The following is a 57,400-nucleotide window of genomic DNA, read 5'->3' on the forward strand; positions in this document are numbered from 1 at the left end:
CACTTCCCCCCATCTCAGGCCGGTGAGTCCGGTGAATCGGACAAGGAGTTCATATCGCCCGGAGCATGCAGCGAGCCGCTCAAGCTGGGGACGGGTGAGGTAAACGGATTCACGGCCGGTGGTCACTTGCGGTACATAGTCACGTCCTCCCACAGAATCCTTGGCGGGATTCCGACCCAGGACCTTGAGCCTGACAGCATGATCAAGCATTCTGGACAACTGCTTGGAGGCCCTGGCTCTGGTGTCGCTGCTAGCAAGGGTACCGTTGACACCGTTCATGGTCTGCGTCCACCGGGCGACACCGGCGTTCGTCACGTTGGCCAGCGGGTAGTCCTGCCAGTAGGGCCTTATCAATCGGGAATACAACCATTCGTAGCCCTGTATTGTCTTGGGCGTGGCAGGACGTCTGCCGGACGCACCCACCGATTTGATTCGATCAATCCACAGGTCGTACAAGTCCGCGACGGTCATGCCGGCCGCTGACTTGGGGTCGATGTACGTACCGCCCCTCACCGACCTTGTTTGACCCATGACGAATTCAGCGGCTTCGTCCTTACTTGCGAACCGCCGCGTCTTCCATTTCCCTTCCGGGTCCTGAAACCCGGCCTCCCACCGTCGCGGTTTCAGCCGCGTGACACTTGGTCGCTCCAACCCGAGTTCAGACGCCCGACCCGTTTGGCGGGCCGCGAACTCCCTGGCCCTCGATTCAGTGTCGTATTCGTGTCGGAGCCGCTTCCCGGAGGCCGACGAGTACGAAACAGCCCAGTCCAATTTCCGGACACCCATAGCTCACCGCTTCCGGCGGAGATTGCGCATTACGTCTTCTGCGGTCAGTGCAGGCTCTCGCTCCTGACGCATGAAACCCTCGTCATCAGAATAGCCCTCGCCCATTAAGGCGGCCCACACCAAGCGTTCTTCAATCCCGTACTTGTCTGCGATTCCGCGCTGCGTCATACCGGCTGCCCGCAGTCTGCGCATCCCTGGGAATTGGGGATCGGTGTAGAGAACTGCAAGCGGCGTGAGTGCGCCGGAGGCGCGACCCTGTTCACCGGGGGTCAGCAGGAACCGTCGCCTTGCTTCTTTGATTCGCTGCGCCATAACTGAGGGCGACATTTCCACCAGCGCCGCGAGCGTTGCCGTCGCTCGGCTGTTTCCCAGCCGGATTTGCTCAGCATACTTTGCCGCCAGGGCTGCGTACTCGACATTGGTCCTCGGGGCTGTCTTGTCCCGCCATGTTTCAAACCGCTGCTCGATGAACGCAGTGTTGGTGGCGAGTTTCGCGAGCTGTTCCTCAGCGACCCGGCGCCTTCCTCGTGCACGGTCCACAGCGGTTTCAACGTACGAACGAACCTCATCGCTGTCCACATTCGGGAGGGTTTGCACTTGACCGGCCGGCAACGCCAGGACCTCAGCGATCGACCACGATTCGGTTGTGAAGTCGACCCTGAGTCCGATGGCCCAGCCGTCTTTCGGGCGGCGGATGAGAAGAGCAAAGTCCTCATAGAAGCGCTCCTGCGGCGGAGTCTGGGAATCATGCCATGCGAGAGCGACATCTTCGGTGAGCTTTCTAAGCACGGGGCTGGCATCTTCGGGCTTCATGCCTTCACTGTAATCGTTCATAGTCAACTCCCTTCGGTTCATGGTTGACAGCTTTGCGTCCATGGCGCTAACTTTAGTCCTGGTCATTCACAGCGGTCAAGTTTGAAAATAAGCGAAAAACTATGAAAGGACGTTATGGCAGATCCGCGATCAGGGCCCCCGCCCGGGATCCAAGAGTTGGAAATTACACGCTCGATTTACGTCACCCGCGCCGAAGCGGCGGTCTACCTGAATGTGCCCCCGCGCTGGCTTGCGAACAACACCAAAAGTGGCCCCCGGTACATCAAGGTGGGGGGCCTCGTGCGCTACTCCGTCGAAGCCTTAGACGCTTTCATGTCCGCACATGAAGGCCGGCACTAGCGGGACCCTCACTTCGTCGATCGCGGCCAACAGAATCCCCCGCCAACTGCAGGCGGCCAGCACAGCCGTCCCACATCATCTGAGCACTTCATCCCTGGCCGGACCAGCCCCTGGTTTCGTCCCCACCAATGGAGGTAGTTATGTTCCCCTCGACCGATCCGCCGTCATCTGAGGACGCTCCCGCGCCGCAGGCAGACGAGCCGCGGTGCGCTGAACAGGGCGGACGCAACAGCAACGCGTTCGCCGCAACGAACCCGCACCTGGACCGCTGGCTCGAAGCCGTCGGCGGAGATACTGCAGTGAGCCCCAAAGCTTTATCGGTCGCAGTGGCGATGGCCCGGTTTGTTGGCATCGGGCGCATCGCGTATACGAATTGGCAGTCGTTGAACACCACGCTTGCTCGTGACAGGCGGGATCGCGAAGTGCTCGCCAGCATGGGGGAACTTCAGTCTGCCGGCTACTTGACGCGCCATCCGGCCACCAACCACGACAGGGTGCCCGGGTGGGCCCTGCGGCTTCCGGAGGAGGAGCTGTGAGCGAAGCACTGAGCCAGCGGCTCAGCGTTTTCGACGCCCCTAAGGGGCGGCGAAGTCCATTACCGACAAAGTCGGGGTCTGAAGACCAGGCTGCGGTGTTCTACCCAGTAGAACTGCACCTGTCGTGGGCACACGTTCGACGCCCCGCCAGGGGCGGAGACCGATGACCTTGCCTTGGGGCAAGGCCACCCCCGTCGTCCCGAGGATAAGCCGAGACCAGACCCATTGTCCCGAGCCAACTGTTGCGTGGTTACGGACAGCGATGACCTTGCCGTGGGGCAAGGCCATCGGCCGGGGTGGCACAGCCTCCCCTCCGCAACCGAATTAAAGATTCGGCCGGTCAAAGCGGAGCGCAGCGCAGCCCGAAAGGCGGAGCAAGCTCCGCGTAACTCAACGAGTTTTTCATTGCCCTGCGTCGATTACAACCCACCAGACGACGAGAACCCGAGGTCACCATGCAAGATTCCATGTCCCGGCGCGCCCAGGACCCTGTTGAAACGCCTTGGTAGGCGAGGACCTTTGATTCCAGGAAACGTCACTATGAGCGTCGGGGACTTTGCCGCGTCTGCGCAGCCCAGGCGGCCTGGGGCCACCAACTGGCGTTCTCCCGGATCAATCCGCCGTGTCACGAGTGCCAGCCGCTCGTCGACACCTTCCCCGTCAATAAGCCAGGGTTGTGGAGGTCCCACTCTCCCCGCCGCGGAGCCATGTTCTCGTCCTCGGTTCGCCCCGGAAAGGGTCGCTAGAGGCCCTGGGTGTGGAATTTCCGACAACGGTACTGGCGAGCGGCAGCCAGAATGTCGTTCCCGCCTGACACCGTCAATCAATGCGCCTGTGGGGGCGCGCGATTGAACGGTCGCGGGCCGGGGAGCCGATCGGCACCCTTCGCATGACGTCCGGCGGAGGGTTCATTCTCCGGCCCGGATGGGTCAACCGGACCATGTCGTGTAGTTACCTTCACCGGGCCTCCCCACAGTAGATGGGGATCACGGCATGGCCGGAGACCGGTCTTTACTGCCCTACATCGAGGAATTTCCTCGGCCGCCCTCAATGGCGGCATTTCCCGTGCTGATTCCTCCGCGCCGTAATGGCACGCCCTTTTCCTCCCCGACCCCGTCCACAGCCGGCCCATGAGCCGATGGCCGACCTCTCAACTGGAGATTCCTTGTTGGATACGCCCTTTCACACCACAGCCGTAGCCCAGACGGCAGAACAAAGTGTCCAGTCCATGTATATGGAGCGCCGAGCGGCGGCGAAACTCATGGTCGTGTCTTGGACGACTGCGGAGTACCGCCAGGCCGTCGACCAGTCATCGCTAAAGACCCCGGTAAAGAAGACGCTGCATGCAATGGTCGGTAAGTCCGCCGGCGGCCTAACCACGATTGACAGGGCTAGCCTGTGTCTGATCACAGGGCTACGCGATGAAGGTACTGTCACGGAACACTTTAGGAAGGCTCGCGCCGCGGGCCTCCTTAGGAGTGTGCGCAGGTTTAAGAAAAGCTCCATCCACACGTTGCTCATCCCCGGGACCGATGCTTCGTCAGGCGATGTGCAACCGGGAAGCCAGCTGGCTAATTGGCATTCCTGGACAGCCGAGGAAATTGCGTGGTGGGATGGCCTTGATCCGGAGATCTGGACACCACCTCCCTGGCAGCCATGGCAGGGCCAGGAGCCGCCATTCTAAAAACCCCATTTTAAATAAAGAGAGCTATAGCCGGAAGGCTTGCGAAATTTATGGCCGTCGGTGGCGTCAGGGCGCTGCGGCCCGGTGCGCCCTGACGCCAGAATCTTCCCTGGACCTGTAACACGAAAGACCTCACGGCTGTGGGGTCGCTTAGGCGACCACCGCTCTGTTGGCTCAGTACGACACCGTTGCCCTCCATGGGCAACCCGTAAGCGAGGTGGTGAACGGTCCTCGACAGGTCAAGTGTCGCGGACCGGTCCGATGCGGTTCCTGACCTGTCGGCCGTGTGGGCCGACGGATCGGTGGAGGAAAGATCCAGGTGCCGCCGGGCATGGTCGCCCGGCAGTCAAGGCGGAAGTTTAAATCATATTTAAATGCTTTTGAACCCGTACGCGATCCCCGCCGCTATCACGCGCGGGCGGAGACGGCAGGTCGGGTGGGGGTTACCCCCACCCGTTCGACCATCCGGCGGTAGGCATCGGCTAAGGTCCCCGCGAAAAGGATGCCGTCCGGGCGCACCACAGAGCCTCCAGTCATTTCCTGACCGGAGGGTGTCGCGTATCTCGACAAGGATATGGACGTCGATATCGACGTCGACGTCGTGGTTCTCGGTCTCAAGGTATCCGTAGTGCCCAGTCCGGGGCCGCCCATTATTCGCGCGAAGGACCACTGGGGCCGCGCTCCGGAACTGCTGTCAAGGCGCTCAACGAGCGCGCGACTGGCCGGAGTCAATTCCGGTTTTTGCTGACCTTGATTCGTTGCCCGAGTTAGGCCTGCAACGGCTCGTTGCAGGCTTCGCAGCGCCGTCGGGCACCGACGCCTGTTTCTGCTATGACGAGGACTCCGCCCGGGTTGCGATCCCAGACCGTGCCGACGGTCAAGCGCCAGGCCGGGTGGAAGACTTCACCCGTCCGGGTGACGTAAACCTGGCCGGCACCGACCTTCGGCGAATTATCAGGTGCGCGGCGGAATTCCGGCTCGACCGCGTCCAAAGGACCGAGATCCTTAGCCTTCTTGTGTGCTTTTGCTGCTGATCGCCAAGAGCGGCCCTTTCGTGCTGACTGAATACTCGAATGCTACCGGAATGGTCCGGTAGCATCCGCGAGAGCATGGTCCAGCGAGGGACTGGCCGCTCTTCCATAGCGACTACTGTGCCTGCGTCCAACATGAGGCCGGACGCCGCTGCATCAGGCCGGCTCCATGCACTTGCGGCAGTCAAGGTCCAAGGTGGCGCTATAGGCACAGAAGTCCCAGAATGCAGATCGCCCTAACAACCTGGGCAGCCGTGGCCACACCATAGTGCACTCCGAAACGGCTCTGACCGGCTGACACCGTATAGAGACGCGCTAGCCGTGCCTGATGGCTGGGAGGATGAGCTTGGCCGGCACGACGCCCATGGCAAGAGACACAGGTGAATCATTAGGCGTAGTAGCAACGTCGGAGAGACGCAGGTGAGCCGGGATCACCGACGCCCATCGTGAGAGACGCAGGTGCGCCGGCGGTCGGGTTGACCTCGTCCCGCAGCATCTGGCAAGCAGTCCACGGACGTCGTTACGCCTACTCCCTCCAAGTGATGTTGTCCCGTATTTGGGTGATGGCGGTTTTGGTCACGCCATATTCCCGGGCCAGACGGTTTATCGTTCCGCGCGGTCCGGGGAGTTGAGCGCGGATGTCCGCGGCTTTTTTCTGCGTGAGCTTTGCATTGGGGTGGGCGGCGCCTCGACGGACTGTTCCGAGCCTAACCCTGTCATGACCGTTCTCTGCCGGTGTCGCCCAGCGGAGGTTGCCGGGGGTGTTGTCCAGGGGATTCCCGTTGTAATGGGCAACGTGCATGCCGGCGGCCGGGCATGGACCGTTCCACGCCTCGCAGACGAGAGTATGCACCCCTCGAGGATTTCCCTTCCCGCAATCGACGACGGCATAGCCAGGGACCGTGATGTAAGGCTTGAGGATCGTCTTGTGCCTACCGCGGACCCGCCCCAGGGAGCTCACCATGTAGCCTTCGTAAGCGGTCCGCCGCCATTCTTCACCGTCAATCTCGTCATCCGGATGAACCACCGAGATCTCGGAGATCCGGGTTCGATTGACGCGCGCTTTGGCATCCTGCTCCCTTTTGGCACGGACGGCAGGTGATGGTTGGTCGGTTGGGTGCGTCCGCAGCTTTCCCGCCGCAAGAAGTCCAACGTAGGAGCGTGAGCATCCGAAGAGCTCGGCAATCCATGGATGGCCGATTCCGGCAGCGATCATCCGCCGCATATGGAACACCTGTTCATCGGTGAATTTGGCAAATGGGTTGTTCATTCCCCCGGACGTGTCGTAATGGCCGTCGGAAGCCCTGTCCTTCATGTTCTCGGCGTGCGTACCTATCCGCAGGTGGGAGATTTCCACGCATGGCCGAATGCAACACGAGTGCAACAGAAACTGGTCAGGGGAAAGGATCTCGCCGTACTCGAAGAACCATGCCATGCGGTGAGCCAGCATCGTCTTTCCGTGGAACATGAATTTTCCATAGCCACGTGTTGTCAGGCCAGCAGTCCAAAGCAAGCATCCGCCGCCTGCCGGGCGCGTCTTTTCATAGAACCGCTCACGGTCAGCCGGCACGGCCCAGGACTCGACAGCGTCTCGTGGAGTAATTTCCTCCGGTCGCGGGGTTTCCATCACCGCACCTGACCTCTGATTTGCGGGACAAGCCTCGCTCCTGCGATGCATGTATCACTAGTAGAGCAGACAAGGCTGACAATGTCAGTTGACATGGATAAATGCCCACCCGTCCGCACCAGTCCTCCGAGGAGCAGATACAGCGGTGGACGGAACGCCGGACGATGGTCGGGGCGCGAATACGAGAGCTGCGACTGGAACAGGCACTCTCCCAGGAAGCGTTGGCACTGGAGTCCGGGTTGAGCCGGAACATGATCATAGGGATCGAGTGGGGCCGGAAGAGCGTGGCTTACGAGCGACTTTGGGATATCGCGGACGTTCTCGATGTTCCAGTGAGCCAGCTTCTGCTCCCACCAGATTCCGCCGCAACGATTTCCCCGTACCGAGGCGGTCGGCGACCCATGGGCGGGTAGCCCGCAGGGGAAACCAGGAAGAGCGCCCACGTACAGGCCCCAATAGCCACCGCAAGGGCCCCGGAACTTTGGCATCCGTTGTGGCGTCCGTTATCTGGAATGATTAAGTGGCTTCAGCTTGCGCGTGGTCGTTCAGACCGGACATCGGCATCAGGACACGTGATTGCTCCGGTTAGCCCCTGCCGGGCGCCCCCGCCGCGCCGGACCGCTGCACCCCGCGACGTCGTGGCGATCCGCAGTTGTGGCGGCCCGGAGCCGCTACCGCGTCCTACGGTGATCTCGCCGGACGTCCCTGCCGACCTGTAGGCAGCCTGGCCGGGGGTTTCCCGTCCTGGCCTTCGGGCTCTGGACCCTTGAACGGCCAGCTCATTCACTTCGTTGTCAGCGGCGGCTGTTAGGGTCCGGGCATGGATGAACTGTTGCTGGGACCGGGCTCCGCTGCTGCACGCGATCTGTCGGGCCGGTCCGGTTTCGACACCGCCTTCCTCGGCGTGCCGGTGCCCGTTCCGACCCTGGCAGGGGTCGAGACGGTCCTTCTGCCCTACACACATTTCTCGGTGCTCATGCGGCCGGACGAACGTCTGGCCGCGGTGACGGCCCTGGGGATTGACGGGGCGAAGCTGATGGACCTGGACCGTTCCGGCATCCGGTGGCGGCTCGATCCCCCGCTGGGCGAAGACCAGCAGACCTGCGAGAGGGTCTACGCCCGCAACGACATTGACCGCGGTCACCTGGTCCGCCGGGCCTCAGCCGTCTGGGGCGAGACCCGGGACGAGGCAGCCCGCGCCAACGAGGACACCTTCCACTACACGAACGCCGCGCCCCAGGCGGCAACCTTCAACCAGGGCCTGAGCCTCTGGCTCGGACTGGAAACCTACCTGCAGGACAACGCAGCCGACAACGGCCGGCGGCTCGTCGTGTTCACGGGCCCGATCTTCAGCGACACCGACCCCGCCTACCGGAGCGTAAACATCCCGCTGCAGTTCTTCAAGGTCGCCGTTTTCCTCCACCACGGGGACCTCGCCGCAACCGGCTACATCGTGGACAGACACCCGAGCTCGCGAACCTGCCCGACGTTCCGCGGCCCGGCGCCATCGACGAGGCTCCCCCGCTCGGCCCGTTCCGCACCTTCCAGGTCCCCGTCCGAGACATTGCCGCCCTGACAGGCCTGAACCTGGACCAGCTCGTAGCCCCAGACCGGATGCCAATCTCCCGCGCGCTGACCACCGCACCAGTCACCTCCACCTGGAGACCGCTGAACTCGCCGCTGGACCTCGATCTGGACTTCGGCCTCAACGACAGGGACTGCCCCCCGACCTGGCCTAACTTCCGGCACCGAAGCCACCCCGGAAGGCAGGCCCCGACGGTGGCAAAAACAACAGTTTGGGCACGGCAAAGCCCTGCAACGGCCGGCCCACACCAGACCGGGCCACCGGCCGCATCAGCGGACCGCCATAAGCAGTGCCCAAGGGCCGGGTGCACGCCCGACTTGCGGGGAGGGCCGTGGCAGGATGGGCCCATGGACAGGCTGTTGCGGCGCGCCCCGGACGCCGAATGGGTGCTGATGTACCGGCTCGGACTGAGCCGGCAACGCATCGCTGCCCTCGTCCGCGCCGAGCCCGCCGCCGTCGGATACCACCTGGCCATCGCCCGCCGCCAAGACCCCGGGCTCGAGGCCGAGCACCAGGCCGCCTCCGCCGCCGCACCCGTGCCGTTCCCCTCCCCCACGGATCTCGCCCGAATGGAAGAGGTCGTCGCCTGGGCCTTGGCCGAAGGCCGGCTGCCTGAAGGCCGTTCCGGCAACCGGGGCGAAAGGTCGATGGCGCGGTGGCTGTCCGAACGCCGGCGCGAAGCAGCCGAAGGCACCCTGGACCCGGCCTACAGCTCCGGTCTCTCCCGGGTACCGGGGTGGCTCGAAAACCGCAGGGAAGTTGAGGATGAAGCCCGCTGGCACCATCGCCTCGCCCAGCTCGTGGACTTCCGCGAGGAAGGCCAGGACTGGCCACGCCACCACGATTATGAGTCAGAGCGCGAACACACTCTCGGAGTCTGGATCCACACCCAGCGCTTCAAACGGCGCCGCGGCGAGCTCGACTCTGTGAAGGTCAAGCTTTTGGACGCCGCCGCTCCCGGATGGCAGACGGGGAGGACCCGAGGCCGCCCTCGCCGGCAGTAAGTGTTTGTGCCAGTCGCTGCTCCTCAGCAGGCCTCGTGCGCGAATGCATATCGCAGGGGCACGAACGCCCGCCCTCGCCAAATCAACTGTGGGATAGCAGCGCCACGCCCCCTTGGAGGCGAACTTTCGTGAGCACGTGCGGCTACATGCATTACCGGGCCGAGACGGTGAATAATCTGGGGGTTAGTCGGAGAAACGTGTGGCTGACGTCCTGCTCACGGGATACTCACGGTGAATCGGCCAGTGCGTCCAGGGCGGCGCTTGCATCTGATGCAGCCGTGCGGGCCGGTCGCCGCCTAAATGCCGAGGTGCCCCCTGATCGCCTTGATATCCTTGTTGCTCTTGGAAATCCGACGAGCTATGTCAAGTACAGCCCGCATGATTTCATCCAATCGAGCGGATTCTCCTTCAAAGCTTGTGGGACCAGGTGGTGGTGGTGGTGGCGGTTGTGGAGGAACACCACCAGGTGAGCCGCCATCGTCTAATTCTGTTTCGAATTGAAACGTGCGGATGATATCGATCAGTTCCTGAGGGCGATTATCCAGATCCAACACAGGTCCATACTTGGCAATAACTCGCTTCACAAGTTCTTCTTCGCCTGCCATCATTTGTCCCCTGAGAAGGCGTCCCTCCCACGGGGGCGCGAGGGCCCTAGCCTACTCCCGCAGCATTGCACCGTCTACGTTCTGATTGGGCGCTGTCTTGACCACGTTGTCAGCACCAGTTTGCGTCCTCGGTGCACGGGGGTAGCGGCGTGCCTGAATCTGTCGTCGGTGGTTCCGTCCGGACGCAGATTATTCCACACCACCAATTTCCCCGCCGTAGGTGGAATCAGCAGGTCCAGTTCCGGAAAGTACGTTTCCCCACCCTGCTTCGGCCCTTGTAGGTACAGCAGGAATGTCAGCGCCCTCTCGCCGGCGGCCTCACCACCAAAAAGTCCACCGTCATGGTGCAGCTCGAACTTTCCACCGTTGCGGTACCGGATCGCCTGCCATAACTCCAAATAGGACGGCTCGGTATCGAACAGGCCACAGACCCGGTTTTCGATTTTGACTAGGTGGGCCATCAACTCCGGGCCGAACCAGCCTTGATCGGCGCTGACACTCTGGCGCTTGTTACTGGTAAAGCTGACCAGGGAGTCGCCTTCGCCCTTGTCAACGACCTTGCTCTCCCGCCAGAGGCTAAATTTGAGTTCCTCGACGATCTTTCGGCATCGCTTCGAGGAAAGAAAACACTCCTCCCAGCCGATTCCATTGAGAGCAACGTCCTGGACTAGACTCATCGGGGCTCCACCAGTTGATGCATGATAAATGCTTCATAATCGCCAACACTGCGCTGGCAGCCCACAAGGCGCCGGCGGTGCGGCGACTCGGTAAACAGTGCACGCAACTGGTCCAGGGAGTCTTGGTTGACCTGTCTCCACTCGGGGTGGGTCTCCCAGTGTGGCTGGCGTGTCGCCCGGCTGTAGGCGTGCCAGCCGATGATCCGGTGCGGATGGAACATGTCCCAACCATGCGTATAGGCGCGCATGCTGGTGGCTACCTCGTCCCCAAAAAAATAAATGTCCGGATCGAATGCGATCTCTCTATTGAACTCCGCGCGGGCAAAAATAAAGTGCAGCGAAAGATACTCAGCCGAAACTGGCTGGTCAAGCGCCTGCCAATTGTAAATGGGATAACTGATTAGTCGAGTGAGAATCCCCTGGTCCCGCTTCCAAGGATAGATCTTGGAAGCATCCCGACGCCTCGCCCGGGACCCTCCGCCCGGAATGTAGGACGGCAGATAGGCCGTTAAAAGCGGTTTGCTAACCCCCGCTCTTTGAAGACTGGCATGCATATGAAGCGCCAGCTCATCCCATCCTCGAGAGAATCGATGATGGGAATCCAGTAATAACGTGAATTCCTCGCCTCCGGCTTCAGCCTGGATTAGATGCCTTGCCCAATTCGGTCCACGGCTGAGCTGGTACGGCGACTCCAGTATCGTTAAGTTCGGCAGCTCGTACACATCGCGGGGGAGCTTGTCCTCGGGGGCCTTCTGCCAAAGAACGACGGTGCGCAGGCGTTCCGGATGCTCCGCCATGCGATAGAGATTCACCAGGGTACGACCCAACTCGTTGTCACGGTAGGCCGGAATCTGAACAAAAATCCGCGCGCTCCCCGGAGGGATCCCCCTGTCCATAACCGGGATGATAGCAGCACACTCCACCGCTGGTTAGTGTCTTCACCTGAGAATGTGAGCGACAAGAGACCTGTTATGGATATTGACTAGCGCTCTTCGGCCGATTAAGACGAATCTACGCGACGGAACGCGCAGCCTGTGCGAGTGCCATGGCTCCCTGCAAGGGCAAAGTAACGGGCCCGGCAGGCTCCGGCGGGGTCTGTTACCGGCATTCGGGCTGACGGGTTTGAGGTCGTTATTGTCCTGGGCCCATCTGGAGGGCCTGACGGGGGCCGACCTGGGGTGTGTGATGCCGGGTGTTCGCCCGACTCGGCGCCGGGAGGCTGCCCGACGATTTCACACTCGGGGCGTACCACGCGCAAAAGGTGCGGAGCTTCGGCTCCTCACCCACAGTCATTTCTGGGAGCTTGGATTAGCACTTCGTTTCGCCATGGCGGCAGCACACCTAGAAGGGATCGTCTCTTGCCCAAAGACAAATGCCGCGACGACGGACAATCGGGACTCTACGACCATTCCCAGACGTGTCCCTTCGGCGGTCACCCCTCGTGCTCATGGAGAGGACGGCTTGCAGTTTCTTTTGGGGTTCAATGGATGACCGGTGGGTGCTTCGCTTGTGCTGGCGCGGAGCGTGCGCTGCTGAAAGTCCGGTTCCCGTCGAACCAGGCCACCGCCTCGGCGATGAATGTGTCCCCCTGAGCCGCGCCTGCCCACGAGAAGGCGCCTCCGCTCTGCAAGCTGGTGGTCTTCCACTCGGCGGCGTGATCGCCGAATTGAACACGTACGCGTACCCTTCCGCCGCCTGGGTCCGGGGCCACGACGCCGGAGAAAACCACGTTGTTCGCACCGTCCCAGGTACCGCTCAACGTGGCCTGTGTGCGTTGGCGTGGACGGATCTCGTACTCGACACCACCCCAGCGGGCAGAGCTTTCTGGGTCCTGACGCCAGGCGTGGATGCGGAAGCGCTGGTCGTTCGCGCAGCCGGACTCGATGACGGCATCATCGAGTTCTAGTAAACAGTGGAACCTTACGGTTGACCGGGCGGGAATAGTTTGTATCGGCGGAGTAATGGTGAGGGTCATACCCGCAGGGAGACCGTCTGGCTCGAGGTAGGCCACTTCCGGACCCACGCCCTCGTTGCGCACACTGAAGTCGAATTCGGTTGGAGCGTAGGGGCTGTTCTTGGTTGCCTCGAACTTATCGACGTTCTTCTGCGCGTGGTTGTTGGCGATCCATACGTCGTCAGAGCCAAGCGCAGCGCCTGATGAATCCTCGGGGATGCGGTAGTCCTCTATCTGCACCAGCAAGCAGGTGTGGCCACTGAATCCCGCCGGCACATCCCAATTCTGCAGGACCAGCTGTGCTGCGTTGCCGCCGGGAACCTCCGGTTGTGTCGTCGACCCGATCAGGTGATACGCGGAGAGATTGTTGACCTCCATGGGCTTTTGGCCATCCCCGGCGCCGGGTGGCTCGAAGTAGAAGAAATTCAGCTTGACATCGGTCGCTTTAACTTGCCCCCGGTTACGAAGTCGCGCTACCATCCAATGCTTTTCGACACCTGTCGGCGGCACATAGACGGTTTGACCCTGGTCGGTGGGTTGACCGAGGCCATAGGTAGGGGTCAGGTCGCGCGGTGTCGGCTTGTTGTCGCCCGGCCAATCCACCCACAGATCCGGGTTCTTGTAGTAGACGGGCGGATTTTCGAAATAAAGGTCGACGAACTCCGCGTTCTTCCGGGTTACCTTAATCCGGTACACATTGGCGTCGCCCTCGACGAGCTTGGTGTCGAGGACTTCGACGGTCATGCCCTTGACGGGAAGCTCAGGCGCGCGCGCCAAGTCGAAGCTGTCACCAGCGTTGTGCAGCACGTTGGCGGGGTTGAGCCATTGCACCGGGCGCCGGTAGAAGTTGTTAGTGGCGAAGCGCTGGTCCAGTGTCCAGGAGATGCAGTTGGTTATCAGCACACCGCCGCCGGGCGCTGGCAAGTTGTGGCTGAACCGGGCGCCGCGTTGGTGGGCCTCGATGAGGCCGAAGGTGGCGCCGTCGCCGCCGAAGTCGATGTATCCCAGCTGCACGACGGGTGTATTGGCCCCTACCGCGAAGGCAGCACGCGCAGATGCGACCAGGCTGTCGCGCCACACCTCAAGCGGCACCAGTAGCAGCTCCCAGGTGCGGGTCCGGTCTGCGTCGGGAAGCCCGAGGGGAAATACTCTGGCATAGTCGGCCTCGGTGCTGGCGCCGTCGGGAATCCAGCGAGACTGTAGTTTGTGATAGCCGCAGTGATGCGGCTCGCCGGGATGGTTATCCATCATGGCCCAGTCGCCGAGGTAGCTCAGCTCGTCGCGGTACCCTTCTTGGAAGTAAAGGTCGGCGTAGCCGAGGGCGTGGCCGACTTCGTGGATGATCATCGGGGTGTCTGGAACTCCGCTCGGCATGAAGATCGCCGCCCATGCGCATTGGGCCTGTACCTTCTTGTCGGTCTTGTCGACGACAGTGGTGATGTCTTCGGCGCCACGGAGGTCGAACGGACGGAACAGTGCGGTGACATTCCACAGCTCGGAGGGCAGGACCGCGTTGGGGTCGAAAGGGTTGGGGGCCCCCGGTTCGACCGGTAGCACCAGGATAGCGGTGTAGTCCTTGAACGCGTCAGTGGGGCGTCCGTTGTCTCGCAGCCGTTGCACTGCCGCGCTGAACGCGTCCTCGTAGAGCTGACCGCGGTCGCGCAGCGATCGCTTGAGGTTCTTCGTCGTGGCGCTGTTGGGAACGGTTTTGCTTGTGGTGAAAAGCGATTCAAGGCCAGAGCTGGACTTGAGATTGACGGTGGCACCGGGACCGCCGAAGCGATCAGAGATCGCGAACGAAGTCGTCAGCGCGCCGCCGGTGAAGGCTGCACTCGGTGGGCTGAGCCGGCGCTCGTTATAGCCGGCGCCGGCGGCCTCCTGTGCCAGCAGTGTTGCAACGTCGAGATAGCGTTCCAGCGTAAACGTATTGGTGACCGGGATGGTGCCGCTCAGTGTGCTGGCCAGACCGATCGGGTCCGCGCCCGCCAGTGTGGCCGAAGATGAGGTGACGGAGAGTTTTCCTCCTACGGTTTTTGTGCCGGCGAACGTGACGACTAGCGCGCCGAATTGCAGTCCGACCGCCGCTATCCGCACCACTTTCGGTGCGGCAAACGCTCGGGAGGCGATGCCGGAAACGGTCTCGGCGGCGGCCATTACGCCGTCGAGGTAGCCGGCGAGGTCGTTGAGCTTGGCGGTGACCTGACCGTCGTCTGCGATGTCAATCGTCTTGGCCGTGAACACCAACGTAACGGTTTTTGACATGCCATCGGGAAGTTTGACTTCAAACTGAAGTTTCTCGGTGCCGACGAACTTGATTTGCGCCGGGTACAGATCGATGTCGCGTCGGAAGCCGATCGCGAAGAACGGCACGGTCAGCGTCTTGGCCGGCAGGCCTCCGGTAAGCGGCGCAGATTCCAGTACGAGGCTTTCACGCCCGTCGAACTGCACGGTTTCGGTGCCGGTCAGACTTGGGCGGATCAAGTCGACGCGGGCCGGATCGTAATCGGGGAAATAGTAGTCGGCGACCTTGTGCCTAGGCAGCTTCAGCGGTCTCCCCGTGGGCCCGGCGTTCCCGCCGAAGACGTCGACGCTGACGTCTGTGAGCTGGCCGAAAGAGTTCTCGTCGTAGTAGTCGCGCAGCCGGGGCCCCACGGTGCGCGTCATGTATGCGGTGAACCCGGCCAGATCCGGTGAGCTGTATGTCTGGTCGCCTTCGATCACCGGCAGGATAAGCGCCTTGATCTTGGTCGGTGCGCTGGGCTGGCCGTACGACATCACGTGGGTTTCGCTGCCGTAGAACGTCTTTGATTCGATCGGGACGAATACGGGACGCTTCAACTCGGGGCGCAACCGGGTGGCGGCGGCGTGCACGTCGGTGAAGCTCCACCGCTCGGTGCTGCCGCGCAGGCTCAGCATGACCGCTGAATCCGGCGCCGCGGCGACGTGGATGCCGTGGCGTCCGCCCGACCACTCGAAGAGAAGGTTCATGTCGTCGGAGAGCAGTGACATGGTGTGGGCGCCGGCATCGGCGGCAAGGTAGTAGGCGCCCACGCGGCGAAGCGTGTCGACAGTGTAGAGAAGACTGCGCCCGCAGGGGCCCTTCCCGATCCCATTCGGAGGGTGGTGGTCGACGCGGGCGCCGTCACCGGTGACCACGCCGCCCTGCGGCGTCTCCACGGCGACGTCGCCGGTGCCAGGCTGACGGCCCGGATGCCCGCCGGGGGTCCCAACCGACGGTTGGCCACTCGGCTCACCTTGCCCGACACCCCCCGGGTGCGCTGGCCGGCTGCAGACCGGAACGCATGAGTAGCAGCCACCGCCCTTTGGGCGATTGTCCCCCTCTTGGCAACTGCATGGCGTCCCGCGCTGGTGGACGGACACCGACTGCCACGGCGTTGCGTCGCGGTCTTCGCTCAAAGCGGCAGATAGAACCTTCGTCGCGCGTGCGCGACGGTCTGTGAGCAGGACTCCTCCCTGTTGGCGTGGTTCGAGTCGAACCTGGCTGTGCTCGAGCGAGGTTCGAGCGAGAGTCTTGCGTTCGCGCAGACCGATTCGCAAGAGAACTGGAAAATGAGCCTCCTCGACGATATACGCGTCGGCGCCAGTGGCGGCCAAATGTGTTATTGGGTTAGCTGCGTCGTAGACGACTACCTGACGCTCGCCGTCGGTCAACAGCAGCAGGGTACTTGCGTGGTCGTGTGCGACCGCGACGACTGGGCCTAGTGCGCTATCGGCGATCGCCGTGATCTCACCGGACAGCTCGTGATCGAATGCGCGACGCGCCAGTATGGCAGGGCCGCTGGCGGTGAGCTGGTAGATCGTTAGGCGTGTCCCGTCGGATATGGCAACTCGCCTGCCAGCTTCGAGGAGGGTTAGCTGGACACCGACGCCCAGTGCCGTGGGTAGACCAATCACCTCACCCGATGCGCTCGGAGCTTCGCGATCCTGCGCGTCGCTGTCTGGTTCGCCAGTGCCATGTGGATGCCCGCTAGCCGAATCACCATTAAGAATCACTACGGCCCCCCTCGCCTTTATGTGAATCACAGCTAGCGAGCTAGCGGTGCCCAACACGAGAATCGTTCGGCGGAAACGGGCCGGCTACGGGAGGCAGCTACTCGAATCTGTCGGATCGGCACCAGGCCCGCTTCCGATGGCATTACCGCCAATGTGACGAGTGGGAGATGTCAACCGGGACTATCGTTTCACGCGAATGCCGATTGTCAATGCCCATCCCACGGCACCCAGAGCGGCGAACTGGATATTCATGGCCCCTGTCGAAGTGCAGCCCCCAGGCGCAGCCATATCGCCATCCTGGCATCTACGACAACCCGGACCTGGCCGCCCTCACGCTGACGCGGCTCGCCGCGGAGGAATCCGAAGGACCCCGGCGCCCTGGAAGGGCGCATGCTCGACTATCGGAACGGCCTGGAACGACGCAACGGCACCCCCTTCCTTGAGCTGGTGGTAATCACCCTTGCCCGGGTCCACTTCAAATCCCTGGACGATCTGGCCCGGGCCACCGGCGACGACTCGGCAGCCTTGCTGGACGCCGCCGAGGTGGAGGCGCTGGAAGGCCTCGATGGCCGTAGCTAGACCGCCGTCCGGGTCCGGGCTGCCGGCGGGCCTTGTCCCCCGCTGAAGGTGGCCCTGGCTCGGGCCGTCACGAGGATGCCACGAGCTGATGCGTTGCCCGGGAGTCTGTCCTATGAGCCCAAATGGGACGGTTACCGCTGCGTCGCGTTCCATGACGATACCGGTGTGACCCTGTGGTCCAGGCAGGGCAAGGAGCTCACCGGGTACTTCCCCGAGCTCGCTGCAGCCCTCGCGTCAGAGGTCCCGCCCAGGTGCGTGGTCGACGGCGAAGCCGTGATCTGGGCCGGGGGCAGGCTGGACTTCTCCGCATTGCAGCAGCGCCTGGGTGCCGGCCCTAAGACCGTGCCCGGGCTGGTGCGTCAGACTCTGGCCAGTTACGTCGGCTTCGATGTTCTGTCCGTGGCCGGACATGATGCGAGGGCGCTGCCGCTGGGTCAGCGGCGGGCGCTCCTGGAAGAACTGGCCCGCGGGTGGGCGCCTCCGCTCTCGCTCTCCCCCGTCACCACGGATCCGGACGAGGCGGCCAGGTGGTTTGAAGACCTGCCCCAAACCGGGATCGACGGACTGGTCATCAAGGGCAACGACCAGCCCTACACACCAGACGCCCGTTCCTCGGTTCCTTGTCCCGGTTGAACCGGTTCAGGGTAGTGCCGCTACATAGTCACCGCGCTGGCTCGCAGCGTGCTGGACCTTCATGCAGAAGTCGCGAAGGTCGATGGGCAGATCGAAGCCCGGTTCCGAGAACACCAGCACGCCGAGATCCTGCTCAGCATGCCCGGCTTCGGCACGCTCCTTGCGTCCGAAGTCCTCGCCGCTACCGGCGGCGACGTCACCGCGTACGACAGCGCAGCCCGCCTGGCCCGCGTAGCCGGCCTGGCTCCAGTTCCCCGGGACTCCGGACGCATCAGCGGCGAAAACCACCGGCCCAAACGCTACGACCGCCGGCTCCTCAACGCCTTCTACCTCGCAGCCCAGTCCGCAGCACGCTACTGCCCCCAGGAAGTTCCGGTACGCGGACACGGCGAAGGCCTGCACCTTTTCGCGGTGCCGGCCTTCGTTCGTTCTGCAGCCTGTTCAGTATTCCGCGGGGCTGTCGTCTTCCGGGATCTGTCCCGGCGCAATGCGCTCCGCGGTCTTCACGAACGCCGCGTCGATATACGCCACCAAGTCACTCTCCCGCACCCGCCACACACCCCTTCCAGCAAATTGACCGGCAGGAAGCTCACCGCTGCGGACCAGCGAGTAAACCAGTGCACTCTTCACGTTCAGGATCTCCTGGACCTGCTCCAGCGTCAGCATCCTGGCTGTGAATCAGTAAGCCAGCCAGGCCGGGCGGCCGGGTGGTGCCCGTGGCCGATTGAGGGATCCGGCGTGGGCCCGGTTCCGGTCGTAACGCCCGAGTAACGCCAGGGGTCCACACTGAATAGAAACCTTCCAAGGAGGCTGCAATGTCGAATAGGTCGTACAGCGGTGAGGAATTCGCATGGTCCCTCGCCGAGGGACTTCCGGGTCTTGCGCCACAACTCGTTGGATTCGCAAAGCCGGCAGATGACAGGTCCGAACAGATCCTTTTCTCGCCCGAGGGTGAGCTCTGCGCGACCTGGGTCTCCCTGCCGGTCGAATTAATTGACGGGTGATTGGATGGGTACATTCTGCTGATTTTGCAGCGAGTTCTGGAAGGAGTGCAATGAGAATTCACGTAGTATATGACGGAGACGGCAATATTATCGCCACAGCAGAGATCGCAAGCGGCCCGGATGAACCCTCGCTTACACCTTTGCCTTCGCCGGGGCAGGCCTCAGCAGAGTTCGACGTTCCCGGGGATTACGAAGAAATGACCCCTTTAGAGCGGCACAATTCGCTCAAAGTGGATGTGCAAGGCTCATCTCCGGCACTCGTCCGTAGAGCGACGTCGGAGGGCTGATTAATATGTCTGATGAAGTCGATGTCCTCACGTATGGTGCAATCACCCTCGAACCTGGGGAAACCGCACGTTTTGGGCATAACTCACCATTCTTCACGCGGTATAGAACGATGCAGCTGGCAACGTCACCGGATAACTTTCCGTCGAGTATAGAGATTACGAGGCGCTGGTCTTATACAGACCAGAATCAAATTATCTGGATGGCTGCTGAGTACCACAATAACGGTAGTAATACTGTCGTCTTCAGGCCGAAGGCGTTCCGAGCCCCGCCGTTTGACTTGATTGTGACTGGTTGATTTTCTCCGGGGCAAGATCCAAGTCAGAACGCCCCGCGCAACCAGTTGACGTGCGGAACGTGTTGCGAGCGGTATGCGGGGCAGGAGCGACGGCCCTTGCGCATGGCTCGCTCTATGGGAAAGGTTGGACTTCGATGAGTGTAGAGGTTAACGTGGGTGTCGGCCCGTCGATAACCCTCGAGGCAAATCAGGAAACTACCTGGAATATCAGCTGGGGTGCAAATCTCAATGCCAGCCGATGGATGAGAATCTCGGCGTCGCCGAATAACTTCCCGTCCAGTGTTGAAATTATGAGAGAATGGGCGTCCACTGACGTCACCAATTTTGTTCTACTCTTGACGACTTACCGCAATAACGGTAGCAACACGGTCGTATTCACACCGAAAATCGTCATCGCTCCGGCTGCCTTCTAGGAAGCTTTAACGATGGGGTTCCGGCTGGTGACGGCTTGGCTCAGCGACGGTGGGATTGCCCGGAAGTATCGTGTGAAGCCCGGCAGGGAGCACCGATTGTCCTTGACAATCCCTATTGAGATTCCTTCGGGCTTTTCCCGCACACATCCGGACGACGGGACCCAGCTGACCGGCGGCACACAATCGCCAGGAAACCTTGGGACTCTTCACTCACCACCGCGTCCGGCGAGCATGCACAGCCTGGATACTTGCCGGTCACCAACGGCAACGTTTCCCATGGTCCAAGACGTAGCGCTGCCGCCTCCCCCGCCGCCGTGGCCAGGTCTCTTCCAGCAGGGACGACCCACATCGGCCCGCGCGGGGCTCGGCCGTCGGTCCACGGGCAGTAGCATTGTTGCTCCCCTTACCGCCGCCGAGATGCCCGCTTAGATTGGGTCTTTGCGGTGTTCCGGCGGCTTGGGGTGCCCGGCCCCATCAGGTGTGATCAGATCACGGCCCGTCCGCGATACAGAGGGGGCAGGCCGAGGAGCCTCATCGAGGTAACGAAGTCGGTCCGGTCGAGTTGAACAGCTGGACCAGGAGGAGACGTACGTGAGTGGCATTCAAATCCGGGAATTGGGGGTTTGTCCTGTCTTACGGTGGGCCGATTTAGTTCGGTAAGGAGTCCGTTCGCAGAGGCCGCGCGCTCGCCAAATACGTCGGCGATGGGGAACTGTGCCGGCGCAAAGCGCTCGACGATTGTCTTGATGATTGATGTGTGGTCGAACAGTGTTTTGATCACTGTCCCGGCGTCGATCCATGGCGACACTATGAATGTGGGGACTCGTAGGCCCAGGTGGTCGGCCCCGTCTGGATGCACGCGAGGCAGTGGAGTTTCGTGCGCGGAGCCAGGCATCCCGGCTGGCACGGAATGGTCGAAAAATCCACCGTGCTCGTCGTAGGTGATCACGAGGAGTGTGCGATCCCATGTCGGAGCTTTTGAGAGGACGTCGTACAATCCGCGAACGAGTTCTTGCCCCCGACACACATCGGCTGGCGGCAAGTCATCGTTCGCGGCCCAAGCTGGAGGGATGTCAATAAAGTTGGGGTCGATAAATGTAACCGAGGGCAGGTGCCCCTGCTCGACTCGCGCGATGAAAGTGTCTGATGTCAATCCGGAGTCGTCCCGGTATGGAATTACCCGCTGAGTGTCGAGCCGGTATCGATCGAACATTCGAATGAAACCGATATTTCCTTCGACGTATGCCCAGTCCACATCGGATTCCGTGAGTACATCGAACACGGTCCGAGCGCGGTAGTAGGCAATCCGTGGGTCAGTAATGTCGAGGTTATCGAGTTCAGGTGTTCGGCCCGTGCTAGCGCAGAATCGGTTACATTGCGTTTCGCCTGGGTGAGAACTGTGCCAGCTGTCACATATTGCGAAGTTGTTGGCAAGGAACTCGTACATAGGCAGTTCTTGGCCCGTGTAGTAACTCATTACCAGCCGCAGATCGTTGCCGGGATCGTTCTTTGCATAGTTTTGAACAAATCCAGACATGGCGCCCTGGGCAATTTGCTCGAGCGTCGCGTCCATGCCGTGGTCCGGGCTCGGAATGCCGTATGTCTTCGTGTAATGGAAAACGGGGTATGGAGGTATGTCTGCCGTAAGTCTGTTGAACTCGTTGCCGCTCAGCCCATTTACTTCCTGGTTGGCAAGACCGCGATAACCAAGCATGTGGTCAAAGGACCTGTTCTCCATCATCAGGAAGACGATGTGATCGATCTTATGGTCACTCGCGTCCTGCGTCTGATCATGCGAAGAGGCTACTGTTGGTGAATTTCCTCGCTCGTGCGGGACGGCGGGTGGCCCTTCTGTGGAGGAGGTATGTGGGAGGATTCCACTCTCTTCCGCATCGTCCGAGGCCTCTGCCGCTGGCGCCCTGGCGGTTAGATCGTTCAAGAAGTCTGTCGCAGTGGACACTCGGGCGATTTCAATATCTTCCGGAGCTTCGTTCGTGTCGCTCAAGTCGTCTAGGAAGTCCCGGACGCCGGGCTTGCGGTGGTGTTTGACAATTAATGCGTCGTTGTCCGCTCGGAGCTGGTACATCACATGGTCGCGCTCGGCAAGATGCATGATGGTGTCATAGATGAACTTCGACGTGTGTTGGAGGGCGCCGTTGAGCGATGCGCGTCTCTTCGATAACTTGAATGGTGTGGGGGTACTCGATTGTGAAGTAAAGATCGGTGTTTTCCACTCCGAAGTACCGGACACGAAGCGTCCAGCTGCCAACCGGGTCAGTGCGTGGATCTATGGTGCGGGTGTAAGACTGGCCTCCGCCCCCGCCCCCGCCGCTACCCGGCGGGCGGCCATCTCCTGGGTCGATGGGAGCCAGTTCTCCACCGAGCCCCCAGTCATGCTCAAACGGATCGTCGATGACGAGCCTCCTGGATGTTCTGCTACTACTAGGACGGGCCGACTGGCCGCTCGTTTCGTCGCCGGTTCGCTCTACTGTCCATGGGACGAGCGTCCGTTGCATCCTAGCCAGGAGCCTTTCCGGAGGAAGGCCTGGAGGAATCAGTTCGATTCGTAGGTCGGCCGGGGAGACCGTGCCCCACCATTGGACGCGGATGCTGGGAGGAGGCCCGTGCAGCGTCCCAGAATTGATCGCGTCGTCGGAAAAATGACATGGGAATGAGATCTCGCGGAGATCGCCCGTGGGGGTATCGTCAATGCTGCGAAAGTTCGCGTGGAGGTTTTGTCTTCCGATTGTGATGACGGTGTCGACCATTGGGGGATCCTTCCCACTCTGGACTGCTCTGAGAATCGGTGTTACCACGAATCGTCTGCTGCTCACAAGGGGCCGTGGAGAAGTTCGGGGGCCGCGTAAGGACAGCCGCGGCAGCGGGCGCCATGCGGGAAGACGCGGAGGAAGGGCCTGTGTGCTTGGTCGTGGAGGCGGCCGCCGGCTGCAACTTGCTTTCCCAACCAGGGCATGCTGGCCGGCGTGGTTCGGGGAACCTCCACGAACTCGTACTCCAGACCGTCCAACACGAACGTTCGTTGCACCATACTCACGCATCAAGGCTAACGATTGTGGAAGCCCCAGTTCCGGGTCCTTCCCCATGTATCCACCTGATTGGCTCAACCACTCTGGACTGACAGACTCCTTCGATAGCCGCCGATTCCCAAGCTGCCCGACTTGACGGATATAGAAGCATCCAAGACACGCCGCCCCGACGTCGGCAGGGCGCTCCGGTTGGCTCTTTTCAGCCATAGACCACAAGCGGCTCCGGTGGGTAGGTACGACGAAGGCCGGCACCATTTCGAGGGTGCCGGCCTTCGTCGTATCTGTGTTCTTTTTAGTCTTCCGCGGTGACGTCATCGTCCTTGATCTGACCGGCTGCGATGCGCTCGGCGGTCTTCGCGAACGCTGCATCGATGTACGCCATCAGGTCACTCTCGCGGACCCGCCACGCACCGCGTCCACCGAACTGGCCTGCAGGGAGCTCACCACTGCGAACCAGCGAGTAGACGAGGGAGCCTTTGACGTTCAGGACCTCCTGAACCTGCTCCAAGGTCAGCATCCTAGGAAACACGGGTCCCGGCGTCGGCCCTAGGTTCTCGTTCACGTCCTCTGTCCGTTTCGGTATTCTCAATCCACCTCATTCCGGTGTTGCAGCTCGTCCCTGGTGCGCCGTCCGCGGCGGAGGGACTCGGCGGGAACCGGCTCTCATTTCTTGCCTTGGTTGTGCTTGCGTTCCAAGTGTTTCACTTCGCGCATTAACAGCCGCATGTAGCTAGCTGGAGGATTGAGCTTCTTTTTGCGCCTCAACCCATGCGGCGAGGGTCTGCTGGAGGGTGGGTGGCTTTTTCTTGGTGGCCCCTTTCTTGGTAGCCCCTTTCTTCGAGGTGGGTTTCTCCTCTCCATATACCAGCGCCTGGTTTTGAAGCCTGTACACATTTCGAACGCGCTCCCTCGCAAAGGTTCGTTTGTTCCCTGGCGGAGCTACGCTGGCCCGTTCAACGTAGAGGAGGTGCATCTCCCTAAGGTCCTTGGTTCCTCTGGATCTCATGGAAGGGCTGACGGAGTACTGCTGAGGGAACCTCTCGGTGCTCCACCAAACGTCCTTTCCATCGGTGTCCCCGGCGTTGGCGTCGCCTGACTGCTCTGCCAAAAGGATCAGCAACATGGTCACCGCGGGTGCCGACATTCGCTGGATAAAGCCTTCGGTCCACAGGGTCGCCGGAACTTTGAAATAGATGTCCCTTGGCAGTCTTTCCGATGAGTAGGCGGTGGAGGGAAGTGTGTAGGGGCTGTCATCTCCGGATTCATCCCGGAGGGTGATGACTGACGGTTCGCCCCGACGCGGCAACACCGAGATCAGCTTGCAGTCCTCAAGTATTTTGATCGCTTTTGAAACGCGCCGAGCGCCTTTGAAGTTTGGGTCTTCGAGCGCCAGGAGTCTCGCCCAGGTTCTTGCGGAGATATCCGTGTCAAAGGCCCCGCCTGAGCATCGCCAGACCAGAGCCAGATACAGCTTCACGATCACACCACCGCCGCGCCCGCCCCTTCTAACGAGCTCAGCCAGTGGAGGCGAGTCTGCGGCACCCTTCGCTGCTCGCACAAAGCTCTTGCGAATCGGGATCGCGTTGCGTCTCCCGGAGTCTTCGTCAAGCGCCTTCGCGAGCGATTTCGAGACCTCCAGCAGCTCCTCAGGAACGTCTTGAGCGCCTGCTGGCGGAGCGTTTCCTACGTTGGGCTCCCCGGTACTCATAGAGTCCTCCATACTTCTCAGGTTTACGACTGGGTCAATCGTCAACTAAGACGGTGTGTTGTGTCAACAAAGCCATGAGCAGGTGATCAACTACAGCACGGGTCGATTTGGACTTCCCAGCAATCATCAGTGTTTCGACGTCCATGGGCTGATAGGGTCGAGTTATCGAGTTCCACAGAGGTAGTTTGCAGCAGGAACTGGGTTGTGCGGCACTTGTAGAGCCTCGCATTCCAGGTGACCTGGGTTTAGTTGGGCCGCGGGGCCTATCCACCCCCGCCGGCCGGCAGGACCAGCGGCGCCGACGTGCGCTCGTAGTGCCGAGAGAGCTCACTCTCCCCGGTAATTGAGTTTTTCTGCGGGAGTACCAGCCGTTCGTTTGGAGCGGAAAGGGGCTCACTGCCGCAGCTCTAGGCACCAGGAGGACCCCCATGGGAATGGGGGTCCTCCTGCGTTAAGTCCGGAGCCATGATTCGTCATCACAGGCACACCTACTGGGGAAGTTGGCCGCGTCTCAGGAGAGCCCGGCCGGCAACCATCGTCGAATGTATCTCTTGAGCGGTGGTCGGAACCGATCCCTCGCCTCTACGCCGGACGATACTGATGAATGCCCCGTCCACTTTTCCGTCGATTATGGCCCCAGAAACCAGGAAGGGCTTCAGCTCCTCGGGCTGGGGAGGGATGTCCACCAGAATGATCTCTGAACCTGGACCGCCCTCAACTGCGCTAATCCGAAGGTCCCGAACCAGCGGAAACAACCGGTTTTCCAGCACTTGGTGGTACTTGCGAACAATGCCGGGCCTAACGGGCATTGGATTCAGTTGGCGGATATGCTCCCCTGCCGCTGTCTTCTTTGTCGTCATACCAACCACGACGATTCCACCGTCCTCGCTGTTGCAAAAGCGGGAAACGGCTTGAGCGAGTGAGATCTGGCCGGTGGCCGTCGCAAGGTCGTAATGCTGACTCTTTGCCTCAAGCCAATGTCCTTCGGGCTGACCGATCAGCACATCAGCACGTCCGGCACGCACCAGACTTCCAGCTGTCTCTCGGGTTGGATCTCCGCCGGCAAGCGCCTGCATAAGATCGAACAGATCCTGGCCGGCTCTAAACAACGCCGCCAATTTGCGTCCCGTGAGCTTGAACCCCAGCCGGACGTTCCAAATTCTGGCTACGCCTTCATAGTCCTCCTCATCGATGGAAAGAAGGGCCGCTCGATGCCGCGCCAGCAAGGGTTGCATAGCCGCGACCATGCGCCCTTCATCTGCTTCTTCCTCTGCATCCGGGAATTCCTCTACGAACGTGAACGAGACGGTGAGGGCCCCTTCCTCCAGCTCAAACACAACTGGTTCGACGGGAATACCTTCCATACCGATGTATCGCTCATCAATATCTGAGACGTGAACTTGCTCCGGCCCTCCTACTTCCTCCGCCCGCCGCAGAGCCCATTGCAGGTCCGTGGCGGTGCATAGATCGAGGTCTGAACGATGGATGATGAGCAGGTCTGTATGCCTGTCGTAGCTTCTGTCTTTGCCAGCAAAGATCCAGTCGCGATAATCGCTGAAAGAAACGGTTCTGGTGGTCACTGCCGTTCACCAACCGTTTCGGACGTCATAGTCCGGGGACCAAGGGTCCGCACAACGGTCGAGAGACTAACATCCAACGCGGCCGCAATTTCCTGCAGCGTTTTCTCCTGGGTACGAAGGTGATGCGCCGCTTCTTCCTTCGCCGGCGTCATGGCTCGGGGGCGCCCCCCTTTTCTGCCTCTGGCCCGTGCTGCAGCCAATCCGGCCCGAGTGCGTTCGGACAGTCGTGACCGCTCGTACTCAGCAAGCGCAGCGAACATATTAAAGATGAGCTGCCCGTGTGCGGTTGTTGTGTCCAGCCAAGGTTCAGCTAGGGATCGAAAGCCGACCCCCATCTCCCCCAGTATGGCCACGATCGACGAGAGGTCCGCGGTGCTCCGCCCCAGCCTCGTAAGGTCGGTTACAACCAGGACGTTGCCTGGTTGGAGATGGTCGAGACATGCCTGCCATCGCGGCCGGGCCTGCGATACACCAGAGGCGTGCTCTTGGAAGACCTTGACGGCGCCGGCTCCGACCAAGGCATCGACTTGGGAGATCACTGACTGGTCCTTGGTGCTCACTCTGGCATAGCCAATAACATTGCCTGGCGGCTGCGACACGTCAAAAACCCTCTTAATCCTGTTCTGACCCGCTTTGTTTACGGCAACGGGTTTTGACCAAGAATAGGAGGCGATCTCGACTTTTTCGGGCTCCTTGTCGGCGGGTCGTCAAAAACGGTCGTTTTTGAGGGGCACGTTAGCGGAAGGGGACCTTCGAGACTCTGATTTCCACTGAGGAAGCTACCTCGGCAGGCAAACTCTCATCAATGAGCTGGATAAGCGCTCTTCGCCGCAGTAGGTTGTCGCCGCCTGGGCCGATCGTGACGGACACAAGAGCCTCCGCAGGGAACTTGCGTGCCACATATGGGACGATTCCCAGTCCTCCGGATCGGAACTCTAGACTGAAATGCTCCTTCTCAGGGGCAAATGCGGCGGCCCCATATTTTCGTTTGTTGTAGTGAGAGGTGGTCACTGTCCGCCATTCGCGTTCCTCGGCGAACCCGGGGTTCTTGACGGTTGCGAGCATTCTCAGAACGTTAATCTCCTCGTGCCACGCTTGGACTCCGGGGTGTGCGGTGGGGCTGCCTGCCAGTTTCGTTACCACCTCATCCAGCGCCTCCCTCGCTTGCACTGCTCCGTAGAGAACGCGCATCATTCGGGGGGTAAAGAGCCCGTCGCTTTGAACAGGATCCAACTTAAGGGAGTTGAAACCGAGCGCGTAGCCGCCGGCGCCTGCGTACCCGCGCCATTGGCTGAGAAGGTCGTCCTTTTCGCAAAAACAGGTGATGTAGGCCCTCTCCTCGTTTTCGTGCGCCTGCACGAATCCGATGTATTCGCGCAGCTTTAGCAGCACGAGAATTTGAGAGCTCCGAGGATCCTCCCGGTCGTTCTGGATCTGAGCGCCGCCAAGACTCAGGATCTTCGAGTCGATCCGTTCGGTGAGCTCAGCCGACACGTGGGTGAGTTCTTCAGAATCGTTGAGGTACTCGATGTCAGTTGCCCAGAGTTCTTGGTTCCTGACGATTCCTATCAGTCCGTCGGTTGACGTGTAGTGATAAAGAACGGGCGGAAAATCAGGGAGCATTCGTTTTTTCCTTGCTGTGGACGCATCGGCGTCGGCAGTTTCGCCTTCTGCGACTATACGAGCAATTGCCCCTCCATCGTGCGACAAGTTAGGTGCGCACGGCTTGTGGCGCCACGGAGTTTGAGCCAACAAAGACGGCAGCCCTGGTTCCCTCTGCAAAGGAATCAGGTCCTTCGACACGCCCAGAGAGTGTCGGTGCCAGCAACTAAGGTTTGTAAAAAAGAAGGGGAAATAAATGGCGCTTGAGTTGGACATACTTATGAAGACCTTGTCAGAGCGAACGGCGGAGAAGTTCGAGCGAATGCCCTCCGTTGTACTCAAGGACGGCTCATTCGACGTCGCCAAGCTTCCGGTCGACAAGGCGGAGTGGCACAGGTTATCGGACCTGGTGACGGTCATGTTCGATCTCAAGTCTTCGACAAACTTGGAGAAGGGCCGTCGGCCGGCCAGCACGGCGAGCATCTATGACGCTGGCGTTGGTGGTGTCGTACAGATCTTCGGCGCCCTTGATGCGGATTTTGTGGACATCCAGGGCGATGGCGGCTTCGGCTTGTTCTGGGGTGAGCGCCGGTATGAGCGCGCTTTGTGCGCAGCTATTTCTATCCATACCTTCAGCGATGACTTCGAGAACCAGCTAAAGGCGAAGTGGCCTGAGGCACCTTCTACGGGTTTCAAAGTCGGAATTGCGAGCGGGCCCATTTTGGCCAAACGCGTTGGCCTCCCTAGGCACTTGGACATGCAGGAGCCTGTTTGGGCTGGGCGACCGGTTAACTATGCCGCCAAGGCTGCACAGCAGACAGAACCCGGTAAGACCCTGGTGACGGGCAGTGTGTGGGACGCCGTTGCGGGGAACGACTACCTTGTATTCTCTTGTGGATGTAATGGCGGAGTTAAAGGAGGCGAGCCGTCCTTGCTCTGGGAGGAGCAGACCCTGGACAAGATTCCGGATGCTGAAAGATTTGGCCAGGCACTCAAGAGTGGCTGGTGTATCAACCACAGGGAAGAATACTGCAACGCCATCTTGCAGGGAGCCACGTACCGCTCAGATATTCCAGAAAGGCTGAGGAGCAAGCAGACCCTGCTTGCCTCAGGCTCAGAAGGAACAAAGGTTGAAGCGCGGAAGGAACGCGAACAGCTGCGTAAGAGCCTCGCAGAGGAGGTCCAAGTCCTGAGAGGGGACCCTCGTTTTTCGCCTCGATCGGGCCAACGTTGATGGGCTGGGGTAAAGAGCCGCCGCAACAGCCTCCTCATCTCCTGCTTGCCTCAAACATTCTGCGCGAGGCTCGCGAAGAACTGGGTCGCGCCGATGGAAAGGCGTCGTTGCTGCTTGCAGCTACTGGCATAATCATCGGCGCGCTGTTGGCCGCATTTCTCGCCGGCACCTGGCATCCTACCAAGCTGAAGGACTGTGTGGAGTGGCTTTGGTGGTCAGGGACAGCTGTCGGTTCCCTCGGAACACTGGCTCTCGCCGCTGCCGTCTTTCCCCGCACGAAGTATCGGTCCAATCGCCGCCCTGGGATAGTCGCTTACTTCGGAGACGTCGTTGGGTTGTCCCCAGAAGAGCTCCGGAGGGGCCTGGAAGGGACGGCTAAGAATGAGGGCAGCGCCATCTTGGATCAGGTGAAAGCTGTGTCGTTCGTCGTAGATAAGAAGTACCGGTGGATCCAGACGGGCATGGTTTTGTTGGGTGTCGCTGCCCTGTCCTGTGTTCTAGCAGTCCTCATTGACGGCTGGCTTTAAAGAGAACACGCAAGTCCGCGAAGGCGGATCAGCGAGAGCATACCTTCCTTGTAGGTGTTGGAGGTCCCGCGCTGGTCGGTGCGGGACCTTCTGCTTCGCTCTGCAAAAAGAGATCAGCCGCCCGGCCCACTTCAAGTTATTCGGTGTCGGCGGTGTGCTTGTCGAGGATGATTTTTTCGACGGCGCTGGCGGTGTAACCCCAAGCGGTGAGCTGGTTCAGGTAGTCGAAGTGTCGCTTCTCGGCGGACCGCCAAGAGTCTTTCTGGATGGTCTCCTCGTACCCGGCGCAGATCAGTGCGATCAGGGAGAACTCGGGGCGGGAGGTGGTTTTGGCGGTGTGGTCCCGGAGCGGGTTCCAGCCCCACCGGTCGGTGTCCTCCCCGGTCTTGGCTCCGATCATTTCGGTGGCGACCTTGCCGTCGTAGCCGCTGGCCGTTTCGGAGTGGTGGGTGATGGCGTGGACGGTGAAGTACTGCCAGCCCTTCGGCGCGGTCTTCCGCGAGAGCACGGTTTTCACGAACTCGCGCCTAACCTTGGTCGCGCTTTCCATCTCGCGGTTGTTCGTGATCAGGGTCTTCCGCTCGGCTTTCTGGTCCTCGGTCATCGGGCCTTTCTCGGACTGGGTGCCCCCGTCGTAACGGGCGTAGCGCGTCGTGAAGCCCAGGTCTTTCCAGCCGGTGATGACGGGGTTGGCGGTGTGCTGGCCCCGGTAATCGGTGCTGATCTTGTAGGCGTTGGCATCCTCGTCGGTGGCCGGTTCCCCGTCGGCACGCTTGGCGGAGCTGACGTACAGGTTCTCGTCGTCGTCGTAGTACCCGGCGTCCTCCACGATGGTCTTGCCTGCCGCCCCAAGCTCGGCAACGAGCGCGGCACGTGCGGCCTCGCTGGCCCGGCGGTCGTGCAGGAGCGGGGCGACGTGCAGGAGCTGGTCGGCTTCGTCCGCGATCACGGACTCCAGTTCCTCGGTCGCTTCCTCATCGCCCTCAAACTCGGCCATGATAAGCGCTTCATCGATGGTGTACCCCTTGCCCAGGGCGGCGGCTCCGGCGTCGGAGGCTTTGGCCTTCAGTGCACCCTCGACCGTGGTTTTGGTCCGGCCGGTCTTCTTGGCGATCGCGGCGGCCGAGACACCGATCAGGGACAGCTGGTGGTAGGCGTCGGCTTCGTCCGCTTCGGTCAGCTCGGCCCGCTGGATGTTCTCCACAACCTGGGTCACGGTGCGTTCGGCTTCCTCGGGGGATTCGATGATCATCACCGGAATCTGGGGCCGGGCGGCTTCGACGGCGGCGCGGGTGCGGCGCTGTCCCATCAGGACATGGACGGTGCCGTCTTCTTTGCGGTGGGCGATCACTGGTTCCATGACGCCGTGTTCTTTGATGCTGGCGATGAAGTCCGGGGTCAGGGCCGCGTCTTTGCGGACGTTGATGTCGACGGTCAGGGTGGCGGGGTCGAGCATTTCGAGGGTGGGGGTTGGTGTTCATGGTGTTGCTCCTTTTGCAGAGGATTCCGGTGGGTGGGGTGCGGTTGGTCACCGGCCAGCTCCCCTCCCCCGTTGTTTTTTGGCTGCTGGCGGAGCTTGCGGAGCTGTGCCCGACGGAGGCCTGTCTACCCACAGGCTCAAGGGGCAGGGGGTGTCCGAAGGAAATAAGCGCCGAAGGAGCGCCGCAGGGACATTACCTGCACCGCAGGCCCCGACGAAGGAGGGGCTAGACGGGCCGGAGCGGGCACGTACGATCCGAAGGACAGCAGCCAAAAACGTCGAAGACGTAAACAACAGGGCCAGGGATCCCGGAGCTCTGCGACGGAAGCACTGGACCCAACAGCCGGCCGCGCCAGCGGACGCCCGATAACTGGTTGGAGCGCAGCGGAAACCAGGCAGAACCAGTTGGCAGCACCGGTGCTGCGCCACGGCTGGGGCCCCGCTGGGCCAGCCCTCCGTGGCAGGATGAGCCTCATCATGGACAAACGTCTACGGCGCGCTCCTGACGCGGAATGGGTACTGATGTACCGGCTCGGATTGAGCCGGCAACGCATCGCTGAGTTGGTGCGCGCCGAACCCGCTACCGTCGGCTACCACCTGGTCATCGCCCGCCGCCAGGACCCCGGACTCGAGCCCGCACACCAGGCTGCCACGGTGACCCAGACCGGGCCCTCCCCCGCGGACCTTGCCCGGATGGACGAGGTCATCGCCTGGATCATGGCCCAGGGCCGGTTCCCCCGTGACCGCTCCGGGGACAAGGAGGAACGGTCGATGGCCCGGTGGCTGTCCGATCGCCGGCGCGAAGCAGCCAAGGGCACCTTGTCCCCGGCCTACAGGGACGGCCTGGCCCGGGTCCCGGAGTGGGCCGGCAATCCCAGGGCAGCGGCCGATGAGGCCAGGTGGCATGACCGGCTCGCCCAGCTGGCGGACTTCCGCGCCGAAGGCAACGACTGGCCCCGCCACCAGCAGGCTGACTCGGAGCGCGAACACACTCTCGGGGTGTGGATCCACGTCCAGCGGCAAAAGCACCGCCGCGGCGGGCTCGACGCCGAAAAGCTCAGGCTCCTGGACTGTGCCGCACCCGGTTGGCGGACCGGAAGGACCCGGGGCCGCCCGCTCCGGCAATAGACACGGGTCCTGCGGCGTACCGGCAGACTCCCCAGAAACGTTCCGCCGGCCGCTAGACTCTTTGAGGCTCTCCAGTCCCCCCAGCTTGGAGAGCCGGGAGCCTCCAAGCTTGAGTCCCTGGATTCGCGCGGAGGCTTCCTCATACCTTCGCTTAAGGCACCGCCGGGCATCCGGTCAACAACAGCACGCTGTTCCGCCGGGTTGTGCCCATTGGGGGCAGGTGGAGCCCTCCGCACAGCTCGGGCTGTCCCCGCTGGCGTGCAACCCGTCCGGCCGAAGACGGCCAGAACCCCCGGATCGCTGATTGTCGTAGCCGCCCTCCATACTTAGATCCGCGTGGCCCATGCATCAGGAGCAATACCGCATGGTCCCGCTTTTCTTCGGCGTGTCTATTCGAATATATATTCGAAAGTGGTGGTATGGGACCGGAACAGGCGAGCAGGCTGCAGGCGCAGTATGCCCGGCGGGCCGGCCCGATCGGACTGACGGTGGAAGAGCTCGCTTTCGAGCACTTCCCCGCAAAGAACGGCTTCCCCGGGATCCCGGTGAAGGCATGGATCCGGTTCCCGAACTGCGCCGAACTGGTCGACGGCGAGGTATACGCCTGGACGGCCAAGGCCGTCGAAGTGACATGGAAAGACGGTCCGGTGACCTACCGGACCTGGGTGTGGAGTTCGGCGGTCACCCGTCGGGAAGAAATGATGAGCAGGAACTTGGGAGAACGTGTAAACCGTGACAGCAACACTGAATGAAACAACCCTGGACGTCCCCGTGGACGTCCGGTTCACCCCGGCCGGCACTCCCCTGGCCGTCCGGCACGAGGGCCGCATCTGGGCCGTGGCCGCCGAACCGGTGCACTGGTTCGACCGGGACTCCTGGTGGGACACCCAAAGCACCGCGGCCGTCGGCAGCGGCGACCTGGTCAGCATCGAATACTGGCGCCTGCAGGTCCGCCTCAGCACGAACTCCGTCCTGCGGACCTTTGACCTGCGGCGCGATCCGTTGTCGGATCAGTGGCTGCTGGAGTCCATCACCGACAACTAAACCCGGCCTGCGTATAGCGTGGGGCCATGGGACTGATCTACGACGACCCGCGGCTGGCCGCGCTCACGCTGCTGGGCAGTTACGGCTTGCCGCTTTTCAGCTCCAGATAGTCAAGGAGGTGATTCATCGCGCGGATAGATTCCAGGGCGTCCTGCTGTTCGACTCTTGTGCCGCCCTCATGGACGGCGACATGGCGCTGGGCATAAAGGGCGTCGCCGGCTGCCGAAACAACCTGGGGTGCCCCGGCGAGACGACGCTTCACATCCGCAGCACGCCCGCCGCTGGCCATCTCGACCGCGAGACGTGCGGAGAGCACGGCCTCGCGGTAGAGGCCTCTCTCGAAATGCGCCATGGCTGTACGTGAGTGTGCCGCGGCCGCAGACTCCTCTTCCAGAACGCGGAACGCGTCCCGGTACGCGGTATCCGGCGTCGGGCCGAGCAGGTATGTGAGCTCGGCGCCGCCTTTGAAGAGAAGCACATCATAGGAGTCCACGGCAGTCCCGCCAGACACCAGAACGTAGTCGTCGTATCCGTCCTTCTCATAGAGGTTTGGCATGAGCTCGGACGCGCCAGTAAAGAGCGTGCTGGCAAGGAACTCGGTCAAGTGTTTCTTAGTCTTGCCGTACATCTCGACCTTTCGGCCGGTGACCTTCTGCCGGAGTCGAAGGCCGAGACTCCCATTCCCGCCCGGGTACTCCTCGACGTAGCACCAGACGGAGAGGGGCGGAGAGGTTATTCGCGTGGACAAGATGTTAACAGACACGGAAAGCTTGTTACCGAGCAGCACCGCGATCTCTTGCGAGTTCTGAGAAAAGATTGGCGCGACGATGGCGACATGCTCCTTGCGGTTCCGAGGCTCGATAAGCCCCCCGCCGTGGGCATAGCAGTCCTGCAGAAGGTTCGACAGTGGCGACAACGACTGAAGCATCCGCTGGTCAGTAAGAACCCGAACCGTCCGCCGGGTCAACTTCTCACGAAGGCGGAGGTCAGGCGTTCCGTCATTGTGTTCGAAGCGCTCCACGTAACACTTGATCATGCCGGAACTCTGCGCGCTGCGGGCCGTGACTTTCGCGGCGTGCGCCGCGCGCCGCGCTTTCGAACTCCGTGAGCTCACTCTGACGTCCTCTCGCTCACGTTCGTGGACGGTTTTTCCACGAGTGAAGCTAACCACAATACGTCTGCGACGGGTGTTCCACCTCCAAGGAAGTGGAACGCGCAGGGACGGCCCTTCGAAAGATGGCGACACGCGGGGGGAGACCGTTCCGGAACTATCCTCTTTCAAACGACCCGTGAGTAGCGTGCAGGATAAGCAACGGTGCAGTGGCTCCATGGATAGCTGGAGCAGCCCCGCAAGAACTCAAGGTTCCATAACTGCAACACTAGGCCAGTGACTGCACTGAAAATCGGATACGCGCGCGTCTCCACGAACGGCCAAGACCTCACCGCCCAACGCGAAGGCCTCATTGCACTCGGCGTCGACCCCGAGAACATCCACGTCGACCACGGACTCACCGGCACCAACAGGACCCGACCAGGTCTCCGCGAAACGATGGCCGCGGTGCGTTCCGGTGACACTCTTGTCGTCACCAAACTCGACCGCCTGGCACGCTCTCTTCCAGACGCCCGCGATATCGCTGACGAACTAACACGGAAGGGCGTTGCGCTTAGCCTTGGCGGATCGATTTACGATCCCGCCGATCCCGTGGGCCGGCTGCTGTTCAACGTCCTTGGCATGGTCGCAGAGTTCGAGGCCGATCTGATCCGGATGCGAACCCGCGAGGGGATGGCGATCGCGAAAGCCAAGGGCAAGCTCCGCGGGAAGCAACCCAAACTTACCGCCGCCAAACGTCGCCACCTACTCGCCGTCCACGCTGCCGGCACCCACACCCAAACGGAGCTGGCAGAACTCTTCGACGTCTCCCGCGCCACCATCTACCGTGAGCTCCAGCGCGCGCAACCAAGGGACGTTCTGAGCTGACGCCACCAGACCTTGCGCTGGGCCCATGGTCGAAGCCGTTCGGATCGACTAGTAGTATTCGCGGACGTAGCCGAGGGCCTTCTCGAAGACGTCGTTGTCGCGGATCTTGAACTGGACGTAGAGGGTCTTGCGGAGGGCCTGTCGGACCTCCTGATCGCCCCGAATGGTGGACTGCCACCCGTCGAAGCGGATAGCTCGGACAACTTCGTCGATCCGGTTGACGATGTTGTCGACGATGATGGGTGTCTCGTCGGTCTTGAGGGCCTCGAAGAGGTCGGACAGCGCGGCCTTGCCCTGCTCCTCCCTCGGGACCTCGTTCACGGTCTTCTCAGCGGCGACGGTGTCACGGGCGAGCTCGAGCAGTTCGCGGAGGAAATCGAGGCTTGACTGCTGGATGTCGGTGTACTTGTCGCGGAGGGCGTTGAGACGCTGCCCGAGCTCAACGAAGACTGGGTTGTTCAGATGCCGGGCTATCCGGGCAGTGATCTGCTTCTCGAGCTCTGCGGCTGGGATGTCGTGGCGCTTGCCCAGCATGAGGTCCTCGATCGTCTGGGCATCCAGCACGATAGTTTCCGCCCCTTGTGGGATCTCGACCTGCACATGCTCGTTGATGAGATCGACCGTCTTCGCGCCGAGCGCGTGCCACACCAGCCGGCCGGTGATGTCAGAGGGGCGGACGGACTCATAGACGTCGGTGAGCCAGCGGTAGTCGTCGCGGTATTGCGCGAGCATCGGATCGGGACTGAGGGCCTCCCAGAGCTGGGAGACGATGCTATACGCGAGTCCGAACGCGTCCTTGGTGGTGTCGTCGGCAACGGCCGACTGTGCCTGAACGAGCCCCTCGTAGCCGCCCACTGTCCGGTCGACCCCGGGGAAGAACACCAGAACGGCGGCGATCGCGGGTGCAAGCTGGCTTTTGAGCTCCTCGATGTTGGAGATGACCTGCCGCACGGACTTCTCGTCGAAGGCCAGCGACTTGGCGACGTCGTCGAAGATGCCCAGGTAGTCCACGATCAGGCCATGGGTCTTGTTCGGCGGGTAGACACGGTTGGTGCGTGTGATCGCCTGGAGGAGAGTGTGCTCCTTGAGCGGCTTGTCCAGGTACTGGCAGTAGAGTATCGGGGCGTCGAAGCCTGTGAGGAGCTTGGCGGTGACGACGATGATCTTCAGTGGGTCGGCTGGATCATTGAAGCGCGCGAGGACCTGCTCCAGGTCTTCAGCGTCAGGAGTCCACTTCGCCACGTCAGGGGAGTCGCCGCGGGACTTGGACATGACGATCGTCGATGTCTCGGGGCCGAAGTGCTTGTCGAACTCCTCCTTGTAGGCCATGCAGGACGCCCTGTCGTAGGCGACGACCTGTGCCTTTAACCCTTCCGGTTCGACTTTGGCGCTGAAATGGTCCGCGATGTCGGCAGCAATCTTGGTGATGCGCGACGGGGTCTTGATGAGGACCTCGATCGAGGCGGCTTTCTTCGAGAGTGTGATCTTGTCGCTCTCTGACAGATCCCGGTCGGCCGCGAGCTCCTCGAAGGCGGCGTCGATCGCCTCCTGGTCGATATGGATCTCCGACAGGCGCGGTTCGAAGTGTAGCGGCAGCGTTGCGCCGTCACGGATCGAATCGTGGAAGGAGTAACGCGACAGATAGCCGCCCTCGTCCTCGGGCGAGCCGAACCACATGAAGGTGTTGCGGTCCCTCTTGTTGATGGGGGTGCCTGTCAGGCCGAAGAGGAACGCGTTCGGCAGGGCCTCGCGCATCTTCTGCCCGTAGTCGCCCTCCTGCGAGCGGTGGGCCTCGTCGACCATCGCGATGATGTTGTCGCGGGAGTCGAGCACGCCGGGCGCCTCGCCGAACTTGTGGATCGTCGTGATGATGACTTTTCGGGCTCCTTGGCTCAACAAGGTCTGCAGCTGAGCTCGCGAGTCCGTCGACACCAGCCCGGGCACGTCGGATGCGTTGAAGGTTCCTGTGATCTGGGTGTCGAGGTCGATGCGGTCGACAACGATCAGGATCGTCGGGTTCGTCAACTCCGCCATCGCCCGCAGCTTGAGCGCGGTGAAGACCATCAGCAGTGACTTGCCGGATCCCTGGAAGTGCCAGATAAGTCCCTGCTTGATCTGGCCGTGCAGCACGCGCTGGACGATGAGGTTGGTCGCCTGGAACTGCTGGAAGCGGGCGATGATTTTGATCTTGCGGTGCTTCCTGTCGGTCGCGTAGATCGTGAAGAACCGCAGGAAGTCCAGCACCGCGGCCGGCTTCAGGACACCCTCGACGGCATCCTCGACCGCCACGAGACCGATCTTGGCGGGCGCGTCGTCGTCGGTAGCCTCCTCGCGCCATGGCCCCCAGAGCTCGATGGGCATACCGACTGTGCCGTAGCGGAAGTCCTTGCCTTCTGTTGCGAACGAGAAGACGTTTGGCACGAAGAACTGCGGCACGCTCTGCTCGTAGTCATCGTGGATCTGAGCGGCACCGTCGATCCACGTGTACGCCGGCCGGATCGGCGTCTTTGCCTCACCGACGACGAGGGGGAACCCGTTGCACCACAGCACCAGGTCGAACCGCTTCTCCAACCGCCCCTGCTTGAAGGTGACCTCTGTCGAGATCACCCACTGGTTTGACGAGTCTTCGTCGGGGTGGTTGAAGTCGATCAGTCGGACGGTTGTGTGTTCGCCGTTCGGGCCGAACGGCATCGACTTCTGACCGGTCAACCAAGCCATGAACTCTCCGTTGGCGACCACCGGATGCGGGCTCGTGCGGGCGGCAATCAGTATCGCTCGGAGGTTGTAGATGACCTCGTCGGCCTTTTCCGGATCGGCCCCGATCTCCGGGTTCAACCGGATGAGCGCAGCCTTCACCATGCCTTCCAGCAGCACCTGGTCGGTGCTTCGCGGCAGCTCGTTGCCCGGGACGAACTGGATGTCGATCGACTTCACCAGGTCGCGGATGAAGTCGCGGACCGAGTTGGCCTCGTTGAACTGGGCCATCAGTTGCCTCCAAAGATCTCGGCCATAATTGCCGTTGAGAGGGACTTGAGCGCAAGAAATTCAGATTCGATAGCCCGAACTGACGCTTCCGCAGCGGAAGTGTCGGCGATGAACGCCCTCTGCTCGTCCAAGGGTGGGCAACGAAGGCGCATTGAGGTGGCGCCACCGACGCCGATGTGCCGAATATTCGTACCCGATGCTGCGGCCAAGAACTGTCCGGTCTCGAATGCCCAGTTGCAATACTGCTCGACAAAGGCGGGCAAGGTGACACCTTCGATTGCCCGATAGCGCAGCAGCGTGTTCTGGAAGCACACCACCCCGGACAGTTCCCCATTCCAGGCGGCAGGCATTCCGACGGAAGGTGCGCTGGCACTCGCCTCCGAGACGAGTACGTCGCCGGGTCGAAGTGAGAACTTCGCCTGTTCTCTTGGTGTGAAGTTCATCGACTTGACGTCAGAGACGTCGATGCCGCCGAGAGTGACATTTGCGGAGCGGAGGTAGGAGACGATGTGATCGCCAACTTCATGCTTCGGTGATCGTTGCCGGCCAATCGTGATTTCGAATACCTCGTTCGCCATGACGCCATCCTCGTCGCCATCGAACATTGCAGAGCGCACCTTCTCAAGGAGACTATTCGCTCGCTGCCGTGAAGACACTACTTCTGACCGGTGCCGTTCGATCGCCCAGAGAAGGTCCGCGATTCGCTTCTGTTCATCAAGAGGAGGGAGATCCAACTCGAATCGCTGGAGCGGTCCCCACAGCAACCGTGGGTTCATCGAACCGGTCGCCTGATTGTTGGCGTACTCGATGAATGGGTCAGAGGAGACCAGGAACGGCAAGAACTCCTGGAGGAGCCCGTTCTCGGGAATTGCATCGAGAACGTAGGTCTTGTCGGCCACGACACCGGCGAAGTCGACGACCCCGGACTTGCGCAGGTAAGGACGGGCAGAGACGAAGAGGACCTGGCCCGGCCCAAAGACGTACCGGAAGGTTGAACCCATCTGGCCATCTGTCGGGTCACCCCAACGGCCGATGGTGATCGAATCGCTGTCGATGTGGCCGCCGGCGACGTAGCGTTGGACGCCCTCTGCGAGGGGATCCACTTGCTTTCGGGATCGGTGGATCACGTCGCCAAGGCGAACGCGCTTCCAGGTGGATTTGTCTAGGTTGAGATTCACTTGGTCCCGCCCGCAAGCAACTCTTGGATATCGTCTAGTGCGACGTCGGCCGCGGCGGAAGCCGAGCGCCATGCCGCGACTGCATCGGCGACGCTTAGAGAGTCCGCCTCTCCGGCGGCCGCTCGTGCTACTGGGACGTATGCGGGGATAGCGAGCGTGTGCCCCTTGGACCTGATTTCGTCGAGGCAGGAGACGGCGGCAAAGCCGAGTTCAGGCGAGAAGTGCCGGTAGGCGTCGAGGATCCTCGTCTGGTGCGCATCGCTCAGGAACGACTGAACCCCCTCGCGGAAATATTCGTTCTTGGCGTTGATGAAGAGCACCTGGCCTTGGCGCTCAACGGGTTTGTTGGCGTTGAGCACGAGGACGATCGCTTCCATGCCCGAGTTGTAGAACAGCCCGTGTGCGAGCCCGATGACCGCCTCGACCAGGTCAGATTCAATCATCGCGCGACGTACCTCAGCCTCGGCTAGGCGGTGAAGGATGCCGTGAGGAAGCAGGACAGCGGCACGACCGGTCTTGGGGTCCAGGCTCTTGGTGATGTGTTGGATGAAGGCGTAGTCCGCAGCGTTCTGGGGCGGAACGCCCCAGATGTTCCGACCGTAGGCGTCCCTGGCGAACGCAGCTCGATTCCATGCCCTAATGGAGTAGGGTGGGTTCGCGAGTACGACGTCGAAGGTCTGCAGGTCACCCTTTGAGTTCAGAAAGTCTGGCCGGGCGAGGGTGTCGCCATGGGCGATGTGGCCGTCGGTGATGCCGTGCAGGAACAGGTTCATGCGGGCGATAGCGGAGGTCCCGTGGTTGAGCTCCTGGCCGTAGAGGCGTAGGTTCCGCCACTCCTTGCCTTGGCGCTTCATCTCGGCGGCAGTGGAGATGAGCATTCCGCCGGTGCCACATGTGGGGTCATAGACCGACTCACCCGGCTGAGGTTCCAGCATGAGCGTCATCAGATGGACGAGGGTGCGGTTGGTGTAGAACTCCTGCGCGGTGTGGCCGGAGTCGTCGGCGAACTTCTTGATGAGGTACTCGTAACCGTTGCCGAGCTCGTCCTCCGGCAGATTGGCGATCGAGAGCGTCTTGCTCGAGAAGTGCTCGATCAGATCCGACAGCGTCGAGTCCGGCAGCAGGTTCTTGTTGCCCCAGTCGCCGTCGCCGAACACGCCGGGCAGGGTGTCGGGGTTGGCGGATTCGATGGCGCGCATGGCCTTGAGAACCGTGGAGCCGATGTCGCTGGTGACAGCGCGAATGTCGTCCCAGTGGCAACCGCCGGGGATGGCGAAGCGGTGGTTCTCGGGGAGGTCTGCAAGCAGCTCGTCGCCGTAGATCTCCATGGCGGCGGCGTGCTCCTCGTCGTACACGTCCGAGATCCGCTTCAGGAAGACAAGCGGGAAGATGTACTGCTTGTAGTCGCCGGCATCGATGAGGCCGCGCAGCACGGTGGCGGCGCCCCATAGATAGTTCTCCAGCTCATGTTGGGTGATGCGGCTACTCATACCGTCACGTCCTGTCCGAGGCCCCACTTGGCTAACTCGGCCTCCAGTGCGGCGCGAGTCTCTGCTGCCATTGTGTGAGCGGCATTGAGATCGATGAGAGCCTGCTCCTGGGTGATCCGTTTGCCGGTGTCGGCGGGCGCGACGTATAGCGGGATGTTTAGGTTGTAGCCGTTGCCAGCGATCTCTTCGAGGTCAATGACGCGCGCCCGGCCCTCGATGTCGGTGAACGACTCATAGGTGTCCAGAAGCTCCTCGGCGTGCTCCGACTCAAGGGTGTTCTGGTTGCGGCCGCGCTTGAAGAGGTTCTCGCCGTTAATGAAGAGCACCTTGCCCATCTCGTCGGCCTGCTTCTGCTGGCGAAGGATGAGGACGCACGCGGCGAGGCCGGTGCCATAGAACAGGTTGGGCGCCAGACCGATGACGGCGTCGACGACGTCTGACTTGAGCATGTGCGTGCGGATCCTCGCCTCGGCACCTTGCCTGAACAGAGCACCCTGGGGCAAGACCACCGCGACGCGGCCGGTCTTGGGTCGGGCGGAGGTGAGCATGTGCTGGACCCATGCCCAGTCTGCGTATCCCTTCGGCGGGACGCCTCCGAGGCCGTTGCGGCCCCACTTGTCGGAAGCCCACTCGCTCTCGCCCCAGTTCTTCAGCGAGAAGGGCGGGTTGGCGACCACGCAGTCGAACTGTGCGAGGTGGTTGCCCGTGTAGAAGGCCGGGTCCCGCAGAGTGTCTTCGCGGACGATGCTGAAGTCCTCGATGCCGTGGAGCAAGAGGTTCATGCGGGCGATCGCGGACGTCGCGAGCACCTTCTCCTGACCATAGAGTTTGCCCCACAGCGTCTTGGGGCTGCCTCCGGCAGCCTTTACGTGTTCGATGACTTCGATAAGCATGCCGCCGGTGCCGCATGCCGGATCGTAGACGCTTTCACCTTCCTTAGGATCGAGGATGTTGATGAGCAGCCTGACCACCGAACGCGGGGTGTAGTACTCACCGGCCTTCTTGTTCGACTGGTCGGCGAAGCGTTTGATGAGGTATTCGTATGCGTTGCCGAACACGTCCGGGGCGACGCTGGCGTTCGACAGCGTCTTGGTCGAGAAGTGCTCGATCAGGTCGGCGAGTTTTCGGTCGGGCAGCTTGTCCTTGTTGGTCCAGTTGGCGTTGCCGAAGATGCCGTATAGCGTCTCGGGGTTGGCCTTCTCGATCTCACGGAACGCGGTCTGCAACGCGGTGCCGATGTTCTCGGTGTGGCCACGCACGTCATCCCACAGGGTGCCCTCGGGAATCGCGAACCGGTGGTTCTCGGCGAAGGCCGCGAACGCGTGGTCACCTGCGGACTCCTCCAGCGCGTGGGCGAACTCCTCTAGGTAGACGTCGTTGATCCGCTTGAAGAACATCAGCGGGAAGATGTACGCCTTGAAGTCGGCCTGGTCGATGCTCCCGCGTAGGAGATCGGCTGCCTTGGCCAGATAGTTTTCCAGCTCTGACAGTGACAGCGGCTGAACTGTCACCAGAGAGCTGTTCACGTACTCCCTCGCTTGGTCCTCAGTCATTTTCTCCCTTACCTCAAAACCTGGTATCAGCGGCGGAACCGTCGATGTCCTCGAACACGCCCCTTGAAATCACATCCGGATTCTTCCAATTCCGACGCTCAAGTTCGGACCCCATAATGCAGTTGACAGTCATTTGGCTCCCCCTTATTCGTCGCGTTCGTCTTGGCCGGAGTTGTGGACTGGAATCGTCGACTTCGCGAGAGGAGCGTTGTATCGGACGCCATCCAAGAGCGCCGTCCGGACGGCCCCAGCCTCGGCCGCGATGCTCTTTACTTGCTCGTGGAGTAACTGAAGCGAATGCACAGCAAGTTCGATTTCCTGCTGCTGTGACTTGGGCACTAGGGGCACTTCGAGATCACGTATCGACGCGCGCTGGATGGTGCTCCCCCCCTGGAAGCGCTCATTCCAACTTCCCGTCAGCGCGATAGCAAGGTACGACGGCGAGAGCACTTCATCGTCGAGCACGCGGAGCCGATAGACGCCGGTGGAAGGCAGATGTCCGCCTGCGGTGTCCACGCAGGCACGGATGGTGTTCATCGCCGTCGCCAGAACATCACCTTCAATTGTGAGCTCGGGGTAGTTGTCGTACTTTGTGTCGATGCCGGTTCGGCGGAGGGTGCTGTCGCGAACATCGGCGGCAGTCACAATCCTCTCTCGCAGCTCCCCCGGCGCGTCCTCATAGCGATCTTTAGGCCGACCAAGCCGGAGCTCCAAAACCTCCTGCTCAACAAGCTCACCGACCGTCATCACACGTGACTTGGGGAAGCCCTCGAAGCGCTGAAACGACGGCAGGTCCTTCGTCAGCTGTCCGATCGTTTCGTTGATTGAAGTCCAGCCCCCGAAGTATGCCTTCGTGATCTCCCTCGGGTTACGTTCCGTGCGGTCAACCCACCGCTGCGGGACGAGGACTGACTCTGCCGCTAGCACGTCGGTGATCGGCACCACCGCGTGAGGGGCATCGTCCTGGGCCGCGGGTTCGGTGAGCCATGCCGCAATGTGGTTCTCCGGCGCGACCGAGTCGGAGGCGTCGATGAAAAGGACGCTTTCGGTGAGCGCATCTTTGACGGGGTGTCGGAGGACCCATAGCGCCAGTGGGATCGAAGTTTGCGGCAGAAGCTTTCCGGGGAGCCCCACGACCGCTTCAACGCACCCGCGGCGGACGAACTCTGTGCGGATCTTCCCCTCTTCCCCTCCACGAAACAGTGGGCCGGCTGGACTGAGTACGTAGGCGCGCCCGGTTTCAGTCAGATGAGCGACGGCGTGCTGAAGCCATGCAGTGTCAGCAGAGGATCGCGGTGGCGCCCCGAAGTCGAAGCGGGCGTCTGTCAGGCGCATGGAGCCGTCCAATCTGACTCCGAATGGCGGTTCAAGGAGGATCACATCTGCACGCAGACTCGGTTCGATGTCTTCGGCCAACACGTTGGTCTTTGTTAGCTCGATGTCGACTCCGTGTAATTCCGCTCGCTGCGCGGCGATCCTAAGGGCGCGCGGGTTGATGTCGTGACCGATGACTTTCACGGGTCGAGCTCCGAGCTTGACTGACTCGATGAGCGCGGCTCCGATACCGCATGCGGGGTCGTAAAGGACGCCGTCCGGCCGCGCGGCCGCTAGGTTGGCGAGCAAGGTCGAGGTGCGTGAGCCGACGAAACCGAGATGCGCACCAAGCTTGCCCTGTGCCTTGGCCAAGCGTTCGAGGGCGAAGTCTGCGGCGGAGCCGAGAGCGGAAATGTCGACTCGCGCGATTGCGTCCTCTAGCCGAGTGAGGGTTTCGGGCGCGACGTGCGGGATGTCGGCTGCCGCAGAGGCGCCCGTCTTGCGAGCAACGGCGAGCGACAGAACTAGGTCAGCGGCGTCGTCCGCGGAGAGTTCTCCACGCACGAGGTTAAGGGCTGCCCATACGCCGGTTTCGCCAGCGTCCGTCCTCTGACTGTGTCCGCGGCGTTCAAGCCATGCGGTTACCTCCTGCCGAGAGAACAAGGGCTTAGATTCTGTGCCGGCGACCCGTTTCGGGAAGTCGTCCATCCGCCTACGCCAATTACTCACAGCTCCCCGCGAGACTTCAGCGATGTCCGCGATGTCGCTTGGAGAAACCAGACCTTGGTTTCGGTTCTGAATCAAGCCGCACCGTCGACTTCGGCCGCACCGTAGTTGAGGAAAACAGTACAGCTGGCTGCCATACGCAACCGCTTCGAGCAGTGACCTGCCAGTGCTACAACGGTGACGTTGACTCCCGCTGTTCCGAGCGCAGCGACCGCTTCGCTGAAAATGCCGTCGCCGGAAACGAGTACGACCTCATCAAACCGCTCCTCGACGTGCTCCTCCGTCAGAACTTCGAGAAGGGCCATGTCCGCACCATTCCGGCCGGACCGCGCCAAGATCCGCGGCCCGCGCCAGCCAAGTCCCGTGGCCATCACGCCGAAATGACTAGTGCCAATGACGACTTGCTCGCCCCCCACCAGGGAAACGGCCTCAGCGATGGCCACATGAGCATTCGCAGCCTGCTCAACCAACATTACGGCTCCTCCCACGACGTTCTCGATGTCTACTAGCACGAGGCGACGGCCCCGCATAACGCGCTTCTTGAGCGGGAGCGCAACCGCCGCGGATGTAAACATTACATTACCCTCCGACCCCTGTGAATCACATTTTCACTCACTATCAGAGGCTATTACTGGATGAGGATGCGTGTCAAGTGTTTATCTAATAAACAGGAAGAGGAGTAATCATGCTGTTCACAAACATCGCCCGCGAAAGCGCGACCTGCTTATAAGGAGTGAGGCCAGCCAAAAGGCAGGCCCGAAGCCGCGACAAGCCCCTCTCCTGCTCCAAGCCCTGGGAGTCAAGGCACTTATGCAGGACTTTGGCGGCTCTTCACGGTTCGTGGGGAATTGATTTCGTGTCGTAGCTAAAAAAGGGGCCCGTGGCCCTGCTGGGATGAGTGTGTCTAGCATTCAACCAAGAACAGGACCACGAGCCTTGACTGAGCCTATCGTTGCGGCGGCTGACGCTGCCACCAGTATCTTCAACCTGCCCGACTACCGCGTCATCTCCGCCACCGTTCTGGACGACGGCAGGCGCCGGGTCATTGTCGAAACCGACCAGCCACCGGGCTGCCCCAGCTGCGGTGTCGTGGCATCGCGGCGCAAGGAGCGGCGCTTCCAGCGGATCCGGGACATCCCCGTCGCCGGCGCAGTGGAGGTCCTCTGGTCCAAGTACCGCTGGCACTGCGAGGAACGCAAGTGTGCCCGGCTCTCGTTCTTCGAATCCACCGCCCAGGTCCCGCGCCGTGCCCGCTCCACCGCCCGGCTCCGGGACCAGGTCGTTGATGCCGTCATCAATTCCGGCCGGGCCGTGTCCGAGACTGCTGCAGCGTTCGCGGTCTCCTGGTGGATGGTCCGCGCCGCGCTGACCGAGGCCTGTTTTCTCACGCTGCCGGAGGTGGATGAGCTCAGCCCGCGGATGCTCGGCATCGACGAACACCGGTTCCGGTCCGTGCGCTACTTCCGCGGCCCTGACTCCACGTCGTGGGTCAGGCATGAGCCATGGATGACGACCATCGTTGACCTGGACACCGGCCAGGTCCTGGGGATCGTGGACGGCCGGGACCACAAGGGAGTCGGGGACTGGCTCTTCGCCCGCCCGCTTCAGTGGCGACTCGGCGTCCAAGTCGTCGCGATCGACCCGTCGGCGGCGTTCCGGAAAGCCCTGAGGATGTGGCTGCCCCGCACCGCCGTGGCCGTTGACCACTTCCACCTGGTCTCCCTGGCCAACCAGGCCGTGACCGAGGCCCGGCAGAACCTGTCCCAGCAGGTCAAGGGCCGCCGCGGCCGCGGGATCGACAAGGCCTGGGCCCACCGGATGCTGCTCCTGCGAGCCGGCGACACACTCACCGGGAACGCGGCACGCCGCCTGGCCGAGGTCTTCGCCGCCGATGACGCTACCGGTAAGCTGCAGGCCGTGTGGAAGGTCAAGGAACAGCTGCGGATACTGCTGCGAACGAGTTCTCTTGCCGACGCCGCCGCCGCCGCAAAAGAGGAACTGAAGATGCTCGTGGAAGCTGCCGAACGGCCGGAGACCAACAAGCTCTACCGCACCGTGTGCCGATGGTGGAACGAGATCGAAGTCCTCATCGTCACCGGCGCCACCACCGGCAAGGTCGAGGCAAACAACACCGGCATCAAACACATCAAACGAACCGCCCGCGGCTACCGCAACCCCGCCAACTACAAATCGGTTATTCTCATGCGAAGTGCCGTCCGGACGGCGGCATGACACTCATCCGGGAATCCATTTCCCCACGAACCTTGAAGAGCCACTTTGGCTGGACCGGAGGCTCCCATATCTTGCGCGCTTTCGCGGTCCCCGCAAGCCGCAGCGTCGCCTCGTCTCTGGGGGCGCCCAGCCGTACCTGCACGGCCTCATGGTCGGCGCCGTCTTCCAACCCACACCTGCCCAGCCGTGGAAGGGGATCAGGCCGTGCCGCTTCAGCTGTCTTTGAGCCGCCTGCCCACTGGAAGGTTTTCGCCCCAGGACGGGTATATCTCGCCCTCGTTATGCTCGGCTTCGCGACGGGCCGTCTCTGCTTCGATCGCCTTCGCCGCGAAGTGACTCCAGGTGTTATCCCCTTCGGCGTAGCTGGTCGCCCGGTACGCGGCCCGCGCCCGGTTCCGCAGCGCGGCGGGGATACTCACCGTCAACCGCTTTGGACGGAGTCGCATCTAGAAGGTATCGGCAGACCGTTGCGCGGGAAACTCCAAGCATCTTGCCAATGTCAGAGGCGCTGATTCCTTTTCTTTTGAGCTCCCGGACCCTGGCAGCGGCAGCGTCATCGACTTTGCGTGGCCTGCCGCCGTGGCGGTTGTTAGCCGCGGCCGCCGTGAGACCTGCTCTGGTGCGTTCGATCATCGTGTCGCGCTCCAGCTGCGCGAACGCGGCCATAATCGTTAACATCGCGGTCCCCATGGGCCCAGTTGTGTCCAGACCTTCCGTCGGGGAACGGAAGCCAGCTCCCCGTTCCTTGATGCCCTCGATGACGTCCAGGACGTGCCGGGTGTTCGGACCCAGGCGGTCAAGCTTCCACACGGTGAGCACATCGCCGGCCTCCAGCCGGTCCAGCGCCTTGGACAACTGAGGACGTTCCACCATTGATCCGCTGACGCCATTGTCGGCAAAGGTCCGGGCTGCGCCGGCGGACTTGAGTGCAGCGAGCTGCAGATCAAGGTTTTGTTCCGTGGTGGAAACCCTCGCGTACCCGATCACAGCCATTGGCTGTCTCCCCGTTCTCTTAATGCCGAACAATTTGCAGTTTTGTGACTATCTGTTGTTGGACGGCATTACGAGACGTCGGGCGTCCGTGTCGCGACGGGAAGTCCTGAAGTCCCAGGCAACGCGGCCCGACTGTCTCATTAATCGATCGTTTATCAGGACGCGGAGTCCGCACCGGCCGGCCGGACTCTTGGCTTCCCGCGGTGCGACTGTTGGACGTAAGTGGCGGCGTCCTGACGGAGTTACTTAATACTAGGCGGAGCCAACACGAGGACGGATGGAACGGTCCTCGGAGCTGCCACGCGCAGGAGCTCATACCCTACCCCGGCAAGTCCGGTCATGAGTCCGGGGCAAAGCACATTCCGGTCATCGGAATACTCGCCGACATCGTATCCTGGCGGAACCAGCAATCCGGCTATCACCTTCTTTAGTTGCCCCCTGCTCCAGCCAATCTTTTCTCCTGCCTCGATGACGAGGTCGGCAACACCGGCGGTACCGTGACACAAGCTCACATCTGTCGACTCGTCTCCGCACGCCGCAGCCTGCATCGCACGGTCAACTTCTTCCTGGAACTCGTCGAAGGCGGTTTGGTGTGGCACCTGCAGCCGTGTCACTCCAATTCCGACAGGCCCATGACACCACGCTGCTCGATTAGCATTTGCTACGGCGCTTCCCGGTGTCGCACGCAGTTCGCTCGTTAATGCGGCCTGCGCCATTGAACGAACTTGATTACGCTCCCAGGAGATCGTAGCCAAGGCTGCCGATCTATGACGCTGCAGGCGCGAGATGCCGTACAACCTTAGGAGTGACAACGCCACACCGGCCGAGCCGTGGGCGGCGCCAGTCAGGGCGAACCCGGGCCCGCTGCTGGTGATCCATGAGATCCCAGCCGTGTCCCTCATGGCACTCTCCAAAAGGTGGTCCGCGCACACCGTAGCTGTTTGGATCAAACTCTCAGCTGGCGCGACGTTATTAAGGGCCAATAAGCCTAGGACGCAGCCCGCACTGCCGTGGATCAGGTCGAACTCCTCATCGTCTCCGATCTTATCGGATACTGAATCGGCCAGTCTTTTGGCTGCGACAGCAAATCTTTCGTCTCGCTGCAGCACCGCGAGGCATGATAGGCAATAAATCAGTCCCCCAAGCCCCGAGAACCCTCCGATGCTCGGAGGCAAATCAGCTTCCCGGTGCACAGCTCGGAGAACCGCTTCAGCTGTCTCATCTGCTAGTTGATCGATCCAGGGGCAGTCCAGCAGCAGACTCGTGTATCCGAAGAACAACGCTAGACCGGGTAACCCGTCGTAAAGGTCAAGGGCGAGCTCAGAGATCACGTTTCGATCGTCGCTGTTGGCTTTGACGCATATCCAAGTTAAGCCATTATCTCCTTCCAGTGACAGTTCGCCTAAGTAGTGGGCGATACTCTCCACGGTCTCTAGCGCAATGTCCCCAAGATTGTTACGAGTGACGTCGTATCTTCCCGCGCCCTGCAAGCCTATCGACGACCCTCGACCGCTACTATTACGGACGTTAGGGGGAATGGCCGCGCGAATCAGCCACTGCTGCAAAGTGCGATCGCGACAGGTCATTCGACGCGCCTTTGATAGAGCCCGCTCAAATCCGGACTCAGTAAAGAATTCCGGTTGGACTTGCTGCTCACGCCAGTTCAGAGCACGCGAATTAACACGGGCCGTAAAATGCGGAATATCTCCATTCCAGAGGTCGGCCGACTCTAACGGCACGACAGAGCGGAAAAGTGAATCATCAGCCCCTAGGCACCAAAGCCGGTCGAACAGCCTCTCGCGATCCAAGGATTCCCTCAGCAGGTTTGGATGAAAGGATTCGTCAAGGAGAGATGCGTACGCTTCGGTAGGTCGCAAGATTCGTCTTACCTCGTCTGAGCGAAATCCAGACAACGGACCCCTAGGATCTGACAGTTCCTTCTTATTTCGGAGCATCACGTCATATATCCCACCAAAACCATCCGTGATTTCACTGCGGTAGGCCGCTGCGTCGACCTCGGAACCGTCGAAGACAGGCCGATTTATCGATTGGTCCAACGAGGCGATTTCACGAATTACGTGCATATGATCTGTTCCGATTCCGACTAGTTCGGGCGCAGTCCTGGAGGTGTGTTGTGCGGCAGACCCTGTGATCCCACTGAGATCATCCTCAGGAAAGCGGTCGTCCATGATGCACGAAGGTAACATCCCCTGAATCAGGACAGATTCCCGCAAGATTTTGCCAATCGCAGTGACATGATCGTGACCATTCGCAAAGGCGTAAGGCACGTGGAAGAGCCCCTCAAGATCTACGAGCATGGGATGCTCGCCCGAAGCGATGACGTTTTGCAGGTGTAAGTCTGACCCGAGAAGCGAATGGAGTATCGCCAAGTAACCACCCTGTCTCCTGAAAAATCTCGCTAGTTGATCAGTATCGGTACATGGCGAATGGTGCACGAATTCCGACCAGCCATATGTCTCCCGGTCAACAAGCTCGAGTACACGGTATTGCGGATTAACACCCGCTTCATTGAGCCAGTGGATAAATTCATAAAAATGTTTCTCGATGGCAATGGCGCGTGGTTTATATACCATCGATATATTATTGGTGAATTGCAAAATGCATACGGACTGTCCGTCGTTGTGCCTGTCACCAACTTCAGGGCGGAAATCCTGCAAATCTCCGAGGTCTCCGTACTTTAGGCACAGCATTTCGTAGTCACTGGATAATCGAGTTAAGAGAAGAATTGTAGCATCTCGCCATTGCTGGGCGGCTCGAAGGCATTGGTGAGCGAGAACGGGATACTCGTCGAATAGGCGACCGATACTCTGCGGCTTTGTGAGGTCGTTGATGAAGTAGAGGAATCTGGCTTGGCTCGTGCCACCGTAGAGCTGTCCTTGGATTCTTGCCGCCCCCAACTCTAGGGCGATGGTCCTGGCAATAATTCGCGCTAGCCGTTGGTCAAGAGATCCTTCAGAGCTAGATAACGCTGACGACAATACTTCGAAACCCCGACGCATACGTCGACTGTGTTCGATATGAGCGTTTACGGATGCCTGGACATTCTCTATTATTGGCAAAATCGGTGACAATAATTGGCGGCGCAACGTGGTTCTTGGTTCCTCGATAACTTTCGAGGACGCATTGCTCTGGGTTGCGTAGATCTGCCGTAACTGCCCGACCCAAGGCGCTGAGCCGCCGTTGCCTTTTCCCGCAATTTCATCCAAGTTCCAGCGTCTAAGAGTGCCTTCAGAAACACCGGCGCAGCTTAGTCGGTACGCAAATAGATCTGCACGGCCTCGGAACGGCTCTTGCTCTTTCCACGCTTCCAGCCTCTTGACCGCCCGGTCATGCTCATCCATTTGTTCCCAATGAGACGGAATCTGCTCAATAATTACGGCGAGTGGCATTCCGCCCCAGCCTGTGATTCGATTCCAATGGTCGTCAGGTGTGTAAGTGAACAACGTCCCGCCCAAAATCTCTGATTGCCCGGATTGTGCTGGCAATAGTCCCCTCAGCCCCGGCTAGGCCACTGAGCGGGTTCGGCTGCCAAGCAGGTTGTGATGCCTAACATTTTGAAACAGACAGACAGCGCCAGCCTTCAGAGCACTTAGTCCCGTAAGTGGATGGAACAGCTGATACCTCCGGATCCAGTCCGAGTTCACCAGCGAGCATGTCCACTACTCCCGCGGGATTCTCAGGTACCAGGCGAGCTAGGTCCTCTGGAAGACTCTTCTTGTACTCATCATCCTTCCAAGCCCTGATGATGGCTCGCACTAACAGCCCGTCTTCCTTTAACTCCTGCGTGTTCTCAGGCTTGTCCATGATGCTCTCCTTGTCGGTCTGCTTGCGGTCATTGATTGCCTTGGGTATCCGCCTCGCCTCCGGCGATTGCGTCCTCAGCCCTATATAACGACGCCGCCGTTACTGGGCCGTTACGGCTCGAAAAATTGCGTCCGGGCCGTTGGCCTGGATGCATCCGCGGCCAGACGTGGACGACTCTCGCTGTTGGCCGAAAGCTGTGCCCCGGCCCGAAAGATGTTCGGACATACCGAGGCGAATGAGGCAAGGTGATCCGGGAGGGCCGGCGCCACCTGCACGATGTCGTCTGGAAGCAGGGCACGGCTAAGTACGGGCAACTGAATAACTACTTAATGGAAGCCACCGGGCTTCCCTGGTTCGACTTCACCCAATCGGACGGCCGCACCTCCACGCGACCTGCCCGACCGGATCGTGGTTCGCGGCCGCGAGGGGAACGACTTCATAATGGGGAAGCGTGTGAATTCGTCGAATCGACCACAGTGTCCGGTATGCCCTGCGCCGTTCCGCCTCACCGATGGCCATAGCCGCCTACACCTACAACGAACTGCCGGCCGAAGAACAGCTCACCATCGCCCTGGACGCCCCGCCCAATGAGGAAGCCTAGCGGTATCGGTCCGTCCGACGGACCAAACTCCCGCCTGTTCTCCGCACACCGTCGCCGTCTCCTCAAAGCAGCGTTTGTGAGACTGAGGTGCGGCCAGGATGTGGACGGCGCCTGACACTGCGGTGGCAATCTGGGAACACGACGAGTATCCCCGAAGTTGTTCTGCACGTTTTCGTGGAACAACTTCATTGAACTTAGCTGAGGAACAGGAACGCCGGCGCGAGTCGCCGCATTCCGAAGGACCAATCCTGGCGTTCCACTGCCTAGGAACTGAGACAGCGGCTATTTAGGAAACTTGCCCAGTCTAGGATGGATGAATTCGTGTTTCAGGAGACAAATTGAGAAAACCGTATTCCGAAGAAGTTCCAGATTTCGCACGGGACTCCAACGTAGTTGTGTTCGTTGTCGAAGGCCTTCTGACCGCTGACGCCCCGTGGGAGCGCAGGGTCAACCCCGAGCGGTTGGCCATGGCCTTGAGGGAGGCTGGGGTCAATGTTTCGCTGCATGCACTGGGAATGCGGGACACCCTCTCGTTGGCCAAGAGCATTACCGAGTATGCCTCGACCGCAGCGCCACAGGTCGCTGATGCGCTCGATGAGCTAGAACTGGCATGGGCAATCGAAACTGATCTGTCTCCGCGGGCAGGGCTGAGAGAAGTAGTTTTGCACCTACAGGCCTGCGGAAAATCGGTGCTATTTGCTTCCGCAATGGGGGAACGAATTGCCAAACAGGTAGTCACAAATGGTCTGAGAGTTTCAGGACTACCGGTTTTTGGCCGCTCTAAGCCCGGCACGTTTGCGGAGACACTTCAGGGTGCGCTGCAACGTGCCTTCGACTCAGCACAGCCTGGGGACCGTTGTCTAGTAATCACACATCACGGCCTTGGTCAGCAGCCCGTCAACTCAAATAGCGGGCTCCTAACTCTTGGGCGCGGTGAACCAATTAGCGGGATTCAGGGGCTTGACGCCATAGACCTCGCGGCACAGTGCGCCCTGACAGAAGCCGAAAGACAGGACATCACGCGGCGCGTTAAAAAGCGGGACCGTGCACGGGAACTGAAGAATAAGCAGAGTCTGACGTCGGAAGAGCTCGCCGAGTACTTTGACCTGACCGGCGGCGGACGCCTCATCGGAAATTCGGCCCAGTCGGGGTACGTTGATGAGAAAAAGGGCATCGAGAACACGAACTTGATGCGTCACATCCGCAACGATGCAGCTGACAGGCAACATCTGCTGGAAGTGATATCAATTGATGCAGCTCTCATTGAGGTTGAGCTTAGGAACTGGCTTATCGTCCATCACGACTACTCATTCGCAGCCAAAGAAAGACTCACTTTCGGACAGACTGTTGGCCTTGTGGCGGACCGTGGTTTTCCCGCGAGCCTCATAGGCCGTCTTAACCTGTTCAACAGACGGAGAAACGATGCGGTTCATCATTTGTCCATGGGAGTCGAAAGCTACCATCAGATGACGGACGACTACATGGCTGATTGCTCCTTGCTCTTCGACGTGCAAGATTTTGTCCTGGATTCAGCACCCGTCGTCGGTCGCGGCGCAGACAACTACTAACTAGGATCGCCGGGCAACAGGCTTGGGCCCAGTGCATATGACTTCTGACGTTTAGTGCAGTTGGCTTCTGAAACTGACAACAGCGAAACAAGATCTGACCCGACGGTTAGACGCCCTAGCGGCCGCTGGCGTTGATCCCGCCCGCATCCACGTGGACAAGAAGTCCGGAGCCTCCACCGCCCGCCCAGGGCTCCAGGCGGCTTTGACCCACGCCCGAGCGGGAGACGTGCGTGGTCCACACCCTGGACCGGCTGGGCCGGACCGTGCGGGACACACTAAACTTGGTCCACGACCTCAAAGAACGTGGCATCGGCGTGCGGACTCTCGCCGATCCCCTCGCCATCAACATCGCTGAGCCGGGCGGGCCCATGAGCCAGCTGGCGTTCCTCATGCTGGCCCTCGTCGGACAGATGGAACGCACCTACGCTGCCGAACGCGCGGCGCACGCCCGGGCTGTAGCCACCGCGAACGGCCGGCGCACCGGGCGGCCGTCCGTAGTCGATGCTGACACGCTCGAACACGCTGCCCTGCTCCGGGCCAGCGGTTCCACGATCAGTCAGATAACGGCAAAAACGGGCCTGAAACGCACGACCCTGTATAGGCATCTACCTCCCCGCGCCGCGCCAGAATAGATCGCCATGAATGCTCCAAGCTTCGCGGGCCGACTCATGGCTCATACAGAAGCTAATCCTGCACGGCTCTGTACGGGAGCGTCTTTTCCATTAGCCCTACGCGCTCCAGATGTTTCAAAAAGGCATTGATCTTTCGGATGAGATCGTCTGCACCCGCATCTGGGTTCCAAGACTTTACCCAGACTTTTTCGGTGGATGCATCGAGCTTCCTCGACTCGCTCAAGGAGGGCGACCACGTAGGGGATATTGCTAGGACAGGACGTCCTTGCCGAGTCAGTTCTGCCACGCGCTTCAGTGCCCTGTCCTTATCCCAGGGCAGCGCGACGATGGTGTATCTGCCGCGGCCGCGTTTAATGGTGATCCCGTCAGCGTTACCGTCAGGGTGATTCATCTGTAGGGCAGCGCTTATACCCGCCCTTGTCAGTTCTGTCGCGATCTGGTGTCGAAGGACAAAGACCTCAGCCTCTGGCGAGCTGCTTGCCTTACCTTGAGTGCTCTCCACATACTCATGCAATGCCTCAAACGCGCGCTGTGAAGCCCAGCCATTTTTCGCCGCACGGATAGCCCCAGCGTCAAAGGAAGTGTTTGACGACTTAGCAGCACGGTCCGGAACACTCACCGGTGCGTCCGCTTGCACCCCACCCGGCTGGTCACCCGGCTCCTCCACCGAAACGTCCGCTTGCACCCCACCCGGCTGGTCACCCGGCTCCTCCACCGAAACGTCCGCTTGCACCCCACCCGGCTGGTCACCCGGCTCCTCCACCGAAACGTCCGCTTGCACCCCACCCGGCTGGTCACCCGGCTCCTCCACCGAAACGTCCGTGAGCTGATCTTCAGCCCCGCCACTTTCTAGCGCCAAATTTTCTTTCCGCACAACGAGCGACATGAAGTTTGCACATGCCTTCTCTTGAAGGTGGGTGATCGCCTCACTCTGCAGCTGATTCAGTAGAGTCCGTGCGAACTCCTCCGAGACGGCGTTGCCGTTGTTCTCAGTTTTTGATGGGAATGCTCGTTCTGTTATCCACTCGTATCTCTCCCACCAGTTAGCTTCCCGGTCCTTTGCCTTCGTGTGCCGCAGTTGCGCGAGTAGAACAAGGGCTGTGACGGCCGCTGCCATGAACGCCGCAATTCCACCTACCGCTGGGCTGACAAAAAGCTTTCCGAGATACGACTGCACCCTCTGCTCTGTCTGCTGAACAATGAAGGCTTTAACGGTTTGGTCGCCGATGTTTGCCAGGATTGCCATGACGACAATGAGAGCAGCACCGGCGGCGACGCTTATGAGAACGGTTTTCCACTCGTTGACCAAGGTCTGACCAAGGTCTCTAAACGTTCGGGGACGCGCATCTGCAGTCATACTGGCCTTGGTTCCATACCTCTGTGTGGGTCCACTTCCGCAGAGCGCCGCTTATATCGGTTTGATACTACCTTTATGTTCTTTCGGTATTACTGATCCGAGGCCTGGGTTGGCATCCCTCACGTCCCTCCCCAGATGCTTCCAATATGAAGCTCAGCAAACATTTCCATCCCGACCAGCCCCCCACACTCGCAGATGTGTGCAAGAGGCTCAGCATCGAGGCAGGTGACGCGCATACCGCCATGGCCGATGCGACAGCGGCGGCGAAGGTACTAGCGGCGTACCTGCGCCTCAGTAGCGAAAAGGGGCAGTACGGACATCTTCGCTGCTCCTACGACGCCGGTGGCACCCGCCTGGCGACCCCTCAATCTTCCCGAACCGACGTCCAGCGCAGCCAAGCCGCGAAACGGGACGTGATATATCTCCGTCTAGGGCCTCATATTCGCTGATTCCTTCCTACTCAGAAGCCGTCAACGGCGGCTGGTTACGTCGAGGCGTCTCTGCTTATCATCAAGGCTGGTTCCGCGACTGACGATTACCAGTTCTCTGGCGATCAACGCGTCTGTCGCGTGCCAGGCTGAGCTTTAAGACAACCGGCGACGCGTGTCAACAAATACGGCACACCACCCTGACCTGACTTGAGAGCTGGCCCTGCCTGACGCCCGTTTGGGGTATGCCCTAATCCGACGTCAAAAAAGGTCCGCAACGGCCGTTGGCCACCTTTGATACCGACTTCGGATTCTGACTAGCTACGCTGCATCATCCTGATTCGGCGTTCTGGCCGCTCAACCCCAGCGGCCGACATATGCCCCGGGTTGGCTTATCCCGCCGGATGGCCGGGCTGCCGTTCAAGGAAATGCTTTCACCCGTTCTACGTTCATGCAGGGTTGCGGAGTTGGCCGGTGGTCTAGGGCAGGATGAAGCCATGACTCCCGAAGAACTTGCCAGACGCTCCGCCGAGGTAGCCGAATCTGCTGCCCATGCCGCATGGTGGGCCGCCGCAGGCTCCATCCTTACGGCCCTTCTGACGCTTGGCTTACTTGTGGGCGAAACGGGCAACGAAGTTGGAGACTCCGGCGATAGCCAATGCCAAGACGGCTAACGCGATGAGGGGTTTCTTGAGTTTCGCTCCGAGCGGGACGAGCTCTACCGTGGCCACGCCATCGACCCACGGGCCCACCCGGCGGAAGCCGGCGTTCCGGATGTGGTTGTCGGCAGCCTTCTCGGTGTCCTCGGTCTGCTTCGTGTAGACGATCTTGCCCGCGGCGTCCGTGATGGTGATGGGCCGGCTGGTGGAAACCGCGGAAGTGACGTTGCTGAAGCCGTGGGCGTCGCGGTCGCCTGGTTCTCCCAGAACGGCCCTCAGCGCGTGCAGAATATCGGTCATGGTGAATCCCCCAAGTCAGTGCCGCCCCAGCGGCGACTTCGCCTGTATCCTAACCGCTCGGGAGAAAGGCGGCGCCGGCAGCCCCGGAGTAGGCGGCCGACGAGGGCCGCATACGACGCTGCGTGTCGTGGGGCGGAGGCGCCGGGGTCACTCGATCACTACGCGTTCAACCGCGGCTGATTCTTCCGGAAATTCTCTATGTCTCCCCAGGGAATCCGGACTCTGGATGTCCGGCCGGACTCCGCCCTGTACGCGTTGGGGAACACGCCCGCCGCAACCAACGCCGCAACGGTGGACGTGTGCAGGGACAGGGCGGCGGCCACTTCGCGAGCTGTGGCATCGT

General features: G+C 61.1%; 47 protein-coding genes and 2 pseudogenes (1 of these 49 only partly in view). 19 read left to right on the top strand and 30 right to left on the bottom strand.

Going from position 1 to position 57,400, the window contains the following annotated elements:
* Positions 1–471, bottom strand: the beginning of a protein-coding gene (locus tag BLQ10_RS12875; RefSeq protein ID WP_175558604.1) for a site-specific integrase. Its footprint begins 711 nt before the window's first position; the window shows 471 of its 1,182 coding nt (coding positions 1–471); its start codon is at positions 469–471; the stop codon falls past the left edge of the window.
* Positions 472–789: 318 nt separating this feature from the next.
* A complete protein-coding gene (locus tag BLQ10_RS12880) occupies positions 790–1,662 on the bottom strand; it encodes a hypothetical protein (protein ID WP_091562618.1) in 873 nt (290 codons plus the stop codon).
* Between the two features lie 114 nt (positions 1,663–1,776).
* Between BLQ10_RS12880 and BLQ10_RS22395 the strand changes: the two genes are divergently transcribed.
* Complete coding sequence (locus BLQ10_RS22395; RefSeq protein ID WP_091562619.1) at positions 1,777–1,959, top strand: helix-turn-helix domain-containing protein; 183 nt, start codon at positions 1,777–1,779, stop codon at positions 1,957–1,959.
* A gap of 140 nt (positions 1,960–2,099) precedes the next feature.
* Positions 2,100–2,495, top strand: coding sequence for a hypothetical protein (locus BLQ10_RS12890; protein ID WP_091562622.1), 396 nt, complete (start codon positions 2,100–2,102; stop codon positions 2,493–2,495).
* A gap of 2,451 nt (positions 2,496–4,946) precedes the next feature.
* Here BLQ10_RS12890 and BLQ10_RS12900 read toward each other — a convergent pair.
* Together BLQ10_RS12900 and BLQ10_RS12905 are read right to left on the bottom strand one after the other, a co-directional pair.
* On the bottom strand, positions 4,947–5,171 hold the full coding sequence (locus tag BLQ10_RS12900; protein ID WP_091562627.1) for a hypothetical protein: 225 nt from the start codon (positions 5,169–5,171) through the stop codon (positions 4,947–4,949).
* A 565-nt stretch (positions 5,172–5,736) separates the two neighbouring features.
* A complete protein-coding gene (locus BLQ10_RS12905; protein WP_175558605.1) occupies positions 5,737–6,837 on the bottom strand; it encodes an HNH endonuclease in 1,101 nt (366 codons plus the stop codon).
* A gap of 164 nt (positions 6,838–7,001) precedes the next feature.
* Between BLQ10_RS12905 and BLQ10_RS23100 the strand changes: the two genes are divergently transcribed.
* The 3 genes from BLQ10_RS23100 to BLQ10_RS12920 all read left to right on the top strand — a co-directional run bounded on the left by BLQ10_RS23100 (position 7,002) and on the right by BLQ10_RS12920 (position 9,426).
* Complete coding sequence (locus BLQ10_RS23100) at positions 7,002–7,250, top strand: helix-turn-helix domain-containing protein (RefSeq protein WP_368086519.1); 249 nt, start codon at positions 7,002–7,004, stop codon at positions 7,248–7,250.
* Positions 7,251–7,657: 407 nt separating this feature from the next.
* On the top strand, positions 7,658–8,413 hold the full coding sequence (locus BLQ10_RS12915) for a DNA/RNA non-specific endonuclease (RefSeq protein ID WP_254785545.1): 756 nt from the start codon (positions 7,658–7,660) through the stop codon (positions 8,411–8,413).
* A gap of 356 nt (positions 8,414–8,769) precedes the next feature.
* Positions 8,770–9,426 carry a helicase associated domain-containing protein gene (locus BLQ10_RS12920; protein ID WP_091562977.1) on the top strand — a complete coding sequence of 219 codons (657 nt, stop codon included), beginning with the start codon at positions 8,770–8,772 and terminating at the stop codon, positions 9,424–9,426.
* 296 nt (positions 9,427–9,722) lie between these two features.
* Here BLQ10_RS12920 and BLQ10_RS22060 read toward each other — a convergent pair whose 3' ends face one another.
* The 4 genes from BLQ10_RS22060 to BLQ10_RS12935 all read right to left on the bottom strand — a co-directional run bounded on the left by BLQ10_RS22060 (position 9,723) and on the right by BLQ10_RS12935 (position 15,713).
* Entirely contained in the window at positions 9,723–10,031 is a 309-nt protein-coding gene (locus BLQ10_RS22060; RefSeq protein ID WP_175558606.1) for a hypothetical protein, read from the bottom strand.
* A 74-nt stretch (positions 10,032–10,105) separates the two neighbouring features.
* Positions 10,106–10,708 carry a prolyl hydroxylase family protein gene (locus BLQ10_RS12925; protein ID WP_091562635.1) on the bottom strand — a complete coding sequence of 201 codons (603 nt, stop codon included), beginning with the start codon at positions 10,706–10,708 and terminating at the stop codon, positions 10,106–10,108.
* Positions 10,705–11,604 (bottom strand): GlcNAc-transferase family protein, encoded by a 900-nt coding sequence (locus BLQ10_RS12930; RefSeq protein WP_091562638.1) that lies wholly within the window; start codon positions 11,602–11,604, stop codon positions 10,705–10,707. Before BLQ10_RS12930 ends, BLQ10_RS12925 begins: the two co-directional genes overlap by 4 nt.
* A 584-nt stretch (positions 11,605–12,188) precedes the next feature.
* Positions 12,189–15,713, bottom strand: coding sequence for a hypothetical protein (locus BLQ10_RS12935; protein WP_139164228.1), 3,525 nt, complete (start codon positions 15,711–15,713; stop codon positions 12,189–12,191).
* A 1,353-nt stretch (positions 15,714–17,066) separates the two neighbouring features.
* Here BLQ10_RS12935 and BLQ10_RS12945 point away from each other — a divergent pair.
* From BLQ10_RS12945 to BLQ10_RS12955, 3 genes and pseudogenes are all read left to right on the top strand, one after another.
* Positions 17,067–17,255: a hypothetical protein gene (locus BLQ10_RS12945; RefSeq protein ID WP_091562644.1), complete on the top strand. Its 189-nt coding sequence runs from the start codon at positions 17,067–17,069 to the stop codon at positions 17,253–17,255.
* A 75-nt stretch (positions 17,256–17,330) separates the two neighbouring features.
* Positions 17,331–17,888: an ATP-dependent DNA ligase gene (locus tag BLQ10_RS12950; protein ID WP_091562979.1), complete on the top strand. Its 558-nt coding sequence runs from the start codon at positions 17,331–17,333 to the stop codon at positions 17,886–17,888.
* Between the two features lie 24 nt (positions 17,889–17,912).
* A pseudogene (locus tag BLQ10_RS12955) lies at positions 17,913–18,227 on the top strand (transposase); the annotation flags it as partial.
* Between the two features lie 102 nt (positions 18,228–18,329).
* Here BLQ10_RS12955 and BLQ10_RS12960 read toward each other — a convergent pair.
* On the bottom strand, positions 18,330–18,554 hold the full coding sequence (locus BLQ10_RS12960; RefSeq protein ID WP_091562646.1) for a helix-turn-helix domain-containing protein: 225 nt from the start codon (positions 18,552–18,554) through the stop codon (positions 18,330–18,332).
* 1,055 nt (positions 18,555–19,609) lie between these two features.
* On the opposite strand from BLQ10_RS12960, the gene BLQ10_RS22065 reads away from it, so the two are divergent.
* Positions 19,610–19,888: a hypothetical protein gene (locus tag BLQ10_RS22065; RefSeq protein WP_139164229.1), complete on the top strand. Its 279-nt coding sequence runs from the start codon at positions 19,610–19,612 to the stop codon at positions 19,886–19,888.
* A gap of 484 nt (positions 19,889–20,372) precedes the next feature.
* On the opposite strand, the gene BLQ10_RS12970 is transcribed toward BLQ10_RS22065, so the two are convergent.
* The 7 genes from BLQ10_RS12970 to BLQ10_RS13000 all read right to left on the bottom strand — a co-directional run bounded on the left by BLQ10_RS12970 (position 20,373) and on the right by BLQ10_RS13000 (position 27,846).
* A complete protein-coding gene (locus BLQ10_RS12970) occupies positions 20,373–22,001 on the bottom strand; it encodes an alkaline phosphatase family protein (RefSeq protein ID WP_091562652.1) in 1,629 nt (542 codons plus the stop codon).
* 7 nt (positions 22,002–22,008) lie between these two features.
* Entirely contained in the window at positions 22,009–22,656 is a 648-nt protein-coding gene (locus BLQ10_RS22070) for a hypothetical protein (protein WP_139164230.1), read from the bottom strand.
* A gap of 571 nt (positions 22,657–23,227) precedes the next feature.
* Entirely contained in the window at positions 23,228–23,452 is a 225-nt protein-coding gene (locus tag BLQ10_RS12980) for a helix-turn-helix domain-containing protein (protein ID WP_368086520.1), read from the bottom strand.
* A 213-nt stretch (positions 23,453–23,665) separates the two neighbouring features.
* Positions 23,666–24,643: a hypothetical protein gene (locus tag BLQ10_RS12985; protein WP_091562656.1), complete on the bottom strand. Its 978-nt coding sequence runs from the start codon at positions 24,641–24,643 to the stop codon at positions 23,666–23,668.
* 488 nt (positions 24,644–25,131) lie between these two features.
* Positions 25,132–26,223, bottom strand: coding sequence for a hypothetical protein (locus BLQ10_RS12990; protein ID WP_091562659.1), 1,092 nt, complete (start codon positions 26,221–26,223; stop codon positions 25,132–25,134).
* Positions 26,220–26,822: a recombinase family protein gene (locus BLQ10_RS12995; protein ID WP_091562662.1), complete on the bottom strand. Its 603-nt coding sequence runs from the start codon at positions 26,820–26,822 to the stop codon at positions 26,220–26,222. The genes BLQ10_RS12990 and BLQ10_RS12995 overlap by 4 nt, the downstream gene beginning before the upstream one ends.
* Positions 26,823–26,958: 136 nt before the next feature.
* On the bottom strand, positions 26,959–27,846 hold the full coding sequence (locus BLQ10_RS13000) for a DUF2971 domain-containing protein (protein WP_175558607.1): 888 nt from the start codon (positions 27,844–27,846) through the stop codon (positions 26,959–26,961).
* A gap of 235 nt (positions 27,847–28,081) precedes the next feature.
* Between BLQ10_RS13000 and BLQ10_RS13005 the strand changes: the two genes are divergently transcribed.
* Both BLQ10_RS13005 and BLQ10_RS13010 read left to right on the top strand, forming a co-directional pair.
* Positions 28,082–29,059: an adenylate/guanylate cyclase domain-containing protein gene (locus BLQ10_RS13005; RefSeq protein ID WP_175558608.1), complete on the top strand. Its 978-nt coding sequence runs from the start codon at positions 28,082–28,084 to the stop codon at positions 29,057–29,059.
* Positions 29,059–29,586: a Pycsar system effector family protein gene (locus BLQ10_RS13010; protein ID WP_139164232.1), complete on the top strand. Its 528-nt coding sequence runs from the start codon at positions 29,059–29,061 to the stop codon at positions 29,584–29,586. The genes BLQ10_RS13005 and BLQ10_RS13010 overlap by 1 nt, the downstream gene beginning before the upstream one ends.
* Positions 29,587–29,722: 136 nt before the next feature.
* Here the strand turns inward: BLQ10_RS13010 and BLQ10_RS13015 are convergent, their stop codons facing one another.
* Positions 29,723–31,042 carry a ParB/RepB/Spo0J family partition protein gene (locus BLQ10_RS13015; protein ID WP_091562671.1) on the bottom strand — a complete coding sequence of 440 codons (1,320 nt, stop codon included), beginning with the start codon at positions 31,040–31,042 and terminating at the stop codon, positions 29,723–29,725.
* Between the two features lie 501 nt (positions 31,043–31,543).
* Between BLQ10_RS13015 and BLQ10_RS13020 the strand changes: the two genes are divergently transcribed.
* The 3 genes from BLQ10_RS13020 (at position 31,544) to BLQ10_RS13030 (ending at position 33,238) form a co-directional block, all read left to right on the top strand.
* Positions 31,544–32,194 (top strand): helicase associated domain-containing protein, encoded by a 651-nt coding sequence (locus BLQ10_RS13020; RefSeq protein ID WP_091562674.1) that lies wholly within the window; start codon positions 31,544–31,546, stop codon positions 32,192–32,194.
* Positions 32,195–32,613: 419 nt separating this feature from the next.
* The gene (locus BLQ10_RS13025) at positions 32,614–32,946 is read left to right on the top strand and encodes a hypothetical protein (protein WP_091562677.1); all 333 of its coding nucleotides are present in this window, start codon (positions 32,614–32,616) and stop codon (positions 32,944–32,946) included.
* Positions 32,927–33,238, top strand: a complete 312-nt coding sequence (locus BLQ10_RS13030; RefSeq protein WP_254785547.1) for a hypothetical protein — start codon at positions 32,927–32,929, stop codon at positions 33,236–33,238. The genes BLQ10_RS13025 and BLQ10_RS13030 overlap by 20 nt, the downstream gene beginning before the upstream one ends.
* Before the next feature lie 79 nt (positions 33,239–33,317).
* On the opposite strand, the gene BLQ10_RS13035 is transcribed toward BLQ10_RS13030, so the two are convergent.
* Positions 33,318–34,274: a hypothetical protein gene (locus BLQ10_RS13035; protein WP_139164233.1), complete on the bottom strand. Its 957-nt coding sequence runs from the start codon at positions 34,272–34,274 to the stop codon at positions 33,318–33,320.
* 360 nt (positions 34,275–34,634) lie between these two features.
* Here BLQ10_RS13035 and BLQ10_RS13040 point away from each other — a divergent pair, with 360 nt between their 5' ends.
* Entirely contained in the window at positions 34,635–35,216 is a 582-nt protein-coding gene (locus BLQ10_RS13040; protein ID WP_091562984.1) for a recombinase family protein, read from the top strand.
* A gap of 48 nt (positions 35,217–35,264) precedes the next feature.
* Here the strand turns inward: BLQ10_RS13040 and BLQ10_RS13045 are convergent, their stop codons facing one another.
* From BLQ10_RS13045 to BLQ10_RS13070, 6 genes are all read right to left on the bottom strand, one after another.
* A complete protein-coding gene (locus BLQ10_RS13045) occupies positions 35,265–38,201 on the bottom strand; it encodes a type I restriction endonuclease subunit R (RefSeq protein ID WP_091562687.1) in 2,937 nt (978 codons plus the stop codon).
* On the bottom strand, positions 38,201–39,379 hold the full coding sequence (locus tag BLQ10_RS13050; protein ID WP_175558609.1) for a restriction endonuclease subunit S: 1,179 nt from the start codon (positions 39,377–39,379) through the stop codon (positions 38,201–38,203). The genes BLQ10_RS13045 and BLQ10_RS13050 overlap by 1 nt, the downstream gene beginning before the upstream one ends.
* On the bottom strand, positions 39,376–40,869 hold the full coding sequence (locus BLQ10_RS13055) for a type I restriction-modification system subunit M (protein WP_091562694.1): 1,494 nt from the start codon (positions 40,867–40,869) through the stop codon (positions 39,376–39,378). The genes BLQ10_RS13050 and BLQ10_RS13055 overlap by 4 nt, the downstream gene beginning before the upstream one ends.
* Positions 40,866–42,422 (bottom strand): type I restriction-modification system subunit M, encoded by a 1,557-nt coding sequence (locus BLQ10_RS13060; RefSeq protein ID WP_091562696.1) that lies wholly within the window; start codon positions 42,420–42,422, stop codon positions 40,866–40,868. The genes BLQ10_RS13055 and BLQ10_RS13060 overlap by 4 nt, the downstream gene beginning before the upstream one ends.
* A 144-nt stretch (positions 42,423–42,566) precedes the next feature.
* Positions 42,567–44,444: an N-6 DNA methylase gene (locus tag BLQ10_RS13065; protein ID WP_091562698.1), complete on the bottom strand. Its 1,878-nt coding sequence runs from the start codon at positions 44,442–44,444 to the stop codon at positions 42,567–42,569.
* Between the two features lie 92 nt (positions 44,445–44,536).
* On the bottom strand, positions 44,537–44,935 hold the full coding sequence (locus tag BLQ10_RS13070; protein WP_217635818.1) for an NYN domain-containing protein: 399 nt from the start codon (positions 44,933–44,935) through the stop codon (positions 44,537–44,539).
* Between the two features lie 463 nt (positions 44,936–45,398).
* On the opposite strand from BLQ10_RS13070, the gene BLQ10_RS13075 reads away from it, so the two are divergent.
* Positions 45,399–46,694, top strand: a complete 1,296-nt coding sequence (locus tag BLQ10_RS13075; protein WP_091562704.1) for an ISL3 family transposase — start codon at positions 45,399–45,401, stop codon at positions 46,692–46,694.
* A 212-nt stretch (positions 46,695–46,906) separates the two neighbouring features.
* On the opposite strand, the gene BLQ10_RS23105 is transcribed toward BLQ10_RS13075, so the two are convergent.
* From BLQ10_RS23105 to BLQ10_RS13090, 4 genes are all read right to left on the bottom strand, one after another.
* The gene (locus tag BLQ10_RS23105) at positions 46,907–47,140 is read right to left on the bottom strand and encodes a ParB family protein (RefSeq protein WP_368086518.1); all 234 of its coding nucleotides are present in this window, start codon (positions 47,138–47,140) and stop codon (positions 46,907–46,909) included.
* Positions 47,040–47,687, bottom strand: coding sequence for a recombinase family protein (locus tag BLQ10_RS13080; RefSeq protein ID WP_091562707.1), 648 nt, complete (start codon positions 47,685–47,687; stop codon positions 47,040–47,042). The genes BLQ10_RS23105 and BLQ10_RS13080 overlap by 101 nt, the downstream gene beginning before the upstream one ends.
* Before the next feature lie 242 nt (positions 47,688–47,929).
* Entirely contained in the window at positions 47,930–51,097 is a 3,168-nt protein-coding gene (locus BLQ10_RS13085; RefSeq protein ID WP_091562709.1) for a type 2 lanthipeptide synthetase LanM family protein, read from the bottom strand.
* 157 nt (positions 51,098–51,254) lie between these two features.
* Positions 51,255–51,512 (bottom strand): mersacidin/lichenicidin family type 2 lantibiotic, encoded by a 258-nt coding sequence (locus BLQ10_RS13090; protein ID WP_091562712.1) that lies wholly within the window; start codon positions 51,510–51,512, stop codon positions 51,255–51,257.
* 939 nt (positions 51,513–52,451) lie between these two features.
* On the opposite strand from BLQ10_RS13090, the gene BLQ10_RS13095 reads away from it, so the two are divergent.
* The 3 genes and pseudogenes from BLQ10_RS13095 to BLQ10_RS22780 all read left to right on the top strand — a co-directional run bounded on the left by BLQ10_RS13095 (position 52,452) and on the right by BLQ10_RS22780 (position 54,313).
* Positions 52,452–53,681: a hypothetical protein gene (locus BLQ10_RS13095; RefSeq protein WP_139164236.1), complete on the top strand. Its 1,230-nt coding sequence runs from the start codon at positions 52,452–52,454 to the stop codon at positions 53,679–53,681.
* 94 nt (positions 53,682–53,775) lie between these two features.
* A pseudogene (locus BLQ10_RS22775) lies at positions 53,776–54,097 on the top strand (recombinase family protein); the annotation flags it as partial.
* Positions 54,092–54,313, top strand: coding sequence for a helix-turn-helix domain-containing protein (locus BLQ10_RS22780; RefSeq protein ID WP_254785557.1), 222 nt, complete (start codon positions 54,092–54,094; stop codon positions 54,311–54,313). The pseudogene BLQ10_RS22775 and the gene BLQ10_RS22780, both read left to right, overlap by 6 nt.
* A gap of 52 nt (positions 54,314–54,365) precedes the next feature.
* Here the strand turns inward: BLQ10_RS22780 and BLQ10_RS22960 are convergent, their stop codons facing one another.
* Both BLQ10_RS22960 and BLQ10_RS13110 read right to left on the bottom strand, forming a co-directional pair.
* Positions 54,366–55,670: a hypothetical protein gene (locus tag BLQ10_RS22960; RefSeq protein ID WP_091562716.1), complete on the bottom strand. Its 1,305-nt coding sequence runs from the start codon at positions 55,668–55,670 to the stop codon at positions 54,366–54,368.
* 1,036 nt (positions 55,671–56,706) lie between these two features.
* The gene (locus tag BLQ10_RS13110) at positions 56,707–57,057 is read right to left on the bottom strand and encodes a hypothetical protein (protein WP_091562719.1); all 351 of its coding nucleotides are present in this window, start codon (positions 57,055–57,057) and stop codon (positions 56,707–56,709) included.
* Positions 57,058–57,400 lie beyond the last annotated feature (343 nt).

This window comes from Arthrobacter sp. ok362, assembly GCF_900102785.1.
GTDB lineage: Bacteria > Actinomycetota > Actinomycetes > Actinomycetales > Micrococcaceae > Arthrobacter.

What these genes read in the sequence shown, in the direction of transcription:
- BLQ10_RS12880 (WP_091562618.1), bottom strand. Translation starts at nt 1,662, where the DNA reads ATGGACGCAAAGCTGTCAACCATGAACCGAAGGGAGTTGACTATGAAC.
- BLQ10_RS12890 (WP_091562622.1), top strand. Translation starts at nt 2,100, where the DNA reads ATGTTCCCCTCGACCGATCCGCCGTCATCTGAGGACGCTCCCGCGCCG.
- BLQ10_RS12905 (WP_175558605.1), bottom strand. Translation starts at nt 6,837, where the DNA reads ATGGAAACCCCGCGACCGGAGGAAATTACTCCACGAGACGCTGTCGAG.
- BLQ10_RS23100 (WP_368086519.1), top strand. Translation starts at nt 7,002, where the DNA reads ATGGTCGGGGCGCGAATACGAGAGCTGCGACTGGAACAGGCACTCTCC.
- BLQ10_RS12915 (WP_254785545.1), top strand. Translation starts at nt 7,658, where the DNA reads ATGGATGAACTGTTGCTGGGACCGGGCTCCGCTGCTGCACGCGATCTG.
- BLQ10_RS12920 (WP_091562977.1), top strand. Translation starts at nt 8,770, where the DNA reads ATGGACAGGCTGTTGCGGCGCGCCCCGGACGCCGAATGGGTGCTGATG.
- BLQ10_RS22060 (WP_175558606.1), bottom strand. Translation starts at nt 10,031, where the DNA reads ATGGCAGGCGAAGAAGAACTTGTGAAGCGAGTTATTGCCAAGTATGGA.
- BLQ10_RS12925 (WP_091562635.1), bottom strand. Translation starts at nt 10,708, where the DNA reads ATGAGTCTAGTCCAGGACGTTGCTCTCAATGGAATCGGCTGGGAGGAG.
- BLQ10_RS12930 (WP_091562638.1), bottom strand. Translation starts at nt 11,604, where the DNA reads ATGGACAGGGGGATCCCTCCGGGGAGCGCGCGGATTTTTGTTCAGATT.
- BLQ10_RS12945 (WP_091562644.1), top strand. Translation starts at nt 17,067, where the DNA reads ATGCTCGACTATCGGAACGGCCTGGAACGACGCAACGGCACCCCCTTC.
- BLQ10_RS12950 (WP_091562979.1), top strand. Translation starts at nt 17,331, where the DNA reads ATGCCACGAGCTGATGCGTTGCCCGGGAGTCTGTCCTATGAGCCCAAA.
- BLQ10_RS12960 (WP_091562646.1), bottom strand. Translation starts at nt 18,554, where the DNA reads ATGCTGACGCTGGAGCAGGTCCAGGAGATCCTGAACGTGAAGAGTGCA.
- BLQ10_RS22065 (WP_139164229.1), top strand. Translation starts at nt 19,610, where the DNA reads ATGAGTGTAGAGGTTAACGTGGGTGTCGGCCCGTCGATAACCCTCGAG.
- BLQ10_RS12970 (WP_091562652.1), bottom strand. Translation starts at nt 22,001, where the DNA reads ATGCATCTTGCCGAGCGCGACCATGTGATGTACCAGCTCCGAGCGGAC.
- BLQ10_RS22070 (WP_139164230.1), bottom strand. Translation starts at nt 22,656, where the DNA reads ATGGTCGACACCGTCATCACAATCGGAAGACAAAACCTCCACGCGAAC.
- BLQ10_RS12980 (WP_368086520.1), bottom strand. Translation starts at nt 23,452, where the DNA reads ATGCTGACCTTGGAGCAGGTTCAGGAGGTCCTGAACGTCAAAGGCTCC.
- BLQ10_RS12985 (WP_091562656.1), bottom strand. Translation starts at nt 24,643, where the DNA reads ATGAGTACCGGGGAGCCCAACGTAGGAAACGCTCCGCCAGCAGGCGCT.
- BLQ10_RS13000 (WP_175558607.1), bottom strand. Translation starts at nt 27,846, where the DNA reads ATGCTCCCTGATTTTCCGCCCGTTCTTTATCACTACACGTCAACCGAC.
- BLQ10_RS13005 (WP_175558608.1), top strand. Translation starts at nt 28,082, where the DNA reads ATGGCGCTTGAGTTGGACATACTTATGAAGACCTTGTCAGAGCGAACG.
- BLQ10_RS13010 (WP_139164232.1), top strand. Translation starts at nt 29,059, where the DNA reads ATGGGCTGGGGTAAAGAGCCGCCGCAACAGCCTCCTCATCTCCTGCTT.
- BLQ10_RS13015 (WP_091562671.1), bottom strand. Translation starts at nt 31,042, where the DNA reads ATGCTCGACCCCGCCACCCTGACCGTCGACATCAACGTCCGCAAAGAC.
- BLQ10_RS13020 (WP_091562674.1), top strand. Translation starts at nt 31,544, where the DNA reads ATGGACAAACGTCTACGGCGCGCTCCTGACGCGGAATGGGTACTGATG.
- BLQ10_RS13025 (WP_091562677.1), top strand. Translation starts at nt 32,614, where the DNA reads ATGGGACCGGAACAGGCGAGCAGGCTGCAGGCGCAGTATGCCCGGCGG.
- BLQ10_RS13035 (WP_139164233.1), bottom strand. Translation starts at nt 34,274, where the DNA reads ATGATCAAGTGTTACGTGGAGCGCTTCGAACACAATGACGGAACGCCT.
- BLQ10_RS13045 (WP_091562687.1), bottom strand. Translation starts at nt 38,201, where the DNA reads ATGGCCCAGTTCAACGAGGCCAACTCGGTCCGCGACTTCATCCGCGAC.
- BLQ10_RS13055 (WP_091562694.1), bottom strand. Translation starts at nt 40,869, where the DNA reads ATGAGTAGCCGCATCACCCAACATGAGCTGGAGAACTATCTATGGGGC.
- BLQ10_RS13060 (WP_091562696.1), bottom strand. Translation starts at nt 42,422, where the DNA reads ATGACTGAGGACCAAGCGAGGGAGTACGTGAACAGCTCTCTGGTGACA.
- BLQ10_RS13065 (WP_091562698.1), bottom strand. Translation starts at nt 44,444, where the DNA reads ATGGACGACTTCCCGAAACGGGTCGCCGGCACAGAATCTAAGCCCTTG.
- BLQ10_RS13070 (WP_217635818.1), bottom strand. Translation starts at nt 44,935, where the DNA reads ATGTTGGTTGAGCAGGCTGCGAATGCTCATGTGGCCATCGCTGAGGCC.
- BLQ10_RS23105 (WP_368086518.1), bottom strand. Translation starts at nt 47,140, where the DNA reads ATGCGACTCCGTCCAAAGCGGTTGACGGTGAGTATCCCCGCCGCGCTG.
- BLQ10_RS13080 (WP_091562707.1), bottom strand. Translation starts at nt 47,687, where the DNA reads ATGGCTGTGATCGGGTACGCGAGGGTTTCCACCACGGAACAAAACCTT.
- BLQ10_RS13085 (WP_091562709.1), bottom strand. Translation starts at nt 51,097, where the DNA reads ATGCCACTCGCCGTAATTATTGAGCAGATTCCGTCTCATTGGGAACAA.
- BLQ10_RS13090 (WP_091562712.1), bottom strand. Translation starts at nt 51,512, where the DNA reads ATGGACAAGCCTGAGAACACGCAGGAGTTAAAGGAAGACGGGCTGTTA.
- BLQ10_RS22780 (WP_254785557.1), top strand. Translation starts at nt 54,092, where the DNA reads ATGGAACGCACCTACGCTGCCGAACGCGCGGCGCACGCCCGGGCTGTA.
- BLQ10_RS22960 (WP_091562716.1), bottom strand. Translation starts at nt 55,670, where the DNA reads ATGACTGCAGATGCGCGTCCCCGAACGTTTAGAGACCTTGGTCAGACC.
- BLQ10_RS13110 (WP_091562719.1), bottom strand. Translation starts at nt 57,057, where the DNA reads ATGACCGATATTCTGCACGCGCTGAGGGCCGTTCTGGGAGAACCAGGC.